The following is a 57,671-nucleotide window of genomic DNA, read 5'->3' as shown; positions in this document are numbered from 1 at the left end:
TTTTCTCCTGACACGATAGGGCTTGCACTTGATGACCTGCTCCGGCAACCGCTGGTGCGGGGCGGTGTTGTGCTGTCAACCTGTAACCGGACAGAGCTCTATCTCAGTGTTGAACAGCAGGATAATTTTAAAGAGCAGTTAATTAATTGGTTATGCAGGTATCATCAGCTCAATCCTGAAGATTTGAAATCAAGTCTCTATTGGCATTTGAATGATGAAGCTGTCAGTCATTTAATGCGAGTCGCAAGTGGCCTAGATTCCCTTGTATTGGGAGAACCTCAGATTTTGGGGCAGGTGAAAAAAGCCTTCGCTGAGTCGCAAAGTTATCAATCCCTATCAGGTGAGTTGGAACGCCTGTTCCAAAAATCTTTCTCAGTAGCTAAACGGGTCAGAACAGAAACAGAAATTGGTGCAAATGCCGTTTCTGTGGCATTTGCCGCCTGTACACTTGCCCGGCAAATTTTCGAATCTCTTTCTCAACTGTCTATCCTGCTGGTGGGAGCAGGGGAAACGATTGAACTGGTAGCACGCCACCTTAAAGAACATGGGGTGTGTCACATGATGATTGCCAACCGTACGAAAGAGCGGGCGCAGATGCTTGCCAGTGAAGTTAATGCCGAAGTTATTTCCCTGCCGGATATCGATACTCGGTTGGCTGAAGCTGATATTGTGATCAGTTCCACCGCCAGCCCATTGCCGATTATTGGTAAAGGTATGGTTGAACGGGCGTTGAAATTACGTCGTAACCAGCCGATGTTGCTGATTGATATCGCCGTTCCCCGTGATATTGAACCGGACGTTGAAAAATTAAGTGATGTTTATCTGTACAGCGTTGATGACTTACAGGCCATCATTCAACAAAACCTCGCTCAGCGTAAAGCCGCAGCCATTGTTGCAGAAGGTATTGTGCAACAAGAAAGCAACCACTTTATGGATTGGTTGCGTTCTCAGGGAGCAGTTAATACAATTCGCGAATACCGGGAACAAGCAGAGAAAATCAGGGCTGAAATGACGGCAAAAGCATTGATGTCTATAAAACAGGGTGCTGATGCTGAACAGATCATTAACCAATTGACTCACCAATTGACGAATCGTCTGATTCATACACCAACTAAATCTCTCCAACAGGCTGCCAGTGATGGCGATTTGGAACGCCTGAATCTATTACGGGACAGCCTTGGGCTGGATCATAACTAACCCTATTCTAAATAAGGTCTGATATTACGAATGAAGCCTTCTATTGTCGCTAAATTGGAAGCATTACAAGAACGCCATGAAGAAGTTCTGGCTCATCTCGGCGATGCTGAGGTGATCGCTGATCAGGAGCGTTTTCGTGCATTATCAAAGGAATATGCTCAACTTACTGATGTGACTAACTGTTTTAAAGCCTGGAAAAGCGTTCAGGATGATATCGAAACAGCCGAGATGATGCTTGATGATCCCGAAATGCGGGAAATGGCGCAGGAAGAACTCAAAGGCGCAAAAATTCGTAATGAAGAGTTAGAACAACAATTACAGGTGCTGTTATTGCCTAAAGATCCGGATGATGAGCGCAATTGTTTTCTGGAAGTTCGTGCAGGAACCGGTGGGGATGAGGCTGCGATATTCGCCGGGGATTTATTCCGCATGTATAGTCGTTATGCAGAATCCCGCCGCTGGAAAGTAGAGATCATGAGCGCCAATGAGGGCGAACATGGTGGATACAAAGAAGTCATTGCCAAAGTTTCTGGTGAGCAGGTTTATGGTCACTTGAAATTTGAATCAGGGGGGCATCGTGTCCAGCGCGTCCCAGAAACCGAATCTCAGGGACGTATCCATACGTCGGCCTGTACTGTGGCTATTTTGGCAGAAATCCCCGAAGCAGAATTACCGGAAATCAGTTCCGGTGATCTGAAAATTGATACTTTTCGCTCTTCCGGAGCGGGTGGTCAGCACGTCAATACCACTGACTCTGCCATTCGAATTACCCACCTGCCAACCGGCATTGTCGTAGAATGTCAGGATGAACGTTCACAGCATAAAAACAAGGCAAAAGCGATGTCTGTGCTTGCTGCGCGCATCCGTGCTGCCGAGGTACAAAAACGTCAGGAAGCCGAGGCTTCTGAACGTCGCAATCTGCTTGGTTCCGGCGACCGTTCAGATCGCAACCGGACTTATAACTTCCCACAAGGGCGAGTTACCGATCACCGTATCAACCTAACGCTATACCGTCTTGAAGAAGTCATGGAAGGCAAACTGGATATGCTTATCCAGCCTATTATTACTGAATATCAGGCAGACCAACTATCTGCATTATCAGAGCAGGATTGATGAATTATCAATATTGGCTCCAGCATGCAGCCATGCAGTTGACCGAAAGTGACAGCCCTAAACGTGATGCGGAAATTTTGTTGCAACATGTGACAGGGCGTTCCCGCACTTATTTAATTGCATTCAATGAAACACCAATTTCAGCAGAAGAGGCTGACCAGCTTGAAGCCTTGTTAGCTCGCCGCATTCAGGGGGAGCCGGTTGCTTATATTGTGGGTGAACGTGAATTCTGGTCATTACCTCTCTCTGTATCACCAGCGACACTGATTCCACGCCCTGACACGGAATGCCTGGTTGAGAAGGCATTGGAATTGTTGCCCGATTTACCCGCCCAGATTTTGGATCTTGGTACGGGAACGGGGGCAATTGCCTTGGCTTTAGCCAGTGAGCGACATGATTGTCACGTAACAGGGGTCGATATTAACCCTGATGCAGTGGCATTGGCGAAACACAATACGGAAAAAAATGCGGAAAAACTGTCTTTTCACAATGTGAATTTTTTACAAGGTGCGTGGTTTTCTGCGGTGGCAGGTCGACAATTTGATATGATTGTCAGTAATCCTCCGTATATTGATGAGCTTGATCCTCATCTGCATGAAGGAGATGTCAGGTTTGAACCGGCCACTGCATTGATCGCTGCCCAAAATGGAATGGCAGATTTGCAGACAATTGTGGAGCAAGCTCGCCATTTCCTGTTACCAAACGGATGGCTGTTATTGGAACATGGCTGGAAACAGGGAATCGTTGTCAGAAACCTATTTTTGGAAAAAGGTTATCAGCAGATAGCAACTTTTCAGGATTATGGTGGTAACGAACGTATTACGGTAGGTCGATGGAATAAAAATGAAAACCATAGTTAATTATGAATTCAATAATGCTCCCCTGATTGACGGTATTATTCTGGTGACACGGGCCATTCGTCCTGATTTTCCTCAAAGGTTGGTGACTGAACAGTTAGCTGCATTGGTTGAAGAAGCCCGGCAGAAACTTTCTTCTATTACCGACACCAAAGTAAAATTGCAGTCACTGTTGACACTTTTTTACCGCGAATGGAAATTCGGCGGGGCAAATGGAGTGTATTGTTTGTCTGATACCCTGTGGTTGGATAGCGTATTGCATTCACGTCAGGGTGCACCCGTGGCATTGGGGACGGTATTTTCACACATTGCTCAGGCGCTGGATTTGCCGGTACAGCCTGTTATATTCCCGACACAGCTAATTTTACGGGCTGATTTAGTTGATGAGCCAGCATGGTTCATTAATCCCATGAATGGCGATACGCTCAACGAACATATACTTGATGTCTGGTTGAAAGGCAATATCGGGCCAACTATTCGTCTGGAAAAGAAAGACTTACAGGAGGCGGATAATATCAGCATCGTGCGTAAGGTCACTGACACCATCAAAGTTTCCCTGATGGAAGAGAAAAAGATGGAGTTAGCACTCAAGGCCAGCGAAATTGTGTTGATGTTTGATCCCGATGATCCATATGAAATCCGCGACCGGGGGCTTATCTATGCACAACTCGACTGCAATCACATTGCTGTTTTGGATTTGAGCTATTTTGTGGAGCACTGCCCTGAGGATCCTATCTCAGAAATGATAAAAATGCAGATTAACTCCATTGAGCAGAGGCTGATTGTTCTTCATTAATGTTTTTGTTTTTCATTAATGTTTTCATAAGGCAGGATTTTTCAGCGACCTGTTTATTTTTATAGATACAGCAAATTTATTTACCCTTAACGAGAGAAGGTATAAGCATGCAACAGAAAGTGGTTAATATTGGTGACATCAAGGTCGCAAATGATCTGCCTTTTGTACTCTTTGGTGGTATGAATGTCCTTGAATCACGGGATTTGGCCATGCGTATTTGTGAGCACTATGTGACCGTAACGCAAAAACTGGGCATTCCTTATGTTTTCAAAGCGTCTTTTGATAAGGCTAACCGTTCTTCTATCCATTCCTACCGTGGGCCGGGTTTAGAAGAAGGGATGAAAATCTTTCAGGAACTGAAACAAACTTTCGGCGTGAAAATCATCACTGACGTACATGAACCAGCGCAAGCTCAGCCTGTTGCAGATGTCGTTGATGTTATTCAGCTTCCTGCTTTCCTGGCCCGTCAAACCGATCTGGTTGAAGCAATGGCGAAAACAGGGGCCGTTATTAACATCAAGAAACCTCAGTTTGTAAGCCCGGGACAAATGGGAAATATCGTTGAAAAATTTAAAGAAGGTGGTAACGATCAGATCATCCTGTGCGACCGTGGCAGTAACTTTGGTTATGACAATTTGGTGGTTGACATGCTGGGCTTTGGTGTCATGCAACAGGCTACTAATGGCTCACCTGTCATTTTCGACGTTACCCACTCATTGCAATGCCGTGATCCATTCGGAGCCGCTTCTGGCGGTCGTCGTGCGCAAGTGTCTGAACTGGCACGAGCCGGTATGGCAGTAGGAATTGCGGGATTGTTCCTTGAATCTCATCCTGATCCGGAAAATGCGAAATGTGATGGCCCATCAGCACTGCCACTGGCAAAACTGGAACCATTCCTGATGCAGATGAAAGCGATTGATGATGTGGTGAAAAGTTTCCCGGAACTGGATACCAGCAAGTAATCCCTGAATCCCCTGGGTTTCTTTGATAGTGCGGTTACAGGGTAAGTTACCTGTAACCGCCGATTTTTTTGTTTTCCTGCTTGTGACGCACTTTACTTACAATATGGTAAGTTGCCTGAATGACGTTCAGGGCACTAAATTTGTCGCTCAATATGTTGTACTACATGGGCAGAATCCTGATCGATCCCCATAAAACGCCCGGAACCCCATGTATATAACCACGGCAAACCAATAAACGTGACATCCGGATCAATGGTGATTCCACGGTCATGGTTTGGGTAACCGCTGGCTTGAAAAATATCTAAATCAATCCATGAATAATCTGGTCTAAAACCGATACACCAAATCACTGAAGTAATATTTTCTTTTGCTAAATCAATGCGTGTGGTTTCCTGCTTAGGATGCCAAACTGGCTGATACACTGATGCTGGCTCGTCGGTTGTAATATTGTTTTTATCCAAATATTCATCAATTGAGGCATTAATACGATTATAAGTAGCATCGGCACGGTCCAGGTTTTCTGATAAATCAGGTCTGAACCAGAGTTGACCATCTTTAAAGTCATCAAAACGACCGAACAATTGCATTCCCTCTAAGGCAAATTGGCGCAGGTCAATATCACGCCCGCCATCACGCCCCGTGACATAGTGGTTGGTACTGTTACGTACTTCTTCACTATAACGATGCTCTTTGACGGTTGTTTCGTAATAACCCATATCAAACAACCACTTCACTACATCTTTGCCGCGATAAAATCGGGCGCAACGCGGTGCATCACCTGTCGATAAATAAACTTTTTTGCCTGCCAAATGTAAATCTTCGGCAATCTGTGCGCCGGATTGCCCTGATCCGACCACTAACACTGCACCCTCAGGTAGTTGATTTACATTTAAATATTCTTCCGAATGTATCACTTTTATATGGTCAGGCAAGGTATCGCTGAGTTTGGGATAAATCGGCGTGTGATATCCACCTGCCGCGACAACGAGATGTTTGGCTATAGTTGTGCCGCGATTAGTTTCAATGACAAGCTTTTGTTCTGCCACTTTTTTTACATGTTCTGCCTGAATATTTAAAATGGCAGGCGGGTTTATTTTTTCAATAAACTCATTGAGATATTCCACAATTTCATGCTTCTTCATAAAGCCGTCAGGATCTTGCCCCTGATAAGGGTGTTCTGGCAATAGACACTGCCAGTTAGGTGTTACCAAAGTAAAATTATCCCAACGTTTACAACGCCAGCTATGGGTTAACTCGGATTCTTTTTCCAGTATTACATGGTCAATGCCTGCCTTTTGCAAATAGTGACTAACACATAAGCCTGCCTGACCACCACCAACAATGACCACATCATAATTTGGCTGCAATATTTGATTTTGAATATTTAACATGGAACATCCTTCTCATTTATTCGTCATTTCAATGACTTCAATTTGATCTTCCGGGTTTAGCCCGAAGAGTCTGACTTGGGACTTGATCATCGCCAGATTGTCCATAGCCGAACTACAGGTAAAGCCATAACGTGCACGTACTCTTTCCGATGCGGCATACAGACCATTTTCAACTTGGTGTAAAAACTGCGTACTTGAGTAACGCTGACCAATGGATAGGTATTCATAAATCACCGTTGAAGGTGAGTAATATTGAATCCGTTTTCCATCAGGCCACTTCACAGTAAAATTTACGCTAGGCATAACATAGGCTCCTACTGATGACTCTTAGTCTCAGTTTGTATGGGATTGCACTGTAATTTTTTTAAAGCGAGTGTTTTCAGAAGATTGGCGTAGCAAAAGCCGGTAAATATCTGGTGGTTAAAATCCCAAAATATGCTGCTTTGTTCCTGCTGTTGCACCGTAACGACACCACTGATATTGGTTTCACCAATCGCCTTGCAGGCAATCCCCTGGCAGTGAAACAGCCTGATGATTTCTTCACATTGGTTTGCATCAGCAGTGAGTAAAAAACCAAAACTGGGAAAAATTTGCAGCCATTTAAACCATTCCACATCATCAGGTTTAGGAATTGCATCTAAGTTGATATGTGCCCCTGATGCTGTAGCTTCAAGCAGCATCAACAAACTACCTAAAATGCCGGCATTGCTAATATCACGGGCGGCATAAGCCAAGTTTTCCTCTGCCAGTTGCGGCAGCAAAGCAATTTGTGACTGTAAAATGCGGCCAGATACCTGCTCAAAGCATTTCCAGTAAGTGGTATCGGGGTGGAATTGCCCTTGTAGATTTAACGCAAGCAGAATTTTTTGTTGGGGTTTAACATGTAACACTGAGAGTAGTTTTCGTGCCATACCCTGAATCGCCACGGATAAAGCGGGCTGATAATCTGAGCCAAGATGAGTGTGCCCGCCGACCAATGGCACACCATAAGCACAACAAGCATCCTGCATGCCTTGCATTAACTGTTGGGCAGATTCATTACTGGTATGCCAAAGACTGTTCACTACCGACAAGGCCCGGCCGCCCATTGCTGCAATGTCACTAATATTCGCCATGACGGCTGACCAACCCGCAAAATAAGGATAATGGGTCACAAAATTCGGTAACATACCTTCACAGGCATGCAGTATATATTGACCGTTTAACGACAGTGCCGCTGTGTCATCTCCGGGGCAGGGGTATAAGCTATCCAATGAATCCACATGACAAGTTATATTGGCTAAAACACAGTGAGCAATCGCCCGCTTGGACTGCATTGCGGGTGTATGTTTTAGCTTTTCGAGTAATTGATTGAGCTCCATCAGCATGCCTCTTTCTGTATATTCTTCTGCATACAGATTTGCATCGGGATATGTTGTAATGGATAGTTTTCAATCTGAGCCTGCATCAATACATGTGGAATATGGGCAATAGTCAATTGACGCAAGCTATTCCAATGCAACCTTTGGAAATAGCGTTCATTCTGACTTTGTACAGTGGCTAAGAAAGTACGGCATCCTAAGTTCTTGGCGGTTGATACTGCGGCATTGATTAATGCCTTACCGATGGTATGGTGACGTCGATATAAAGGGTCTACGCATAACCGCCCGCCATACCATGTTTGTTCTCCATCAGGGAAGATCCGCACGGCACCAATCACACATTCATGCCCACCAGACATTTTCCCGATGGCAATAATGCCTGCTGCTTTAAAATCGTGTTCATCACGATCTTCTTTTAAGATTTTCTGTTCATCGCGAAAAGTCGCTTCACGTAAACGATAATATTGGTGAAGCTCCCAATCTTCCGACACAGTCTTGATAACAATGTTATCGCCAAGAGATTTTTTCATCCCTGCATTTAGCTGAAGAAGCCAGGAATAGCGAAGTTCCATACCATATTCCCCTTATTCATACGCTTTCAGCGAAGAGCAGGCGCCACACTTGGCACAGCCTGCTTGAGTATTTTCTGAGTTCAAACCATGTAGTTTGAGTTGTTGCCCGATTTTCGGATAAAGCGACCGCATAAAAGCCGGATCAGGCTTAGGATGGTGTTCCAATGGAGTTCCTTGAATCGGCACAAATGGTACGACAAACGGATACACTCCAATTTTCGTGAGTCTGGCGCTCATCTCTACGATTTCTAATTCGGTGTCACCCAAACCTGCCAAAATATAGGTACTGACCTGTCCCCGGCCGAACACCGCAACGGCTGCTTCAAAGGCGGCAAAATATTTTTCCAATGAGACTTCGGCCTTACCGGGCATCATCTTCTGCCGTACATGTTCGTTTACTGCTTCAAGGTGCATCCCGATTGACACAGCACCTGCATCCTTTAAGCGCTGAAACCATGCAAAATCATCGGGAGGTTCACACTGTACCTGTATTGGTAAATCGACTTGTGCCTTAATAGCTTTAACCGAGTCATATAAAATTTTGGCACCACGATCTGCCGTATTTGGTGTGCCCGTAGTGATCACCATTTGCCTGACACCGTCCAGCTCAACGGCTGCTTTGGCGACTTCTGCCAACTGTTTCGGGTGCTTACGAATCAACGTGTTCCCATTTTTTATAGACTGATCAATTGAACAGAATTGGCATGCCGTTGCCTTGTCATTCATCCGAATGCAATGCTGTAACACAGTCGTTGCCAACACATCATGGCTATGTAAGGTTGCAATTTGCTCATAGGCAATACCTTCGGCCGTTTTTAAATTATAAAAACGTGGTCGTGCTGGTGCAGTTAAAGTTGCTACAGGGATTCGGTTTTTAAAAATGGTCACTTTGTCAGAGTTCGGTTCAGACTTTGCGGTGTAGGGTGAATCTTGGGCCACAAGGTTCCGCACCGGGATCATCATGGTCTGCCCGTTAAGGCTCAGTGCCTTATGATCGCTTGGCCCTGCGCCACCTTTGCGGGATAAGCCAAAATCGCCTTCCCATTTCAGGCCATGACATTGCAAATCGGTCAATAATTGTATTGTAGACATCCTGATTCCCTATTATTGGTGTTTAATCAATGCGGTTCAGACATGTGCTTCATTAAGTTTTGAGCGTTTTCGAGATGGTTTTGCTCTGATGTTTCAACTTTCAGTTCGTGCAACACACATGTTGGACGACGATCGATCAATAAGCTGAATAATTCGGGGCGGCTGTAATGTCCAACCGAATCCATCATGCGTTTGCGTTTATCAATCAAGCTGAAATCCAGATCGGCAATACAATAACCTTCACCTTGTGTGAGCGGCTCAGCTAAAAATTTGCCTTCGGGAGAAACGATGGCGGTAAAACATCCTCCTGAAATAGGCGCGATGTTACAGCCGGTATCTTGCATAATTTGTTGTTGTTGTTCGGGATGCAGCCATGCGGTGGCGTTGACAACAAAACAGCCAGACTCCAGAGCGTGGTGTTGAATGGTTGCGCTGATTTGATCAGCAAACACTTGTCCTACCAACGAACCAGGAAACATGGCAGCGTGAATTTGCTCACCATCTGCCATCAAGGCAAAACGAGCCAATGGGTTGTAATGTTCCCAACATGCCAGCGAACCTACACGCCCCACCGCAGAATTAATGGCACGCAGACCGCTGCCATCACCTTGTCCCCATACCATTCGTTCGTGGTAAGTTGGGGTAATTTTGCGGCGACGCTGAATAATTGATCCATCAGCATCGAATAACAGTTGTGCGTTATAAATCGTGCCACCTGAACGCTCATTAATGCCGATCGACACTACCATGTTGGCCTCAAAACAGGCCTGACCAATTGCTGAGGTTGCTTCGGAAGGCACGACCACGGATTCATTCAACAGTTTTAAATGTTCTTTACCCATGGCAAGTGGGGGTTGGACAAAGGAAAAATAAGGGTAATAAGGCACAACGGTCTCAGGAAAAACAGCAAACTGCACTCCTTGTTTTCCAAGCGCTAAAATAATGTCACAGATTTTTTTTACGGTTGCGGATTGGCTATAAAGTACCGGGCTGCATTGCACTGCGGCGGCTTTAATGATTCTGTTCATGTCTTATTTCCCTTATAGTTCAGACTTAAACAGTCCAGGTATCAATGACTAAGGCATTGTCACGACGCATCAGCAGTTTCAAGTCCATCACATCCAATGGATTAATCGGGCGAATTCCCGGAATAAGCGCTTTTTCGGTTTGACCATACATCGATTGCAACGCAAAACGGCAGGCATAGACTTCACCACCTTCTTCCATAAAGGCTTTCAATTGATTATTGACGGCTAAATGGCCCGGAAAAGCTTCCGTGCCTAAGGTTGGAAAGCCGCGTTGTACACCTAACTGCACACCTGGGCCATAAAGCAAGATTTTGGTTTCAAAGCCTTTGCGTAATAGACGCTTTGCCTGTAATACATTGATCAGGCCAATTGATCCTTCAAACGCAACGGTATGGAAAGTCACTAATGCTTTTTCACCCGGCAGGGCTTTGACGTCCTCAAATACTTTTTCTTCATAATCAACAAGAAAATCACCATCTTTATATTGTTCGATATCTACTTTTGGCATAACCGCTCCTAGTTCAATGTTATTTTGGAATGAATCAGCATGTATTCTTTCTGTGTTATTGCGAAAGCTGTGCCAGGTTATATTGGGGGGAGGGGAATTATCTTTATCTGATTGAAAAAACAGGATTAATTTTTATTGAAATATTAATGTGAAGTTAAATTGAACGGCTGGAAGGGTATGATTTTTCGTAGTATTATGAAATTTAGTAACTTAAATTACGAAACTTCATAATGTGAATAATATAAATCGTATGAACACGGCTGACTTTATCTCGGACTGGGTAACAACTGAAGACTCTATTCGTCCATTGGTGTTTGAACACACATCACAGGCATTAATTGTATTAGATCCACACCAAAACCAGTTTATTGATGTGAATATCAGTGCGACTCAACTATTACGATATGAACGTCATGAAATTATTCAAAAAACGGTGACTTCTGTTTTCGGTCATTTCAGTCAACTGCCAGATCTTCTTGCATTTACCGAAGAAGCGTTGGAAAAAGGTTGGGCCTGGAGTAATGAACTGTACGCTTTTGATAAAAATGGCGGAAAAACTCAGTTGGATATTACTTCCATTTCATTGCCCTATAAAAATAAGACATTGCTGATATGGTCGCTGGCGGACGTCAAAGAATTAGAACTGCACCAACACAATAAAAATGACGATAAAGCCATTCAGGCAGATTTAAAAGAATGGCAAGCCTTACAAGAATTGTTTATAGACTCCGACACAGGCAAGCATTTATTGCTGAGCTCAGTTGGTGACGGTATTTACAGTATTAACAAACAAGGTTTGTGCACCTTTATTAACCCCGCCGGGGCTAAAATGTTGGGGCTGCAAGCTGAAGATGTGCTGAGTAACAATATCCATGAGATTCATCATCATACTCATGAAAATGGCGAGCCTTATCCTGTAGAAGAGTGTCCGATTTATGCGGCGGTACATGATGGCATTGTGTATGAAGGTATTCAGGAAATTTTCTGGCGCCGTGATGGCAGTTGCTTTCCTGTGGAATTTACCAGTACACCTGTGATTCGTGATGGTGAAATTATTGGCGCTGTAGTCGTATTCCGCGATATTACCGATCGGTTGAATACCGAGAAACAACTGACCCACGCCCTTGAAGAGTTGCGAGATTTAAAAAGCCGGCTGGAACAGCAAAACGAATATCTGCAAGAAGAAATTTTACAGGAAAATAAATACCATGAAATTATCGGCAATAGCGCATCCATTTTACAGATCATTGAAAAAATCAGAGTCGTTGCCTCAACTGATGCCAATGTGATGATTTATGGTGATTCAGGCACAGGCAAGGAACTGATCGCCCGCGCGATTCACCAATCCAGTCGTCGTAAACAGCAACCACTAATTCGGGTCAATTGTGCTGCCATTCCTTCGGAACTCTTTGAAAGTGAATTCTTTGGACATGTTAAAGGCGCATTTACCGGGGCTGTGCGTGATCGTGTCGGACGTTTTGAACTGGCTGATCAAGGCACACTGTTTTTAGATGAAATTGGCGAAATTCCGTTGGAGCAACAAAGTAAACTGCTGCGTGTGTTACAAGAAGGAACCTTTGAGCGGGTAGGAGAAGAAAAAACGCGGCAAGTGAATGTGCGGATTATCGCTGCCACCAACCGTAATTTAAAAGAAGAAGTGAAACAGAAACGCTTTCGCGAAGATTTGTATTTCCGTTTAAATGTTTTCCCGATTCATTCACCAGCCTTACGTGATCGTAAAGAAGATATTCCGCTTTTGGTAACGCACTTTACCAAGCTGATTTGTGACAATCGTAAAATTAATTATCTGCCATTTTCACAAAAACATATTTTAGAATTACAGCAATATGACTGGCCCGGCAATATCCGTGAACTGCAAAATGTTATTGAACGTGCGCTTATCGCAGCAAAACAGGGCGCTGTTTCCTTTAAGTATTTATTGGAGCAAGATCAACAACCTAAAAACTTGCGTCAGAGTACTCACAATCAGCTTCAAAAAACGGAAGGAGTGCTGACCATGAGCCAACTTAAGGAATTGGAAATTAGAAATCTCTCTCTTGCCGTTAAACAATGTAAAGGGAAAATTTTTGGTGATGACGGGGCAGCAAAATTGTTAGGAATAAATCCAACAACATTGATCTCACGCTTAAAGAAATTGGGGATTGATTATTAACAGGGCCTGATAACTCACTTCCATCTGAGTTAAGTTATCAGAATTATCCTTATTTTAATATGGAATATTTATATATTGCTCGGTTAATATCTAAGTGATGCCTGACAAGGCTAATCCATAGAAATAAGGTTAATACTTTGATAAACAAAATATTTCAAATGATTTTAGATAGTGAATGTTGTTAATTTATTATTTTTCAAAATGTAATAATTATTACAGATAAGCTTTGGCTGAGGCTAAGGTTTGACTTAAATGGATTTATGGTGTTTTGGCAATGGGATTAAATGACTTTGAACTTTAACAAATAAAAAGTGAGAAGATTATGCCTGAATTTAATAAGACAGAAATTGTTACAGAAGATACAGAAAATATGCTGGTTATTGATATTATTTTAGGAATGGGGAGGGTAGGTTTACCCGATTTAGGTATGCCACCAGTGGTTAGGTGGGGATACCAGAGCGAAGCAGGAGCAAGTGAAAACTGGCCTTCTTATGGTTCTTTAATTGTAATCGAAAACAACACACCTATTGATATTGGTAAAACAGAAGCATTTTTTTGGACAGAGATACAAAAATCAAATGGTGCTGATTGTTTTATTCAATGGAATGTGTCTTCTTATGCAAATAAAGAAAGTTATCAGAGAATGCTCGATTTATTTAAAAATAAAGTCCTTTATATAACAGTTGATGGTATAACCTATAATTTTGGTAAATATTCAAACATTATAGTCGGTGGTAATATCCCTCCCAGTTATACAATTGGCTATAACTATTTTAGCCAGACCACTCCTGATGCAGAAAAATTAGGCAATATATTAAAGCAGAAGGGGCTAACTAAGCGTCTGTACTTCAAGTGGTGTGATGAATAAATTTTTTAAACCTACATTCTGAATTCAAGGTTACGCTTCGGTGTGGCCTTTTTCGTTCTACAAAGGTCTTAGTATCTTCGATGGCTTCACCGAACAACCTGATAACATAATTAGGTCTTTCAACAGCTTGAAAGTATCTTTTAGATACCTTTTTAGCTTTAGACTGTGATTTTAGTTTGCCTTCTGGAAAGAATATAACTATCTGTAATTATAATGTCAGTGCATATATACTAATTGAATATTTGATAAGTTTTTTAAAAAAACAAAACTAAAAAGTTATACTATAATGATAGTATACCGACCATAAGTGTAATACTTATGGCTACTAATTAGGAAGTTGGTAATAAAGAGTATGTAATCATTTACTTTGAGAGTAATGGCATCACATTTATTATGTGAATCCGCCTAATTTTAAAAAAACGTGGTTAAAAGTTACAATCATTATGAGGTTTTTTAGTAAAAAACCATTTCCACTCAGCAAATTATCCTATAGTAGGTGTTCAAAATGAATAAAAACAAAAGCCTTTTTCTGCATATATTGCAAGAGAATAAACCTTCAGAAAAAAGTATTAAAATATTAGAATCTGACATAGGATACTTTAGAGTTCCTGTTGTAATTGGAGATGAGTTAATTCCCCAAAAAAAAGGATGGAGAATTTTTTTGCTAGACAGTCGAGGAATTGAAATATCTAATCATTTTGTTGCGTCAGATGATAAACTTCGTGTTGAAATTTTCAATCCCGAATCAGGTCAGATTGAGGAGGTTAGAGATGAAGAATTACCTATTGTTAACCTTCATACAGTAATTCCTTATCCAGACAGTGTAGAAAAAATTAAAATTGTAGAAGTTGATCCTTTATTAACTTATCACCAAGCAACAACCTCACTGATGTTAAATCGCAAAGACATAGAGGTTATTTCTGCAACTAAATGTAAAGGTATAGAAAACATTTATTCTCCTATAACGTATGAAGTTATGTCAAAAGAAGACAGAACTATAAATCGCCCATTAATTATTGCATTAATGGGTGATGGTTATACGCAAAATGACATGGAGAAATGGAAAAAAGATTCTGAAAAAATCATGACGGGTTTTTTCTCTGATCCCCTTATGTTTTCATTAAAAAATCGTTTTCGATTCATTCGTCTTAATCTCATTAGTAAAGACTCTGGAATTTCACAAGAAAGAAGAAATACTGCACTTCATATGGTATTAAAGGGGCGACTCCTAACTATATGCTCTGGGTTAGCTAAACAGGCTGCTAATAATGTATTAGGTTATGGCGAATATGATCAAATTTTGGCTGTGGGAAATACAGAAGAATATGGCGGTGCTGGTTATCCTGATGAGGGTATTGCAACACTCACTATACATAGTTCAGCTACAGAACTGGCACTTCATGAATTTGGACATTCAGCTTATGGTTTGGCTGATGAATATGTATATGTATGTGAAAGTACAAATTGTAAGATTGACAGTGAGCCTTCTGCACCAAATATTACTATTGAGACAAATAGAAATAAAATTAAATGGCGACACCATATTAAACCTGAAACACAAATACCGACCCGCGAACCTAAAAATGGTGTGATTGGATTATTTGAAGGAGCAGCGTCTTGTAAAACAGGTCTATACCGCCCAGTATATAATTCAAAAATGCGCAATTTATATCAACGATGGTATGCGGTTAATGAGGAACACATTCGTAAAGTGATGGATGCTTATTCTGGAAAAATGGAATCATAATAAGCGAAGTAAGTTTTCATTTTGGGGCTGAAAAATGCACTTACCTTGAAAGCTGCAAGATAAGAATATTAGATGTTTTTTTCAGTCTAATATTCTTATCTTGGTATAGGCAATTAGATTAATCTATTTCTTCCAACGCTTTAGCTAAGGTCGCATAAAAACTTAATTGCCCTTTAATCGGCTCGATTTTGGCTCTTGCCAGCGTTTTCAAAGGCTGAAAGGAGATATCACATACAACGATATGTTTCTCTTTCCCTGTTTCCCGAACAAATCCCTGAAAAGCATGCAATCCACCCGCATCCAGCACCGGAACTGCATCCCACTGCATAATAATGGTTTGATAGTCAGCGCCTTTTTCTTTCAACTCAGCAAAAATACGCTCTGCGGCAGCGAAAAACAGAGGGCCGTTAATTCGTATAACCAGCAGGTTCTTATCACTATTTGTTGCAGGAGAAATACTGATTCGGGTCATATTGGCAATTTTGCGCATAAACAAGAGCGATGCCAGAACGATACCGATCGTGATTGCTATCACCATATCAAACAGAACCGTCAGTGACAGGCACAACAGCATGACGATGATATCGTCTTTAGGTGCACGGCGGATTAAATCCACAACTTTATGGGCTTCACTCATATTCCACGCCACAATCAGCAAAATGGCTGACATCGCGGCAAGTGGGAGATAAGAGAGCATCGGTGCGAGAACCAGCAGCGTCAATAATACCAGCAGGGAGTGAATAACAGCAGCAATTGGTGAAGTTGCTCCTGCACGCACATTGGCGGCTGAGCGGGCGATAGCGGCGGTTGCGGTAATTCCGCCAAAGAAAGGGGCGACAATATTGCCCATTCCCTGACCAATCAACTCACCATTGGAATGATGTTTTTTTCCGGTCATGCCATCCAGAATAACGGCACACAACAAAGATTCAATTGCCCCTAACATGGCCATTGAAAATGCAGCGGGCAGCAGTGCTGATACTGTATTCCAACTAATATCGAAGGAATGAGTATCAGGTAAATTCCACGGCAGAATGAATTGGGGGAGAATAGGCGGAATACCTTGGACTTGTGTACCATCTTCCAGAATGTAGCTGAATGATGAGCCAATCGTTGCTACATCGTGGCCTAGCAAGTGCATGATACCCATGACGCCAGTACCTGCAATCAAAGCCGGTAAGTGACCCGGTAACTTTAATCCCAGTTTTGGCCAGAAAATCAATACCAGCAGCGTGGTAAAACCGATAAGTGTATCGCTCAACTGTAATGAAGAAAACGCTTGGGAGAGAGCAATGAGTTTATCGATATAATTTTCTGGCACATGCTCCAGTTTCAGGCCAAAGAAGTTTTGTACCTGCATGGTGGCGATAGTAATCGCAATACCAGAAGTAAACCCCAATGTGACGGATAAGGGAATATATTCGATCAATCGACCCAACCGTGCTAACCCCATGACAACCAGAATAATGCCTGACATAAGCGTGGCGATAAGTAGACCGCTTAAGCCAAACTGTTGTGACACGGGGTAGAGGATCACCACAAAAGCCGCCGTTGGCCCGGAAACGCTATAACGAGATCCTCCGGTGAGAGCAATAACAATCCCTGCAATAGCTGCTGTATATAGGCCATATTGCGGTGCAACACCACTGCCGATTGCCAACGCCATTGCCAGAGGAATTGCAATAATTCCCACTGTGATCCCGGCAATGATATCCTTGATAAAACGAGAAAAAGAGTAAGGTTCCTTCCAACAAGAGTCAATAAATGCACTAAATGGACGTATCCCCTTAATTTTACGAGTATTCATTGAAATAAAAACCAAAAATAAGACATCAAGAGACGTGCTGAAAAAAAGAGAAGACAGCATATCGCTTTTATCAGCGCAGAAAGGTGTTACATGTCAAAAAGTTAATTAATAGATTAGCGTTCATGAAATAAAAATCAAATGATTAAATTGGTTTTGTTAATGCCATGTAATTCTAAAGGGAAACGATATTCAATTTCGCATGTTTTTGGGAGCTGCTTATCTCATTAGGATAAACAGTAAAAGCACCCCCAATTGCAGCATCAAACTTATAACCGCTCGTTTTAACAATGAGATTGAACCTTGAAAGCGATCTTTCTGTGTTCGTGACCGGGGGGTTTTATTGAATATCAGCAATAATGCTTGATCGAACTCAGCACTCTTTTCAGGATGCAAACTCAAAAGCTGAAAATAGTGGCAATCGAGCCAAATACGCCAACAATAGTACTGACTGGACAGGGCAAAGAGTAACGAGATGGCATAAATTGCATGATTGCTTGCGGTTGTTATCCATATTGTTGTCGCTATAAGTACCGAAAATGCGGATAAACCCGAAATAAAGCGCCAACTTTGTAATGTGATAATAACCACTTTGTTTGTCAGATTCTCTGGCTGCATATTACATTCTCCGGTCACGATAATATTCTGCCCATTGAACAAGGGCATCCAAATGTGTTTGCCTGAAGGTAACATGGGGCCTGGCTTGGTGGAGCATATCAATGACAGTAGAAATATCGTATTCAGGATGTCGTCTCAGCAACCATGCGGCCACTACCATTGCACTACGAGACAGACCAAGCGTGCAATGAATGAATACGCTCCCTTTTTGGTGCAAATTGTCCAGCGTACAAACTGCGGATTGTAGTGCTTCAGGTCCCAATGGCAATAAATCGATTTGGGGTTGGCAAACATAGTCTGTTGTATAGGTATCTGGTTTCCTGTGCCATTCTGCTGTCATGTCCAACACACTGATTGTATTGGCTGATTTGATGATTGACGGGTGTGGCAAACTACCAAGAATGATCCCTTCCACGATTTGATTATAAGGCGCGCTTTTTCGCCTGAACCAAAGGTAAGAAATCCAGGCACCTAATTGGTAGGGAGCCATTACCCAGCGTGCAGGCAGTGACATTCGACCATCGGCTTGTTTTTGAAACACTGAACTGCCCAATCCAGCGTAGCCGAGAGCGACCATCAATAAGGATATAGCAGGCCATAACAAGATCCAGAAAGCGCCGCCTAATCCAAATGCCATCAGCGCAAACAAGAGACCGCCTGCTGCATAATAGGCAAATAATTTTCTGGCATAGCTATCTTGGCTTGGTTGCCAGTGCCAACGGTGTGTAATAGGGAGCAGGTAGCTGATCATGACTCCCACGGCAAGACCGGTGATCACATCAATAAAATGATGCTGCCAGGTCGTGAGAACCGATAATGCAATGAGAGCAGACCAGATATGCAGCAATCCACGCCAACAACCATGTAAGTGCGCGGCATAACGCAACCAGAGTAACCATAGCAGGATAATATGTAATGAAGGTGCCTGATTATAGGGCAGGTCAAACAGTTCCAGTTGATCGAATAACCACCCAAAAACACCTTCGGTCGTGGGACGGGAAAACGAAAATTTCAGCGGAAATAGCAGGAACCCGACACAGGCAATCAGTGACGCTGTCACTAATCGCCAGCCGTGAATCCATTGCTCACGGCGGCAGGTACAGATAAACAGTGATATTCCGTAAAATAAATCGATACTCCAGTAAGGAATAATCGTCCATGACCAGAAAGGAATGTCATGTTCCCAACTGAACACCATCACTTCCACATCGTCTCTTTGCGCGGTGAGTTGATTGATTTGCCCGTAAGTAATAAAAAAGAACGGCGCCAGAAGCAACAGCCAGACAGCGGCTGTCAGCCACAAACGCGGGCGATTATTGTGAGGAAGTTTTGTCGGGTGTTTCATCCGCTTATTCTCAATGTTGAATTTTTTTGGCGATTGATACAGTGAAAATGCCCCAGTTATCGGTTAATTGGTATTGTTTTTCAAAACCAGCGGCTTCTACCAGCGCATCCATTTCTCCCTGAGTACGCCGACGCATAATCCACGGTTGGTTTTCACGATGGCTGGAAAGAACACGGGCGATCATTTCAAGTTGTGGATGCCAAGGTTGCCCGGTATATATCAGGTAGCCGTTTTCTGCGATGGCACTGGCAAGGCCATGTAAAGAATCTTTGATTAGCGCATTGTCGGGGAATAACTCATAAAGGCCGGAAACAATGCCCAATGTTGGTGTTGGGGTAATGGACGCAATGCTGTCAGCATTAAACGCATCACCGATAACAAAACGAATTTTGTCTGCAAGGTGACGTTCTTCAATATACTCTTGTCCTTGAATGACATTGAGTTCGCTGTAATCTCTTAATAAAACAGAATCAATTTTGCTGAAATCATTGATTGCATCAAGAACGTAACGCCCATGTCCGGCAGCTATATCAACAATATGAACAGGATGGTTTTGCTGATGTAAATAGCGAATGGCCTGACGGATTAATGTCTCCATATTGATTTTTCGTTGCCGTATGCCACGCCAGCCAACGTTGCCCCTGAGATATTGTTGATCCAGTGTTCTCCCGAAAATTCCCTGGCCTTGTGGTTGATTGCGATAGACATAATCCAGTGTGGAACCGGAATCAAAACCTGTTTCCAGACCGAGACGAATGCCTTCAGACGTTCTGCCCAGACGTGTATTCATTGCCTTACGCATCAGCTTATAACTGAGGTTTTTGGGGCAGAGACGTGGTAATGGAAGTGATAATTCCCGAAACTCGTCTGCGGTATGACTCCAAATATCTTCATTGCTGTAATCATGTTGATAACGAGGGATCGCAAAAACGCGCTCGATAAATGTACGTATTTTGCTGAAAACCAAATGGCGGTCTTTTTCGCCCAGTGTATCGTGGTAGAACCCTTCCATTACATGTTTTTCTTTAATCGGGGTGTTCAACCGCTGGTAAAATTGATGCTGTGGTTTATGGTGTACAACATAATCGCTGCCAGAAATAAATAGTTGGGTTGGTAATGTAATGGCACTGGCATCTTTCACTACACGTTCTGCGGTTTGATAAAGTTCTAATAGAATATTAACGGCGATTTCGCGGGTAATGAGAGGATCATTGTCATAAGAGGTGATGCGGGCTTCATCGTGAGTCAGGAATTTCGCTTTCACATAAGAATTGACGAAAAAAACGCCCCGCATTTTTTGCATTAGTTGCAATCCTTGCACCGCAAAGGGGACATACAGCTTGATATCAAACGCAGGTGCAGCGAGGATCATTGCCCGAATCTTGGGAGCGTAATCATGTACCCAAGCAGACACTAACACTGCGCCAACACTTTGACCAATCACCACAATATTTTCCATTTCAATATCGTACTTTGCGGTAATAAACCTCACGAATTCATCAACATCACGAACCGACGTACCCATTGATGGGCTATAACCTCGTGGCCCTTCTGTTTTTCCGTGTCCCCGGGCATCCCAGGCGAACATTGGTACATCGGGCAGATTGAGTTCATCAACGACATGCTGGATTCGCCCTGAATGTTCATGACCACGATGGAAAATAATGATGGCTTTCCCGGCCTTAGCTTGTTTTTGCTGCGGCCAATAACGGTAAAACAGGGAAGCTGAATCTGACGTGGTGAAATAATGTTCTTCGGCAATCCGTTGATTTGGTGGTTGTGTATTCGATAAAAGTGTATTTGATAAAAGTGTATTTGATGAAAGTGCCTTCGATAACTGTGTCATATTAATTCCTTATTTAGATTGTAACTTTTCATCCAGACTGATTTCACACAAGGCTTTAACAACACGCTGGTAGCAAGTCATCAAGAGTAAAATGCCCATGAAAGGAAACAAATAGTGGCTCCAGCTCCAAGCAGAAGGGAAAATGGCAATAATCAATCCATAAGTACCGAAGACAAAAGCGCGGTCACTTTTTCCCATTGGGCCGTCATAGCGCCGTGATGCGCCTATAGTTTGGGCCAAAACGCCAATAAATTCCGTCAGGATGGTCAAGAATAAGATAACCAACACGCTCGCACTGCTGACGTTCGGTAAAAAGCAGAAGGGGAGATAGAGAGCGACATCGGAAATAACATCCCCAATTTCATTATAAATAGCGCCTAAATCGGATTTCTGGTGATGCTCTCGTGCCAACATGCCATCAATCGCATTGAGAGCCATGCGGATAAAGAGAAAAACAGGCAGTAGCCAATAGAGAGCGGAAAAAGGAAATAGGCTCAATAATGAACCAATAGCGATTGATAAAAACATCGCTCCCAATGTGACTTGATTAGCGGTAATACCATTTTTGTGCAAAGAGATTACGATAGGACGTAAGAGGTTTTGAAAATGAGGTTTCAGATTATAAATAGTCATCTTGCCCTAAGTTCCTTATAGGTCAAATTATCAACATTACTAATAAAATAAAAAATGTAAATAAAATAAAAGAAAAATTGTTTGTTTGATCAATAAATTATTTCTTGCTAAGAGATGATGATAAACTTTATGAGTTTTAATTAATTAGCCGATGAATGTTAAGGATACAATGCCTTGTCCAGAGCACAACGTTTGTTATCTCTTATGGAGATGTTGCGTGGTTACCATTTTCCTGTACAGGGAAAAGTACTGGCACAAAAATTAGACATTAGTTTAAGAACACTCTATCGGGATATTGCTACCTTACAGGCTCAAGGTGCAATCATTGAAGGTGAGGCTGGTATAGGCTATATTTTACGGCCGGGTTTTGTCCTGCCGCCATTGATGCTGACGCAGAATGAAATAGAGGCTTTGTCATTGGGCGCAAGTTGGGTTGCTAAGCGTGCAGATCCACAGTTAAAAACATCCGCAGCCAGCGCAATTAACAAAATTGCAGCAGTTATCCCGGCAGAATTAAAACAAGTTTTGGAAACCAATTCATTATTAGTGGGGCCTGCTTCCACGAAAATTCAGCCTACCGTTGATATTCAGCAAATACGGCAAGCAATCAGTAACAGGCGTAAAATCACTTTTGCTTATCGGGATCTGAAAGGGAATCAATCCGAAAGGACGATATGGCCATTTGCGTTGGGATATTTTGAAAATATCAGTATTGTCATTGGGTGGTGTGAATTGCGAGAAACATTTCGTCATTTCAGATCGGATAGAATTAATCATTTAAAGGTTGAAAAATGGTGCTATCCCCGTTCAAGACAGTCATTACTTAAAGAATGGCGGGAAACACAAAAAATACCAAATTAGTGACACTATGTTAGTGAAAAAATAAACTTAGTACTAGCATATTGGCGAATTGGGTATATAAGTAGTTAACGCCGGAATAGTGAGTAATGTTTTCCATACACGCTGTTTAAAAACAATACCTTTAATCTCCAGGGGTAGATTAAATTGAGAGTGTGTTTTTTCAACAATATTAATGGCTTCTGTAACCATATTCTCAAAATTTAAATCGTTACCAATAAATTTGGCGTTAGAAAATTGATCTTGAAGATTGTTAAGAAGTTTTGTTGGGTTATCACCAAATGAGATAGCGCAAATCCCTCTCAATGAACGGGCGACTAGAATATTGCCTAATGAACATTTAACAATAGCAAACTGAATTAAGACATCTTTACCACCTTTCCGATAGACACTTGGTGTCATACCTAATGAATCATCAGCTATAGCATAAAACCTGCTACAAGAATTAAAACCGGAGTCATATATGGCATTCGTTATATTTTTATTTTCTTTAGTTAACTCACAATACATATTATTAATGCGAATGGCTGTGCTATATTGTTTAGGGGTTATGCCAATGATGTTCTTAAAAATGCGATGAAAAAAACAAGCGCTTATTTTTACCTGTATTGATATTTCATTAAGTTTTATATCTCCTTTTCTGTCCTCTATAATCTTGCATGCTTTTGCTACTAAACGTGAATTTTTTTCTGAAGTTGACTCGCCATTAGGATTGCATCGTTTACATGCGCGATAATTTTTATTTTCAGCAAGTTTGTAATTGTCAAAAATTTCAATGTGATTAAGTTTAGGAATTCTCGATGGACATGATGGGCGGCAATAAACTTTTGTCATTGTGTTGGCGTAAACGAAGAGGCCATCAGCTTTGATATTTTTGGTTTTTATATCTAACCAACGGGGATCTGACTCAGTTAATAGCGTGCTGTTTTTGTTCAAGGACATAATTAATTTCCTTAATAATATAATAGAATACATTAGGGGCATCTATTGTTTATTAATTGATAAAGGTCACCTGGTGTAATAACAGCTAATGTGTCAATGAAAATAATTATATAAACCGCTTGGTATTTTTAATCACTGATACAGTGATAATTGAAATAATGTTAATTACCACTATTTCAAATAGAAATTTTCACAGGTGTTATATTTTTCTTAACTATGCGGAATAAGTATAAAAAATAAGGTGCAAGATTTTTAACTGACTCTTTATCAACACGATTACTGTTATTTTTAACCTAAATTACCTATTTTTTTAACATCTTAAAGGTAAACGCTATAGGCATTCTTCCTATTTCTTACTGTCAAATTCGATAATTTAAATTTTTTAAGAATTGAAAAGCAAAAAATGGGGTGTTTTCGGTGTTTTTTGGCTGTAAAACAAAGTTGCTACATTTATTTAAGGGAGATAACAAATGAGAGCTAAATTGACACAATCTATGAAAGACTATGAATATGCTTGCTCAAATGCAATGTCACCAGATTTTTACTGCAAAGATCTTGATTATGTTAGATATTCTTATAACGCATTGTTTTCACAGTTTCCTCCGACACCAAGAGACGGAGCTGTTTATGAAGATTTGCAATGCCAAAGTTCAGTAACGGGCAAAGCAATTGATGTCCGAATTTATTCACCCAATGAACAGGTTGAATCAAAGCGAACTTTACCTTGTATTATATATGCTCACGGTGGTGGCTTTGTAAGTGGCGATTTGAGCGTTGTTGATACTATGGGGAGGGATTTAGTTCTTGATCTAAATATAAGAGTTGTTACTTTTAATTACCGACTCGCTCCAGAACATCCGCATCCTGCCGCTCTTGAAGATTGCTGTGATGTTTATCTTTTTATACGTAAAATTGCAAAACAAAAAGATATCAATATTGATCAAATTTATTTTGCAGGTGAGAGTTGTGGTGGTAGTTGGTCAATAGCATTACCACTTTGGTTACGAGATAACAACTTACCACAGTTGGCCGGTTCTATTGCTATCAATCCTGTATTGGATGTTCATCGATGGGCTCAAAAGGCAGTTAGCGATGCGTCTAAAGAATTTTGTGATGAAATGTATTTCTTTACAAAATCATACCTTGGTCAGAATGAGAATAAACTTGTTCCATACGCATCTCCGTTACTTGCTGACAACCTTTCAGGATTACCTCCTGCTGTATTTTGGGCTGCGGCGATTGACCCGTTGTCTGATGATGTGAAAAAAATGTCAGCTCGCATGAAACAGAATGGAATTAAAGTTTATGTCAATATTGAAGATGAAGCTATACATGGTTGTTTACGGGCGAGATATCATTATCTATTTGCAAAAAAAGGATATGACAATTTATTATCATTAATAATGAAATTAATTAATTCTTAGATGTAAAATTAATATTTAATATACTCACAAGAATAAACGGGCTAATAGATAAGGGGGATGTCATGCTTAACAATAGCGTGAGGTCATTTGACAGTTGGCATTTCTCTATGTTAAATGATAAAGCGAGAACATTAGCGTTAGAAAGTGCTATTAAGGAGCTTGATTTAACAGGTAAAAGTATTTTTGAAATTGGTACAGGTGCTGGTTTAATATCAATGATGTTTGCAAAATATGGAGCCAAAAGGGTATTGACTTGTGAAACGAACAAACAATTATCCGAACAAGCAGCTTTAATATTTAAACTAAATAACTTAGATAAACGTATTACTTTATTAAATAAATCCAGTTTCCAAGTGATAGAGGACGGTGATCTGGATTTTACTCCTGATATTATTTTTACTGAAACTATTGATTGTGGTGTTATCGGTGAGGGTTTTTATTCTATTGCAGAGGATATAAAAAAAATAGCACAGCCAAAAACTATAATTATGCCTTGTAAAATAGAGCAATATGGTTATCTTGTAGATAGTAAAGAAATATATAATCTAAATAATGTTGCTATTGTTAATGGCTTGGAGCTATCTCCACTAAATCGCTATAGCACAAAAAATTTCTTTCCTGTCAGAGCATGTCTTTATGAAATTCGGATTCTGACTTCTATCACTAATATAAAAAATTATGATTATTTAAAAGAGGTTTCAAAAACTGAAAATCCGATATTTTCAATAAAGGAAGAAGGTACTTGTTATGGAATGTTATCTTTCTTTATTGCCAGGTTTGGTTCATTCAATGTTTCAAATAAGGTAGGCTTGCAAAGCCATTGGCATCAGGCATTCCATCCGTTACATACACCAAAAAAAGTACTAAAAGATAAAAAATATCGTGGATCTCTGGAATATAATGGCAAGTTCACACTTGAGGAATTTTAAAATGAATAAGAAATCCATACGTGACTATCGGAAAATCGAAAATTTTGATGATATGAATATTGGCAGAGATGCGGTTCTTGCTTTTTCTGATTCAGAGCAATGTATTGATAATGAAAATATTTACGAAGAAAAGTTTTATGGTCGCAGGATCAGGCCACATGTTCTTAAGTATATTGATTTTTCAAATCCTTTAACCAGAGATACTATTTTAACCTATAGTGCATTTGCTGCAAACAGAACGCTTTTTACCATGAATGAAATGGATTTTTTAATGCTTCCTGAGCAGGATGAATTTGTATGGGATGACTATCAGAATTTCTATTCGGATGAGAGATTTATTACCTCTAATATAGGGATTAGATTTTTGGAAAATTATCTTTTCTCTTTTCTTGATGATGAAATAAGTATTACGGAAAATTGGAATAAAGAAAAAGTCAAAGAGTATTTTTTTTATTTCGCAAATGAATCAATGAAATGCACCTCTCTTCCATCAGCGAATGCGATTTTAACATCGTTAGATCCGGTTACAACCGCAAAAGATTGGCTGATTCAGCTATCTTTGGATTTTTTGATTGAATCAAGCCCTATGGCCAGATATGCTAGTGGAAGCTATGGAGAAATTGGCAGTTCTTTATTTAAGATTATTATTGATGAGCTTGGATATGGTGATTTTTCTAAAAAACATTCAAAGCTATATCAAGATACACTTAATTCAGTTAATTTAAATCCTACACCTCACTATTATTGGCAATATTATCTTAATGGCAGCTTACTGTTAGCAAATTATTATAATATGGTTACCAAAGATAAGCGGAAGTTTTTTCGTTATATCGGTGCGATTTACCAAGCAGAGACATCTTTTATTACAAGCTGTAAAATTTGGAGAAATGTACTCAAAGAAACATTGCCAAATATTAATGTAAAATACTTCAATGAGCATTGTCATATAGATATAGACCATTCAAGAATGGTATTTGAAGGATTAGTTTCACCTTCTATAGATAAATATGGTCAAATTGCAGCAACAGAAATAATCAGAGGCTTTGAGGAGTCACGTTTAATCGGTGAAATCAGTGAACAAGATTTTATACGCCAGATAAAATGGAAGGATAATTGTGAAAAAAATAAAAATACACATAATAAAATCATAACAAAAGTAAAAGAAGCCGCGAGTAAGAACATTATCCCTTGTGTTAAGCTCACGGAGCCATACAATGAATTGTCAATAACTCACTCTCATGATCAAAATGAGCTATGTCATGTTAAATCAGGGACTATAGAGTTTCTGAACGGTTTTGGAAAATCCACAATTTTAAAATCCGGGGAAGGGATTATGATAGAAAATAATCGATTGCATGGTGCATTAATTAATTCAGAGTCTTGCGATTATGAAATTTATACAATAGGAGATTTAGATAAATGGGAGTAAAACAAATCAACTATTATAGCGGGGCATTGCTTATTAATTTCCCGACGGAAAATGAGAGGGCTGTAGTTTATATTGAGAATAATAAAATTATTGCCCTTAATGATAAATGCCCCCATAGAGGAGGTCCTATACATCTTTGCAAAAAGCACGCGAACGGAACATTGGAGTGTCCCTGGCATGGGAATAGAATAAAAAAACCTGCAATGTCAAAAGATGTATCAGCAATTTATTATCGATCTACTGGAAAAGTTATTCTTGTATCTGTGACTAAAATGGACAGAGAATGGCCGGTGAAAACGATATCCTAGCCGTAAAATTGGTTTCGAAAAATGGGTTATTCGTTTCGAAAGAAGCGTTAACCCAGAGCTTATTTTAAGTGGAAATTATGACAATATTTTTTATTAAATAACGCTATAAAAATTATCTATATCATTTATAATCATTGCAGATTAAATAGTATAAGAATAACATTATCTTCACTCCTCAGTTATCCCATCTTTTATTTTAAGCAGCTATAAAAATCATAAGAGTTAATATGATTTTCTGAGAATTCTGGCAAGTGTAAAATACGTCTAATACTGTATAATTGATGATTATCCAATAGATATTTTCTTTGATATTTAAATATAGAAAACACTACTGACAAAAATTGTCACACCAGATTGCTACTCTGTGAACTCTACAACATGTTTTGAGTCAGCTATCTAACTATTGGAGTTTTTCATGTTAACCCTAATTTTTTCTACATCGATAAACGCAAAACCATCCCAGATTTGGGCTCATTATGTTGATTTTGATTTGCGGAAAAAATGGGAGACTGATCTCGAATACCTTAAATTCGAAGGTGAAGTGAAAACTGGGCAATATGGCAGAATGGTATTAGGTGGTATGCCTGAGATACGTTTCTATCTTGCAAAGGTAGAAGTGAATAAAGAGTTCACTGATCAGGTTACACTGCCACAGATGGGGATATTAACTTTCTGTCACCAAATTTTGACCGGTGAAAATAGCATGGCAAAGCGCATTCAGGTAACTGTTACTTTTGAGCCTGAAATGAATATGCTAAATGCCCAGGCTGAGGGCTTCTTCAAACAAGTGACGCAAAATCTGGTTGAAACGATATCAAGGCTTAAGGCGATCGTTGAACAAAATGAAGTTGAAACAAATGAAATGGTAGATTCCATCTTTGTTAACCCTAATCTTCAACTGATTTATGTTTCTGATATCGGGCGTTCTACGGTTTTTTACAAAACTATTTTTAATGCTGAACCGATCTTTTCCAGCCCACGCTATGTAGCATTTTCTGCGGGTAAGGCGGCAATCTTTGCGATTTGGAGCGGAGGTGCAAAGCCTGATAGTGCTATTCCGAGATTTTCTGAGATTGGTATTATGTTGTCATCTAACGAAGAAGTTGATCGACTCTTTGAAAGATGGCAAAAGGACACAAACATTGAGATTAAACAGGAACCTTATAATGATGTGTTTGGACGCACTTTCCTCGTGAAAGATCCTGATGGTCATGTTATTCGAGTGTGTCCTTTGGATTAAGAGCCTATCCCATTAGGCCCTAAGGTAAATAAAGGGGATATTATTTTATGTTAAGTTTTAATCATCAAAATGGCAGTTACTTAGAAATTGATGGTGCTCATATTTATTACGAGCGGCAAGGCAATCCAAATGGATACCCACTAATTTTTTTGCATGGTGGTTTAAGTGATATTGAGACATTTAACCGAATTGTGGGCGATCTTGGAGACACTTACCAACTTATTGGTATAGATAGCAGGGGACAGGGTAAATCGACGTTAGGGCAAGGAAATTTATCGTATAAACAGCTTCAACAAGATGTAGAAGCAATCGTCAGATATTTAACATTAGGAAAATGCAGCATTATTGGTCACAGTGACGGAGGTATTGTGGCGTTGCGACTGGCTGCGGCGGGAAGTCTCCCAATTGATAAAATAGTAATCATAGGTGCTCATTGGACATTAAAAGAAGAGGATCCGACGAGAGAGATATTTACCTTGGTGACGGCAGATAGTTGGCGAGCAATGTTACCTGATAGCTATGAAAGTTATCATAGGTTGAACCCAAAAGCAGATTTCAACAAATTGTTCAGCAGCATTGTTCCTATGTGGCTTGATAATGGTGAGAGCGGTTACCCCAATGAAACTATCAGCAGAATAACGTGTAAATTGCTGGTAGTTCGGGGGGATCATGATAGCTTGGTTTCTCGCAGCAATTCGACGGAATTAGCCGATAAAGTCACTCATTCTTATTTTTTGAATATTCCTTTTACGAGACATTCGCCCCATGAAGAAAAACCAGAGTTGTTGATACCATTCTTGAAAGAGTTTTTATCAAATTAGCTTCTGGCCGCTAAATTAATCATGCCTGAGGTATACACGATTGCATTTTTTGCTAAGAGCGTAATTGTGTCTCAGGCCTTTAGTTTTTTAGGCTGTTATGCTGCCCGATTAAAATTTTTAAACTTTTTAGCTATTGTCGATAGCATTCTTTTACGGATAAACCCACTGGCTGGTCTTATTGCAAGCCAATATAAAGTGAATATCTTTTGTGTTTTCTTATTGGGGCAAAAAATAAATGTTTCCGTAACTAATGAGCGATAACCATGGGGTATTCCTTGATCAAAAAACGCAATTTGTTTTAAACTTGATTTTTATAACCATTATTGGTGAATAAGTGCGAGTAATGGTCTATTTTATTTAAATCATTAATCATTTTATCAGCAATATGATAAAGGGAGGTGATATGTCGATTCTGTCCATTTTGAAAGATACGCCACTTTGGGTTTGGATTTTATTTGTTTTTTTAATTAAACGAGGTATCAATGCGTTATATGACAGGAAAATGCGGATTGAACGTCTGTTCTTTTTACCAATATTGTTCTTTATATGGGGTGGTTATAATGTATTGAATGAAACAGTATTTACAAATATTGCATTATTAATGTTCATATTGGGGATATTGGCGGGGGGCGTTGTAGGATGGATGTTATGGAAAAACCAACCTAGATTAAGAAAAGGAAGTGACAGTGGATTCATTATTCGATCAGGAACGCCTTTGACTTTAATCCTCATTCTTGTGGTTTTTATAGTAAAATTCATTATTTCTTCCATGTCAGGTGTTAATCCTGCATTGTTACATTCTTTCAATTTTAATCTGATGTTTGGTTTTGTGAGCGGTTTGTCCGATGGTGTTTTTTGGGGCGGGACACTGAATTTATTTATCCATTATTACAGAAACAATCCTAAGAATATGCCATGAGATAATTTTATGTTCGCTTTTAATCAAAGAGTTTGTTCAATAAATTATGAACAGACTCTTTGAGCTTCGATTTTTACCGGAAATTTTTCTTTAACCTTCTATAGGAGTGCATAATTCTATAAGTGTACCTTTACGTGAACGAACATAAGATACCATTTGCCCCCGGGTTTTTTATAGACTCTTGAATTGAGATGGTTACAGAGTTTACTGCATTTTTATGTGCTTAGTGAAATTTGGGTGATTGAAATGTAATTGACAATTGTGTGTTCTGCAATTTAATCGATTGGATATATGCAGGTTTTTATTGTTGAGAGGTATATAAATTGAGAGAGATAGAAACGTAAAAAGCCCGAACATTAGTTCGGGCTTTCACATATAAAATGGCGGTGAGGGAGGGATTCGAACCCTCGATACGTTTTCACGTATACACACTTTCCAGGCGTGCTCCTTCAGCCTCTCGGACACCTCACCAAATTTTGTTTTTGCAGTATTCTACAAAGAACACTTTTTGCTACATGCCCAATCATTTTTGATTGGTAAAGCACTAAAAAAGCCTGAGCGTTTTGTTCAGGCTCTTTCAAAGAATATGGCGGTGAGGGAGGGATTCGAACCCTCGATACGTTTTCACGTATACACACTTTCCAGGCGTGCTCCTTCAGCCTCTCGGACACCTCACCATAATTTGTTATTGCAGTTAACTCGTTTAAGTTCATCGCTGCAACGGGGCGCTACTATAGGGAAAAGCAGAGCAGGCGTCAACAGGGTTGTGATGATTTTTTCCGGCTTTTTGATTGATTAGACAAATAAAAAACAATTTGCATACCTGGCGACCAATTATGAAAGTAAATGCCCTTTTTCTGCAACGAACCATGGCAAATATGTTAAGCAGATAACATTATTAATATTTTCATTCCCGTCTTTCCACCGGAAGCTTGCAACCTTTTGGCAATGGGTTTAACCCTATTAGAAATACAAAAAGGAATGAGATTTTATGAACATTATTTTTTATCACCCTTCCTTTAATTTTAACGCTGATAAATGGATTCAAGGAATACAAACCAGATTACCTGAAGCTAAAGTCCGGCAGTGGGTTCATGGTGATGATGCGCCCGCTGATTATGCGCTAGTCTGGTTACCCCCCTATGAAATGTTAGCAAATCGTCAGAATATAAAAGGTATATTTGCACTTGGCGCAGGCGTGGATGCTGTCCTTAAACAAGAATTGGAAAATCCGGGCACGCTGCCTGCGGGGATTCCGCTAATACGCCTTGAAGATACAGGAATGGCCCGGCAGATGCAGGAATATGCCGTTAATGCCGTTTTATACTATTTTCGCCGCATGGACGAATATAAACAATTTCAGGAGCAGCGCATCTGGAAGCCAGTGGCTCCCCATAACCGGAAAAAGTTTGTTATCGGTGTCTTAGGCGCAGGGGTTTTAGGGCGGAGTGTTATTGAAAAATTGCGGGAATTTGATTTCAATGTTCGTTGCTGGAGTCGTACTCCAAAACAAATCGACAATGTTGAAAGCTTTTACGGAGAAGAGCAGCTAAGTGATTTTCTTTCTGAATGCAAGGTGTTGATTAATATCCTGCCAAATACGCCGGAAACTCATGGTATCCTCAATTTTTCATTATTTAGTCAGTTAAGATCTGGCGCATATGTGATTAATATAGCACGAGGTGCTCAACTCGTTGAACAGGATTTATTGACTGCTATTGATGAAGGCTATGTCGCTGGTGCAACGCTTGACGTATTTGTTAAGGAGCCGTTATCAAATCTTCATCCTTTCTGGACTCATCCACGCATTAATATCACTCCACATATTGCGGCGATTACCATTCCTGATGAGGCGATGGATGTTATTTGTGAAAATATTCGACGAATCGAAAATGGGGAGTCACCCACAGGACTCGTCGATATGGCTCGTGGCTACTAATAAGTTGCTTTACAGCAAGGCAGACGATTAGGGACAATAACCGTATTTATTATTTAAGTAAGTTATTGAGATTGGATGAAATCATGAACGAATTTTCTATTGTTTGCCGTATTTTGGGAACGTTATTTAACCGTGCACCACAAGATCCTGTTCTGCAACCTTTGATTGCCATGATTGCAGAGGGGAAACTGAAACAGGCATGGCCTTTGGAACAGGATGAATTACTGGAGCGATTACAGCAACACAGTGAATTAGCGGTGATTGAAGCGGATTATCAATCTCTGTTTATTGGAGAATCTGCTGGCGTACCTGTTTGCCGTTCTGATTATACTAATGAAAAAGAAAGTGAAGTCCGTCAGTTTTTAGCAGAACGGGGTATGCCTTTGTCTGAAACTCCTGCTGATCAATTCGGCTCTTTATTGTTGGCTGCGTCATGGTTGGAAGATCAGGCGGCAGAAGACGAAGTTCAGGTTCAAATTACTTTGTTTGATGAGTACTTATTACCTTGGTGTGGGCAATTTCTCGGTAAAGTTGAAGCCCATGCAACCAGTGGTTTTTATCGGACTTTAGCGATTGTTACTCGCGAAGCATTGCAGGCGTTGCGTGAAGAGCTTGAATCTGAGTGACAATGTCACGTTATCGATTTAGCGTCTATTTTAAAAAGACAAGCTTAATAGATAAATCCATTGTTAACTAAGAGGTAAAATAAAGGCAATTTATTAATTAATAAATTGCCTTTACTATTTTATTGGTAATGAAAATTATTTATCAGTCAAACTGATAACCAATTTTCCAGGCTTAACTTCTAACCCTTTGGCTAATGTTACAGCAGCAGCTTCCGCTTTGCTTTTTTCTGGATTTAGCACATAAACCGGATGAGTATCAAAGAATTCGCTCAACGAAGTATTCAAGTAAGGCATCAAAGCCTTAATCGGAGTGGCAGCTTTTTCCGGCGTTGTCTGGTAGTCGGCAACCTCTAAGTTTTTAATGAAAATAGCCCTTTTTTCTGCATTGAATACCGGCTTAGCTCTGATAGTCAGTTTCATGTCAGCCTGCGTCGCTCCTAGCAAACTCACCAATTGAACTTTTGCTTGAGTTGATAGTTCAATTTTTTCTGGATCTTGACGGCCCACCTGACTGGTTAAATCACCCAGTGTGATATTGGCTTGGGCTATCCCAGGAATACTGATTTGCTTTTGATAATGAACTTTTTTTAATAAATAGTCATTAAGTAAACCTTCGCTGATGCTGACTTCCTTGAATTGATCACAGCCGCTGATTAAACCCACCAGTGCCAATACTGCGCCTAAGAAAAATCTTCTCATGTTGTCTCCTTTTTATTTTCAACAGGCAGATTTTACACGATTAATGGTGTAATTAATGTCTGTTAATCATGACAGGTTCAATCTTCTTCTGATTGAATTGGCGATTCAGGGCATAAATAGTTATTAAGCCCGCTAATCCCAGCAGAAGCCACGGTAATTGCGGTATATTCAAGTTTTTGCCTGTATCATAAAGCCATCCACCACCGGTATAGCCGAATGCGCCGCCCAGCGCCAGCCCCAGCCGACTGAATCCCATATAACTGCCACGAGCGCGGGGATCAGCCAGTGACGCACTCAATGTTTCACGGGCAGGTTCTGCTGTTACCATCCCCAGATAGAATAAGCTTATTAAACCAAATATGAGATGCAATTGGCTGACCCAACCGATCGGGAACATGCAGATACTCATTAAAAGCAGACCCGCCATCAAGCGCTGTTCCTGACGGAAATATTTTTCACTCCAGCGCGCGATGGGATAGAGCAGTGTCAGGGAAATCACCGCTTCAATAGCATACATCCACTTAACGGCAGTCGCCGTACCGGAAATTTCATGGATAATGATCGGGAACATCAACATGACTTGTACTGACAAAATAAAATAACCGGTCAACGTCAGCACATAGTAAAAGAACCGACGATCCTTGATGACACGACCCATACCTTCTTTGATGGGTGTCCGGGTTGTTGATATACGGTATGCAGGCAGGAGCCAGGCATTAAATAAGGCGGCGAGCACAAACACCGCTGCACCAATCCAACAGACGATATTGAAATTATATTGCAGCAACCAGCTTCCTATCAGTGCGCCAATAACGGCTCCTGCGCTGTCCTGCATCAATAAAAGTGAATAAAAGCGCCCGCGTTCATGGGGGCGGGTCAATTTAATGATCAGTGCCGCCCTTGGAGGATCAAATAATGTTCCACCCAATCCCGATAAAACACAGGAGAAAATCAATATCCAAGGCTCAGAAGCGACTGCCATCAGGGCAAAACCCAATGCACGTAATAACATGCCCGTGACAATCATTGGCTTGGCACCGAACCTGTCTGCAATAGCACCGCCAAAAATACCCAATCCTTGTTGTACAAGCTGACGCAGGCCCAGAGCCAAGCCCACGATAACGGCGGCCCAACCCAGTTGTTCGACGAAACGAATTGAAATCAGGGGAAAAACAACAAAAAATCCTAAAACGACTAATAAATTATCCAATAAAAGAAAATATTTACCCAAGCTGCGTGCTTGTGAAACTAATGACATTTTGCACCATTGAAATATGAAAAAATAAATGTGATTTTTTATTATTTTGGACTTAATTTGAGCTTTAAGGTAGGGGGGATATAGATGATATTTTTTTATCGTAAGAGGGTGATTATAATTTCTATAAAAGCTAAATTATTGAAGAATTTTTCAAGATAAATATCAGGAGAAGGCATGTTTGGTTATCGTTCTGCATCGCCAAAAATTCGCTTTATTACAGATAGGATGGTCGTTCGTTTGGTGTATGAACGGGATGCTTATCGATTGGCTGAATATTACGCAGAAAATAAAGATTTTCTTAAGCCATGGGAACCCACAAGGGATGGTAGTTTTTATCAACCTTCGGGGTGGACAAATAGATTGAGTTATATTGCGGAATTGCAACGGAAGGAGGTGACATTTAATTTTTTGTTATTAGGCCCTGATGAAAATGAAGTCATGGGCGTGGCTAATTTCACCAATATTATGCGTGGAGCATTTCATTCCTGTTTCCTTGGTTATTCTTTAGGCGAAAAATGGCAGGGACAGGGGTTAATGTATGAAGCATTGTTGCCGGCAATTCGTTATATGCAACGCTATCAGAAAATGCATCGGATTATGGCTAATTATATGCCGCATAACCATCGCAGTGGAAATCTACTCAAGAAGCTCGGTTTTGAACAAGAAGGTTATGCCAAGAATTACTTAATGATTGATGGTATTTGGCAAGATCATATACTGACAGCGCTGACTGATCACTTATGGGGTGTTAGGCTATAAGCCAGCAGTATTCTGCAAGATAGGGGGTTTTGATTAGCTGTCTAATCAGTGAACTGGAATTGAAACTCACCTTGCTCAAGGGATACTTGCAATTGACGATAGTGTTCATCGTGGGCACTGGCAAAAAGCAGTTGCCGGCTGATTTGCGGTAGCAAAGTATTTGTCAGGATAGCATCAACCATGCGCCCACCCGATTCAATTTCTGTACATCTGCTGACGATATACTCAACCATTGCATCATCAAATGTCGCTGTAATGCCATGATTTTCCAATAGGCGTTTTTTAATTCTTCCCAATTGTAGATGCACAATATTAGTCATCACTTCATCACTTAACGGATAGTAAGGAATGACCAGCAATCGCCCTAGCAGGGCCGCCGGAAACACGTTCAGTAATGGCTTACGCAATGCAGCACTGAGTTCATCTGGCGCAGGGATAGTGTCTTGTTGAGTACAGAATGTGCTGACTAAATCAGCACCGACATTGGATGTCAGGATAATGATGGTATTGCGAAAATCAATGTGGCGTCCTTCTCCATCTTCCATCCAGCCTTTATCAAAGACCTGGAAGAAAATTTCATGGACATCGGGATGCGCTTTTTCTATTTCATCCAACAATACCACACTGTAGGGACGGCGTCGGACAGCTTCGGTCAGCACACCGCCTTCACCATAACCTACATAACCGGGCGGAGCCCCTTTCAAGGTCGATACCGTATGCGCTTCCTGAAATTCACTCATATTGATGGTGATGAGGTTTTGTTCTCCACCATACAGCGTCTCTGCAAGGGCGAGTGCCGTTTCAGTTTTACCCACGCCAGAAGGGCCGCATAACATGAATACGCCGACCGGTTTATTGGGATCATCCAGTTTGGCGCGTGAAGTGCGTACACGTTTAGCGATTAACTCTAACCCATGATACTGACCAATGACGCGCTGGCTGAGTGTGTCAGCCAACTGTAATACGGCATCAATTTCGTCTTTTACCATCCGGTTGAGAGGAATGCCCGTCCAGTCTGACACAACTGACGAAACAACATTATCATCTACGGCAGCAAAGATAAGGGGCTCTTCTCCTTGCAAGGTTTTCAATTGTTGTTGTAATTCTGACAGTTCAGCGTGTTTTGTCTCAAATTCATCATGCTGTTCTTTGTGTAATTCCATTCGCAGGTGAATAATTTTATTGATCAATAAAAGTTCTTGCTCCCAGCGCTCTTGCAACTGTGTTCTTTGTTCTTCCAAAGTCGATAGTTCATTAAGAATGGGTTCTGAACGTTGTTTATCACCGATGCCGACTTTAGATTCTCGTTCGGCAATTTCCAGTTCAATTTGTAATGCCTCTATGCGGTGGCGACAATTTTCCAGTTGTGGCGGTTCTGCATGTTGGCTGACGGCAACTCTGGCACAAGCGGTATCGAGCAGGGCCACCGCCTTATCTGGTAATTGGCGGGCAGGGATATAGCGATGCGAAAGACGAACGGCAGCTTCAACGGCTTCATCCAGCAAGAGCACGTGATGATGTTGCTCCAGAGGATGGATCAGGCTGCGTAGCATGAGCAGTGCTTTGGTTTCATCAGGCTCATGCACCTGAACAACTTGAAAACGGCGGGTTAGGGCAGGATCTTTTTCGATATATTTTTTATATTCAGACCAGGTAGTGGCACCAAGAGTACGTAATTGACCGCGTGCTAACGCAGGTTTCAACAAATTGGCAGCATCTCCGGTTCCTTGTTGTCCGCCAGCCCCAATTAAGGTGTGGATTTCATCAATGAACAGAATGATCGGAATTGGGCTGGATTGCACTTCATCAATCACTTTACGTAAACGAGATTCGAATTCGCCTTTGACGCTGGCTCCTGCTTGTAGCATTCCGATGTCCAACAGCCAAAGCTGGACATTGCGCAAAGGTGGTGGAACTTCACCTGCGACAATCCTTAATGCCAATCCTTCAATGACAGCGGTTTTGCCAACGCCGGCTTCACCCGTTAATAGGGGGTTGTTTTGACGGCGGCGCATTAGGATATCAACGATTTGACGAATTTCTTCATCACGCCCGGATACGGGATCCATTTCACCGTTACGTGCACGGGCCGTCAATTCTTGCCCATATTTTTGTAATGCTGATTTTTCCCCTGCCTGTAAAGTGGTTCCCTGTGCATCTGATGGTGATGTATTTACCTGAGATTCGTCGCTTTCTCTGCAAATTTCATTGAAATTGTCGAGTAGAATATCCGCATTAATACGATCAAACTGAGGGGAAATGGATTTCAACGCATTGCGTAAGTTAAAGGTTTTCAATATGCCTGTCAGCAAATGTGCACTGCGGATCTCATTCACGCCAAATTTAAGTGAGCCGTATACCCAGGCGCGTTCTACAGCATTATCAATATGCTCAGAAAGATCAGAGATGGCACTGGCTCCACGTGGCAAGCGATCCAGGGCTGTAACAATATCTTTAGTCAGTGCGGACTCATCCAGCGCAAAATAGCGGATAAGTTGCTGTAGATCGCTGTTTTGTTGCTGCATGAGTTGATGCAACCAATGTACTAATTCGACATAAGGATTGCCGCGTAGTTTGCAAAAGGTTGTAGCATTTTCCAAAGAAGTGAACAGAATACGGTTAAGTTTGCCAAACAGGACAGAACGGCTGATTTCTGACATAGGATATAACCCGTAGCTTATTGTTAACAGAAGTTATGTGTGTGGGAATCGTGTGGAGATAGTATGGAAATAGGAAGTGCGCTAAGAAGCAATTAAGTACTCTGAGTTATAGAGCAGATCTCCGCGATGGGCTGGCTGTTCAATTTTGCCAAGCCAACTGTTCAGGCCCAGTTTTGTCGGTTCTGATAGATGAATACCTTTTACATCAGCTTGATGGAGTATCAAGCGAACATCCCACGCGTATTCAATTCCCAGATATTGATACACCCAGTCACGCAATTGTTGTGATTTTGGTCCCCCCGGCAAGAACATGTCATATTCAGCCAGTCTTAACGGGCCCAGTTCAATGCGAAATTTATGTTGGATATCGTATAGGGCCGTCCCTAAAAAGGCAGAAATACCTAAACGGGGCATATTGCGCCCGGCACTTAACTGAGCCTGATCGGGTACTCCGATTTCTAGCCATTGCGGGATATTTTGTATAATTTTCAGCGGAATATTGAAATAACCGAATAGTATCTTCGCCAGACCTTCTGCGTTATGCCCCGGGCGGGACAGGTGTCCAGAAAGTGAATAACGGGCATGTTCACTAATTGAGTCTGTTTTTTTCTGAGCGGGCAATCCCATACCTATCAGGCAGGAAAGATAATGGCAAAAGCGTTGGTTATCCTGACGGTCTAGTGATACGGTGGGTTGGGCATTGGCCCAGGCGCGATAGAATAACAGGATTAATCTATGATGAAACAGATTGGTGAATGCGTTCAGGGTAGTGTCTTGATAATTATATTGCCGTGCATAGGTATATTCGGTCATGTGTAATGGCAATGGCCCATTGGGGCCAAATAAACCGAAACTGTAAATCAACATATCATAGAGTTTTGAATTCTCCCGTTGTTTGACTTCAGAGATGGTCGATGGCGCGAAAATCATGGATGCTTTTTGCCCTAACCGCAAGAGTTCGTATTTTGGCAATGGGGCAGAGCCGAGTATGTAATATTCCCCGGATTGAGCATCTATGCGGCGTAGGGTTTGGAATAAATCGAATTGCCACGGCGCTTGGGTGAGCTGCTTCCAAAAATCATCGGGTAAACGACATAGAGAATGAATGGAGATGGTGTTTTCTTGATTCATATTCATTTTGTCTTTTATATCAATTTCTTGTTACCCATCTGGGCAGGCCAAAAACCGATATTGCCACGCTGCTGGCTATACAATGTCATTTCGGTAAAGGAATTCATGGTTACCAGATTAGAGAAGAGCTTTTCCAGTACGCTGCCTAACAGCCAAGGGCTGGTGCCTGCAAATTCTTGTTCATTCACTTCCAACCGAATATTGACGCCACGGGCAAAAACTATCGGGCCGGGCTCAGGAACCCGTCGATAAACGGTTTTTAATGAACAATGGCGAATGCCATTAATCTGGCGAATGATGGCCGGCTCTGCAAGGTTGGCATACAGACTTAACAATTGCCGTAATGCCTGAGTGCCTTTTTCGTCATTTTTGTCCATGAAGTGCGAGTAATTAAGTTGAAGCTGACTGATTAAGTTCCAGGAAGCTGAACCTTGCGCCAGGGCCGGGCGTGGGGCTGTTGGCCTTTTGAGGAACATAATTTTATTGATGGGAATGGAATCCAGCATGGCAAAGTTATCGAGATCTTGTTGGCGCAGCATCGCAGACAAATCACGGTTGGTACACATGATATCGGCAGTCAGGAATTTTAGCTTATTGGGCCACGGAGAGTGTTGTTCATCAACAATGGAAACAAATGTTTCTGTACCAACATAACTGGATCGTGTCCCGTATTGGCGGGCTTGTTCAGATAAAATACGGGGATCACGGCGCAAAGAAAAATAAGCGCCATAGTTGTTTTTATCATCGCTGAAAGTAGACCAGAAGGGCCTGAATACTCGCGTTTCTTTATGGGTGATATCAACGCCGCGCAGACGTTGTACCGAAAAAATTTCGTAATCCAGCGGGCGGGTATTATCAACAACCAAATGATATTCATTGGAATTTTCTTCCACTGTGACACGTTCAGTGACTTTGGGAAATAAATTAATGACAGGCGTACTGTTTAAGGTCAGATAAGAGGCATCGATCAGGCGTTCCAGATCAGCATCGACTTTATTCAACAGCAGAATCAGTTCAAATTCATTCTTTTCTTCTGTTTGTTTCAGTAAAGATCCCATGCCGCTGATACTAAAGAATTGAAAACGTGCCGGAAAAGCAAAATATTCTTGAAGTTGCCGGTATCCGCTGAAATTACGGGGATCGTTAGGGAGCAATGATTGGTCATCATCAAATCCCTCATGATGTGGAAAAATATCGGGTAAAACCTGATATTGAGGGGTATCGCCAAGCGTCTTACATACCATGCCAACAGAATGTTCCATGATCAGTTCCAACAACTGTTGGGATTGAATATCTGGCCCTGAAAGAAAAAAGACCAGTTTGTTCAGGGCCAGTTCATTGAGGAAAAATTTTTCCTTGCATTTCAGATGAATGCGCAGGGCGCTGACGGCACCGTATTGGTGAAGGTTTAGTGCCACCAGTGGAAGATTGGCCGGAATTTTACCAAGTTCAACATGTTGCAGACGTAACGGTTGTAGGGTGACATCTTGGGTTGTGGCATAGTGAAAAGTAATGCCGTCCTTTTTCAGCGTTTGGCAGTGCATGATAGTTCCACGTGGCACTAAAAACCCATGGCTGATATCCCCCTTGCTGGTATCCGGCTGGAGCTCGACAATCGCCATTGAAGGAGTCGGAGACAGATAATTAGGATATAGCATCTCCAGTAAGTGCTCAGAAAAGTGCGGAAATTCCGCATCCATTTTTAATTGGATGCGGGAAGTCAGAAAAGCAAAGCCTTCCATAAGACGTTCAACATAGGGATCGACAACGTCGATACCATGCATTCCCAGACGATTGGCGACTTTCGGATAACGTTCGGCAAATTCTTTACCCATTTCACGTAAATACACCAATTCACGGTTATAGTACTCAAGCAGTTTACTGTCCATGGCCGCTCCTATTAAGTTGTCTTTATCTTAACGTTATCCGGCTTCTCGTATGGTGAAGTAACCATTTTCCAGATCGATATCACTGCGGAATAGGAATTCGAGTGGCCAGGGAGCACACCACAAAAACCCTTTTATTTCTATGGATAGGGTGTTGTATAAAGTCAATGAATGGGTATCGGAAATACAATTTATCTCAAGCTCATCGGGGATGATACGTGGTTCGAATATGTGAATGGCCTTAATGATTCTGTGCTGAATATCTTCCCATTCTATTCCTGACATGTATTTACCAGCCAGAGGAGGCAGGCCAAAGTTATAAACAGAACGAAGGATCTCTGGAAATGGGCTCAAATCTTGCTCTGATTCACTATTGATACTATTGAGTAACCATTGTAAATCTCTCAGGACACTTTGTCGCAAGGCACTGTGTGACAGAAGATAACTGTTGATAGCTTCTTGTTTTTTATCCGGTTCGTTATCTGTGAGTTTATCCAGCAAAAGAGGCTGCATTCTATCTTTGGCAGTAATACGCGCAGCTTTATTTCGGCTACGATAACCACCATGCAGCAAAGTGATATTGTCGTTCATGGGTTACCTATTAATCGTCGGGGTAATGGGGAGTGATGAGAAAATTGTTAGCGATAAACGTTATTTTTGGGTTCTGTCTTGGAAGTTTTTATACCGATTAACTTCTGCTTCATAAGCTTGCAGAAAGCTTTCGCCAAACAGAACAGAATCCTGTTCAAGCTCACTGGCGGTTGCTTGATAATATTTAATGAGGTAATCCCACATTGATGCTTTGTAGGTTGACGATAGAGACAAACGGGGTAAGCACCCTTCACTCTGTGCTTTTTGTTCAAGAATAACGGGGTGGAATAATTGCAATATGTCTGTCACATTGGCACGTATCCCCGCAACCATCCCCAACTGATGGGCTTGTAATTCGATCAGAACATCGCGGGTGGCCTGCTCAAGTGGCATAAACCCGGGCATGTGACCACCAAATATCAGTGCCAAAATAGATTGACCAGAAGGTAAAAGTTTAAATGGATTATTTGCATCTGATTGCATTTGGGGTATGTCTGCATCTGTTTTGCGTTTAAGTAAATTGCGTGAGGCGTTAAGTACCACGATACCTTGAGATAATTGACTGACCAGTTGCCCTAATTGGTACATGTGGTGTTCATCAAATTGCACTCTGTGGAAGTCTTTCAGCCCCATGCCATCCAACAAGGCCGCCAGCAATTTTCCTTCCAATATGGGTTCGTTGTTTTGATGATGGAAAGTGTTTTGATGATGGAAAGTGTTTTGCTGGTGAAAAGTGTTTTGCTGATGGGAAGTGTCCTGATGATTATGGAGAATTTCCTCTATAGGGTCCTTTATCTGTGCCTTAGTTGTTTCTTGTTTAAGTTTTTCTGGTTCAAAAAGTGGCGGTGAGGGAGTCTCAGGCGTAAATAGTTGTGTTTTTGTATATGCTGGTGCAGGGTCTGGTTCGGGAGCAAATTGAGGTTCCGAAACATCAGAAATAGTTGTGCCATCCAAAGAACTTAGTGGGGCGGCATTATCCAATAACATGTTCAGGGGATCATCATTATTTTTGGCATGTTGTAGGGGGCTGTTTTGTTTGTCATCAAACAATGCCAGTGGGTCCACTTCCTTTTTATCTTCATCTTGATTGCCATCTGGTTCGTTGCGTTGCAATAACGTTGTAGGAGTATGATCATTCAGGATATTTTCTCGCTGGAAAGTCGTATCTGAATCGAACATAGCGATGGGATCTGTCGCCCGTAACTGTAGCGTTTCAAGAACGGTTGTTGTTTCCATTTGCGCTAAAGGATCAATCGGATTCCGTTCCTTATGCTGTTGTTCGCTTACCAGAGGATGATTATCATTCAATCTCTGTGTCTTCGGTGCTGCCTGATGCAGATCTGAAGGAGATGAGGGATTGGATGTCGTAAGAATTTGTTCAAGATCGTCCCAAACTTCATTGGGAATTCTTGATTCATTCGCATTCGGTTGTTGTTTATCACTGTTTGTCAGGTCAGCGGCCTGAGAGGGTGAACTCTTCTTTACATCAATGATCTGGATTTGATATTTGCCGATATTCAGCACATCACCATCACGAATTTCAACCTGCCGATCAGGAGCCAAGGGTATCATATTCAGTAAAATATCAGATGCAGAACCCTGATTGTTAATCCGACATTCTCCATCAGCAGAAATGGATACAATAGCTTGCAATCGGGCAATAGCCAGATCTTCATCGGGTAAACACCAGTTATTATCTGCGCTGCGGCCGATAGTGCCACCGGGAGGAAGAAAATCATGACTCTGTTGTGGAGGCTGGCTTGTACTCGTGTTTTTAACAATGGTGAATCGCATAAGCACGGATACCTATTGTTGATGAAGTAACTCCCCTGAGAGAGTCCTCAAAGTACCCTGAGGGGAGTTATTGATGTGGTTTATATGTGTATCAGCCGACTTGATTAGTGTAAGAATCCCAATCGTAACTAACTTCAGCACCTTTATTACCCGAAGCAGATTCTTGAGAAAAGTAACTTTCTTTATGTTTTTGAAAAGCTACAACGATTGAAGAAGAGAATCCGTTCGCTCCGTACGTCAGGATGGAATCTGCGATTAAGGCATTTGACAGAACTAACTTATACCAATCTTGTTGTTTTCCCCCTTGGCGACGTACTTGAAGTGTAGTCTCTTTAATGTGTGTCCCTTTGACGATATATTGGCGCAGGGTAACGGCTGCTTTATCAAACAGAAGTTCCAGAGTTAAGCCAGAAACATCTACAATACCGGCACCCAGTCCGGTACCTTGATTTTCGTGGTTAACGCGGTTAGCCAGTTGAAGAGAGAATGACTTAACGGCTGTCCAGTCCTTGAAATCTTTATCACCTGCTTCGCCTGAAACACCTTTAAATTGAATGTAGGCATCAATGCCTGATGCAGTAGACATAATTTTTCACCTTAATGAATAAAGTTTAGTTGAATCCAATAAATAAATATTGGGGTTATATAGAGATATGTGTGTATTGCTGTCTGAAGTTTAGGGATGGGCTATTGTTTAGAAAGCATGATGTCTAATGTTGCGTTATGCTCCTTTTAATGAAGGAAGTTTTGAAACCAGACGTAGGGAAACGGTCAAACCTTCTAGTTGATAATGAGGACGCAGGAAAAATTTAGCCTGGTAATATCCCGGATTGCTCTCGACTTCTTCTACCTGAACCTCTGCGGCTGCCAGCGGTTTTCTCGCTTTGGTTCCTTGTGATGAGTTGACAGGATCACCATCCACATAATTTGTAATCCAATCATTAAGCCAGCGTTCCATATCAGCGCGTTCTTGGAAACTGCCTATTTTGTCGCGCACGATACATTTCAAGTAATGGGCAAAACGACAGCAGGCGAATAGGTAAGGCAGACGTGCTGAAAGGTTAGCATTGGCAGTGGCATCAGGATCGTAATATTCGGATGGTTTTTGCAGTGATTGAGCACCAATAAAGGCGGCCATATCGGTGTTTTTGCGATGCAATAATGGAATGAAACCATTTTTTGCTAATTCTGCCTCACGGCGATCGCTAATGGCAATTTCGGTGGGGCACTTCATATCTACACCGCCATCATCAGAGGGAAACGTGTAGCAAGGGAGATTTTCCACAATACCGCCAGATTCTACACCGCGAATAGAGGTACACCAGCCATACAGTTTAAATGAGCGGTTAATATTAACCGCCATGGCATAAGCAGCATTTGACCAAGTGTAATTGCTATGCGTCGGGCCCTCAGTGTTTTCCTCAAAATTGAAATTATCAACGGGATTTGTAAGAGCGCCGTAGGGTAAACGGGAAAGGAAACGTGGCAGTGCTAATCCGATATAACGCACGTCTTCCGATTCGCGTAAACTGCGCCAGGGCGCATATTCAGTATTTTGGAAAATCTTTGTCAGATCTCTGGGATTGGCTAATTCCTGCCAGGATTCCATCTGCATCACACTTGGCGATGCGCCTGAAATGAATGGGCAGTGTGCTGCTGCGCTAATTTGTGCCATTTGGCGCAAGAGCTCAACATCCGGTGCAGTGTGGTCGAAATAGTAATCTCCCACCAGACAACCGAATGGTTCACCACCAAACTGGCCGTATTCCGCTTCATAGATTTTTTTGAAAATCGGGCTTTGATCCCAACTAACCCCTTTGAAACGTTTCAGTGTGTTGCTCAGCTCCTTTTTGGAGAGGCACATCACACGGATTTTCAACATTTCATCAGTTTCTGTGTTATTGATCAGGTGATGCAAACCACGCCAGGCGCCTTCCAGTTTCTGGAATTCCTCATGGTGCAAGATATGATTCATCTGCTGTGATATTTTGGAATCAATTTCAGCAATCAATGACTGAATAGTACGATAAGTATCACCAGAGACAGTCACCGTATTTTCCAGTGCTTGCTGTGCCAGCGTTTTCACCGCATTTTCAACAGCATTGCGGGTATGATCACTTTGCGGACGAAATTCCTTATCCAGCAAGGTGCTTAATTCATCAGGGGTATATTCTTTCGATGCTTGCCCCTGCTGCACCAGAGTGTCTTGTTCAGTTGCGCTCATCAATTACTCCTTAACCTCTTCAGTGCCATCTCCTGAAGCGGTATCTTCAGGATTTGGCGTTTCCGCCAACGATTTCAGTAGAGCGGGATTTTGCAATATTTCGGAAATCAGTTTCTCTGCGCCGTTTTTACCGTCCATATAAGACAGCAGATTTGCCAATTGAATACGGGCTTCCAGCAATTTAGCCAAAGGCTCTACTTTTTTAGCTATGGCATCTGGCTGAAAATCCGTCATATTTTCAAACGATAACTCAATGTTCAATTTGCCGTCACCCGTCAGGGTATTATCAACCTGAAAGGCTACACGGGGTTTTATTGAATTCATGCGCTCATCAAAGTTGTCAACGTCAATTTCCAGAAATTTGCGATCATTAACGTCGGGTAAGGCTTCTAAAGGTTTTCCTGCCAAATCAGCCATAACTCCCATGACAAAGGGTAATTGAACCACTTTTTCCGAGCCGTAAAGTTCAACATCATATTCAATCTGTACTCGGGGAGCACGATTTCGGGCTATAAACTTTTGTCCGCTGGACTTCATGACAAATTCTCCATTATTGGCTAGATAGATAAATGAGTAAGTCGAAACCCATTGGATATAAAATAAGCAGCAATTAATCCGCATCAGGGTTGTTCAGGCGCCCAAAAACGATTTCGAGCTGACTTACGCTTTCTGGTGAAAGATCGTGAATAATCTTCATAAAATCGCGGTCAATTAGCCGCTGAATGCGATCAATCATCATTGGAGCCGGGTGGCTTGGCTCGTACTTTAGAAAATAAGCTTTAGCTTTTTCCAATAAAATGCGTGCTTCATCGCGGTTACTGGCCTCAGTTTCATGCCAATAGAATGATGGCGTTTTTTCCGGGCGGGTAATGGTTGTTGATGGTGAAGTTATCTGTTCTGTAGACGTTTTCTGTTTTATCGGCGGAACCGATTCGGGTAATTCTGTATTGGCCGCATTCTCTGGAATATCTATTCCTGCATTATGTGTGGGACAAAATTCAATAATTGTATCCAACTGTTTCAGGAATTGTGGCAGTTCGGGGATGTGATTATTGGATAGATGATGGCGAATAATATCCGTCAGGGCGGTAAGATGCTCACGAATAGCTATTATTGCCATAATTTCAGGGTTATTGGACTGTTGCCTCAATTCATCTATTAACCTGACACGCCCGCCTGTATAACCTTTGATTTCTGTTACCGAGCCATTAAGGAGTGAACAAACTTCCTGCAAAGATAATTCCTTCGAAACACTTTTCAGAATAATGGTACGCTGAGCTTTTATCGTACAAGGTGAACCATCTTCAATGGCTGCCAGTGTGTTTAATCGGAGTAAAAAATCATATTCCCCATCGAATTCCAGTTTTGGCCATACTTCTTCCCAATAACGCTCCAGAGTCTGACGGAGTAAACCCAGTCCATCGGCATAACCAGACAACCCCCGAATGTTCAGCCATGACTGAGTAAGAGCAATGATGATGCGTAAATCTTTGGAGCGGGAAAATAGTTGGATAGCGTGTTTTTCGACTTCTATCCAGTTGGGCGGTTCGGCCGGGATCAGTACATCACCAAATTGCTGCTCCGGTTTTTCAATTAAGATTTGTTCTAATGCCAGAAATTCACCATCATATTCAAGGTATTCCCCACAGGGAGACTCCACACTGATTGGGGCAAGTAAGGTATCAATGTTCATGGTATCTTCAGCTTATATTCAGTTTGAAGTGGGGCGATTGATCATGCTGCTTTAAAAACCTGAGGGTTCGGGCAGACAAAAGTAGGGAGTTTAAACGGGCTTAATACGCTGCTTGGGGTAAACTCCAGTAAAACAGTATGACCATCAATATTAAACCCTGCCCGAAAGCTCGTATTATCAGTTGTTGAATTTTGCGAGATGCGCTCTGCGTGATCCAATAGCCGATTCAAAGCCCAGAACCCGGAAGTCGATAAGTTCGTCGTTGTGCCGTTACTTAAATTCAACTGGATGCGAACCAGATTATTTTTGGCAGGGCCAGGCCAGCTAATGAGTTGTGAAAGTTGTGGGCCGTGGCTATATTGCAATTTCTGTCCATCTACATCCAGTATCATGCTTAATATATCGTTACTCATACTGATTGGGCGAACCATGACACTGAATGATGGTGATGGGCCGTTGGTAAATAAAGCATTGCGGATAACTTGAGCTTGCTGGAAAGGTTCGAGCAAATTCTCTCCATCGGTTAGGGGTTTGCCATTCATTCCCGGCATAAATTGCCATTTTGGTAAAGTCATATCGACTTTACCCACTAAATTTTTCTGAAAAAAACTATCCATTAAACCTGTTTCGGGAGCGAACATCCGCGCCATATCATTAGGTTTAATATCGTTACGTGCTTTAGGCATCAATGGATAACGATTAGCAATGGCTTGATTGCAAAAACCGCTGATTTCTACCTTGAGATGTTTGCCGACATTTTTTATATCACTGGATTGAGTGTCGCTGCTGGCTCCAACTGCCAATGAGGAAATCATGTTGCTGAATGGTACGGGTAAATCTTTAGATGCTGTTTGTAGCTGCATGATAATAGTATTGGGCGGGAGAGGCATATCAGTATTGATTGCATTTTGCAGGGCAGTTAAATATTGATATAGCTTACCAACATCTTGCAACGTTGCATCAAAAGGTATGTTTTGGCTATTTGTGTTTGTATTTTTTGCTAATGAAATAATATCTGCAAAATGCTCTTTCAGTTGTTGTTCTGGTGTGGGTTGAGCATTATTTGGCAATGTTTGTTCAGGAACTAAATTTGTTAATTTGTCCGATTTACTTTTTGCGATGTTGTCAAGTTTCTTGGCACTAAGCTCCTTGGCGCTATTGATAGCCATGTTTTTTTTTTGATTCAGAGTGATATCTTTACTGGCATTAATCAGAAGACGGCGTATAGGTGAATCAAAAGAAGACAGCAAACGGGCTGTATTGATTCGTTGATCTAAGTCATTGATATTATTTAAACGAATATCAGAAAGAAATTTATCCCAGTGATATATGTAGTCGTTGATATAGAACTGCTCAACGGATGATTTGATTTCTTTAGTTGTCTGCTTTCTCGCATAAGTATCAAGCACCCAGTTATCTTGTGAATACAGTGTGGTCAGAAAAGTATTGAGATCTTTGTCAATACCTTTTTGATAACCGGCCGGAGTGAACATGCCTGGTATACCATCAGTGATTGGTGTTCCGCTGGTGCGTGAGAAAACTAACTCAGCCTGGGGGCCTGCAAGTGTGACCAAATTCACCGGAACTAAACTGGGATCATCTAACAACTTATGTTTCAAATAGTTGTAAGCACGTTGCGCGGGTGGAGTGCTGCTGATGAGTAGTTGTTTTTGTTCGACCAAATTATCATTACGCATAAACGGTGATGTGACGACTTGGTTATCCAGCAATTGGCCGATATGCCAATCAATTTGTTGATACTGTTCTTGAGTGGTGTTTGTTTTTAAGTCAGTTTTCAAATATTCCATTATCCAATCATGCAGAAATTTTCCGTCATAATGTTTAGGCTGATATAACATTTGATACGCTTTTAGCGTATTGTAAGTTTTCTCTATATCATCACCATTATCGCTATACAGTTGGTTTGTGATAAGTGTTGCTATTTGTGGTAGCAGCAATGTTTGTAATGCTTTTCTATACAGCGATTGACTTGCATTACTGACTTGTTCACCAGAATACAGCCCCATACGGTAAGAGAACGGGGGATTTTCTAAGGAAAAATCACGGCTTTTATCTAAATGAGCCAGGCTGTTTAAAATGGGTAGCAGGGCATAAATATCCTCGTTCTTCTGTAAGCTAGCGCCTTGTTGAATAATGGCCGGAATTTTTGCCTGTACTTCCATCAGATAATTTTTGTTGTTGTTATAGCTGGTTAAAAATGAATCGGCAACCAGTGTCAGTATCACAGCCAGGACAATATATCCCAACCCATCCAGCAGGCGTTTGCGGTATATCCACCAACGGTTATAGCCCGCTATTCCTGCTTCCTGAAAGATGTTTTCCAGCAAATGCTTTAAAAAATATGTTTGGCGGGCAGGTTTCGGATATCCAATCTCTTTATTATTCCCCCATGACATTGAGTCACTATCGTTATTTGTCGCCAATTGGAACCTATGGTTAAATTTTCCCATAACATTATCTAGTGGTATCCCTTCTTGTGTTCCGCTGGTGAAATACAGCCCTCGTGGGTAGCTAGGGATTTCAAATCCTGATCTGGCGAATACGATTTCAAGATAATGTGCAATCAGCGGACGTAAGGCCGCAAATTCTTGTGGAAATAGGTAACTTTCAGCAGATTGCCGTGCATTTTGTCCATTTAAGAGAATATGGGGAAGTTCAGCATCCAAACGGTGTTGTAATTGGCTATATTGTTGTTCAAATATTGTATTCAGATCCCAGTCAATTTTTTTATCCCACGGAAAGTTGAATCCCCAAATTTGCTCCCGCAATGTTTTGTCAAACTGGTTGAAATAAGCGGTAAATCCTTTTAACAAATCGGTTTTGGTAATAATGATGTAAATAGGAAATTGTATTTTAAGTTGTTCATGTAACTCTGACAGACGCCTGCGCAGCATATAGGCTTGTTGATCCCGATTTTCAGTTGATGGATTAAGTAAATCTTCCACACTGATAGCAATAATGATCCCATTGAGTGGTTGACGTGCACGATATTTATTCAACAGCCGGATAAAATTTTTCCATTCTTTAGCGCTTTGCTCATGCTGGTTATTCTGCATAAGACCATTTTGTATAAGACCATTCTGCATAGTGTAGCGCCCGCTGGTATCGAGCAGCACGGCGTTATTGGTAAACCACCAGTTACAATTGTCCGTACTTCTTATGTATGAAGCCGATTTTCTAAGATGGTCTGCTAATGGAAAATGCAGGCCAGAATTCGCCAGCGCGGTGGTTTTACCTGAATTGGGTGCTCCGATAACGAGATACCAAGGTAATTGGTAGATATATTGACGACTGAAAAAATTTATCCAATGAGGTTTCTTGTTATTAAGTAAGCCGGAAAAATAGGCTTTTTTCAATAATCGTGCAGCATCAGAAAAACGTTCTGCCAAAGTAATATATTGTACATTTTGTTTCTTTTCTTCTTCCTCATCCTGACTGATATTCAATTGGTTAGCTAACTTTTTATTGAGCCATGATTGGTACAGCCGGGGGAATAACTGATTTAAGAGCCAGATCAGGTAAAAAAAAGCAATAATTATTATTCGTACCGTAATTGACTTAAAAGGGACTGCATTCCCGACAGAAATAATCGGACCAATAAACCAAAGAATACAGGAAATAATCGTTATTCCGATAAAACTCCATGTCAATCGGCTGGTGATGACAGAAAGGAGCGCATTTAGCATGTCTTCTTCTCCTTACATCGTTTGGCTGACAGGAGGTGTTAACAGTGTAATTTGGACGCGCCTGTTTTTAGCTCGATTGCCGGGAGTATCATTTGGAGCGACAGGGTCACTGGCGCCTTTTCCTTCAACTTTGACTCTTTCAGGATGAATTAAATAACGTTGTAGTTCTCTTTGTACCGATTTGGCTCTGGCCAGCGATAAAGCATGGTTAGATGAGAAACGGGAATAAAGGGTATTAATGGGAATATTATCGGTATATCCTGCGACTAAAATCTCGCCTTTGAAATTATTCATTGCTTCTGCAATATCTTTGATGACATCCAAATAACGATTTTTGATCTGAATTGAATTGCTTGTGAACAGACCGTCTCCTTTTAACGTGATCACGCTCCTGTCAGGCGTGTCCATGACATTTAATAATCCTGCCGCAATATCGTTTTTCAACATCTCTTTCAGGTTCAGAACAGGCGGTGCAGGTGGTGCAGGTGGTGTAACTGAATGACTGACCGTCACATTGGGTAAATCAATTTGGTATATTTTTGCCAAAACCGGGTTGAGTATATCTCCTAGCCGCCAATTCAGGCTGATATACAGGAGACACACCAAAAAACTGAGTAATGCCGCAGAAACCCATATTGGTACAGAAAATCGCCAGGATTTACTCGGTACTGTGATGGCTTGTACGCTTGATGACAGTTCAGCAGGGTGGTTGCCCCGAATTGAACGTATTAACTGAAACAGGCGTTGTTTCACTGTTTCCAACTGGGTACGGCCGTTATCCATAACACGATAGCGTCCTTCAAATCCCAGTTGGAGGCAGAAGTTAATGAGCTCCAATAGGAATATATTTTCTTTGGGATTTTGTGATAATTTTGCCAACAGTTGGAAAAATTTCTCTCCTCCCCATGTTTCGTTGTGAAAAGTAACGAGTAAACCACTTCCTGACCAAACACTGCGAAGTCCCCAGGGGGTAAGCGCAGCCGCTTCGTCCAATGCCGTGCATAAACAGTAACGTGCGCCAATGATCACTGCATAGGGCAGCTTGGCATGTTGGCATTCGACCTCAAAACGCCGTATTTCATTGATCAATTGCTGTCGTAAATCTGTGGGATCAGGGTGAACAATAGAATGCCGAATCTGTGGGATGGTATTCAGCAGTGGATTTGAGGCAGAAACCAATGGGTTATAATTGGCATCACTAGAAAGTATATTATGTTCTGCTTTCTGCTTTTCTTGCATTCTTGGCCCCGTTACCTCGATTTTTCCTGATTACGGACAGCCCAAAACTCTATGTTCAGACCGGGGAACTCACCTGCCAGATGTAGTGCAAAGCCACTGGATTTCTCCATCTGCTTCCACAGATCGCCCTCTTTTTCTAATTCGAAATAGACATAACCTGAATGCCAGGGAATTTGTCTGGGTACAGATGGCATGGCGCGCAGCGGAATACCGGGTAATTGCAGTTGTACCAATTCACGTATGCGATCAATGGGAGAAATTTTCATCTGGGCCGGAAAGTTGCTCATCAATATATCATTGGCAACGTCAGCGTGGATGGCCAGAATAAAGCTGAACATATGTATCATATTGGAATTCGGTAATGTAGCTATATTCAGGCCATGAGAATATTCCGTTAATGGTAACTGAATCGCATGCTCTTCCAGAATGATTGATAATCCCTGGCGCAGTTGGAACATTAGCTGATTGAAACATTGCGTCAAATTGTCATGGTCATAGAGCGGTAACACCTCTTCCGGCAGACGATTCTGGGAATATGTCGCTAATTCAGTAGCAAATTGCAGCCATTCACTGAATAAACGTTCTGGATGCAGCAATGACAGGTTCAGAATATGGTTCACTTGGCCGCTATAGCGATTCAAAAGTGACAGTAAGAGAAAATCCATAATTTCAGAATCATTGTAGCGTCCTAACTGTAATAAACGCTGGCTGATTTGTTGACGGCGCTGTTCCAATAAACCCTGTATGTTGTTGATAAACCCCATGACTTGTGGATTTGCCCGACAGTTGAGCAGGGAAGGAATGAATAGTGAATCAAGATGAAGTTTATTGTCACTTGTTTTATTCACAACATGTACGATGCTCAATGCCGTCCATTCTGGGGTCAAATCAGATTCCAGCATTAAACGTAAACGCATTTTCCCGAACTGTATTGTGGCATTGCCGACAGCCATGGCATTAGCGTCATTCACTTCAACTTCAATGCTGACAAAACGTGCCATAGACTCCTTTTGTTCACTGAAAATAACCTCTTCTTTTCCTCGCCGAAAAGTTGGCAATGCCAATACTACATTGATATTTGTATCATTTTCAGTAAGTTGTAAAGGAGTGGGAGCATGGGACGCATCGAAATTAAATGGTGTTCCATCAGGAAAAATACCGCTGGCTGAAGAAAGTTTTACTTTACCCTGATTAAGTAGCTCTTGATCTAATTCAACAGTCAAAAATCCCCAATAATAAGGTGACTGTGCCATCCCCCAGTCGCGGATATAGGCTTCCAAATGATTTTCAGCCTGCTGGAAATGATGGGGGCGTAAAAACATACCTTCTGTCCAAATAACTTTTTCTGATCTATTCATTATTTTCTTCAGTTCCTGCTGCACAACTTAAGTTGCATTCTTTGATGAGACTTAAGCCATTGTTAGTGACCTTAACGCACACATGTAGTTCGTCAGGAGAAGAACGCCAGAACTCATAAAAAGAGGGTTTTTCAGGTATGGGAACGGGAAATGAAAGACGCCATTTCTTACCGTTCAATTGTTTATATTCGGCAATAATTCCAATGTAATTGGCCTCCGACAGATTTTTTTCCAATAAGCAATGTTCAGGTTGGAAAGGGCGTATAAAAAATTGGTCTTCATTAACCATTTTATCGCCTAATGTATCCTGAGCTTTATCTTGTAAAGCAAAGAAATCAGCAGACATAAATTCTTCTTTCGATTTCAATAAAAAAAGATGTATCTTCAATGGTGCTGAATTATTGACGTTAGATGTAGTCGTAAAGAGTATTTTATAAGGGAGTAATTTTGGTTTTTTTTCTTGCGATGAACAACCTGCTATGGTTATAAGAAATATTAATGGGAATATACCCTTAAATAACCATCGGGTTAGGCTAATCCTAGTTATTATTGTGATTTTCTTTCTTAGTGAAAAGGATAGGGTCATAATGCCCGCCAGAATATATCCCAATATAACTTGCAAATACTAAGCGGCGCTGATAAGAACTTTTGTCTGACTGGGTACGATACGGGAACCCATCGCATTAGTTGAATTCTGTATGCTGGAACTCGACAAACGTGTTACTGGTGTACCTTTGATCAAGACAGAGTTAGCTCCCATAACATGGCGGGATGGTCCCATTACAGTACCGGAAGCGACGCCAAGACTGACACCGGGGTTATCTCCGGTTGTCATGGGAATGGTTGTTGCTAAATTATGTGCCGGACAGCCCATCAATAGAATGTTGAGTGCGTTACTGATGGCAGTTGCACCTTGAGCCATATTGGGATAAGCCACTGGCACTGTGTAAAACATGGGTGTTAAACAGACATCGGGAGTTGCCATATCCATTCCACCGCTTTGCGTATTGGCAAACATAATCTCTTCCCCTTAGCCGATATGAATTTGTTCAGCATCAATTTTGGTGATAGCTTTGGCGGACACGATTGTGCTTTGAGCATGTAACCGGGCATAATTTTCAGCCTGTATATCCAATTGACCGGCATGAACTTTCTCTGTTTGTGTTGTATGACGAAATAGCTGATGACTCAGTTGTGTTACCGTTTGCCAGAGAGACTCAAACTGGTTGCCAACCAAACGTGTGATTGAAACCCATGCAGACAATGATTTCCCGCTGTATTGCATTTCATCGATATGGCAGTTTCCGCTGTTGGCTGTGATATTTAACCCATTGCTGTTCATATTTAAATTGCCGTGGGACGTGATAGTCAGATCGCCGGGAACGCTGATTTCAGAAAGTTGCTGTTGTTCCTCACGTTCTAATATGGCTAATATCCAGAGCTGATCATCGATTTTTGTAATTAAAACGATATCTCCCAGATTGGGTGCCAATAGACAACTGGCTGCCCGCCGGCAATGCCAGCCACGGTTATTTTTACTCTCTGCCATAAAGCTGCCGTCCCGGAGAATACAGACGATCTGTCCGGTAATCTGTTGTAATGGCTCAGTAGTCAGAGAGGAAGTAAAGGCATATGAGGAAAGTGCATGAGAATGTTTCGTCATTTTGATTCTCCTGATTAAATCTTATTATGTTGCGTATTATTGTGCTGCATACTCCACTCTTCGGCAGCGAATAGCTCAGGATCATTTTCCAATATGCCCTGACGGTCTGAAAATAAAGCGCCAACCTGTTGAGCGCGATGAAAAAGTGTTCTCATAAAGTGGGCTGTGCGGAAATCACTGTGGTTGACGTTTGCATAGGAAAGATCTGTATAAGTCATATCGCAACCCGTAAATTGTGAATTCACTGCATGCACTTTGTGCATTATTGCCAATGGGAGCTTACTGTACCGAAAATCGGCAGACTCAAGGCATGCACCGATAAAAATGGCTTGTTCAAACAGGCTGTTTTTGCAACAGGCCCGGGTTAAATCTGCCTCCATAAATAACGCTTGGGTTGCATTGACGTTGGACAAAAGAGCGTCTTGTAAAACAGAGCCTTTGAAATTGCAGTTAGCCAGTATTGCGTGATTGAAATTGACTTTTTCAAGTTGGCTATTTGTGAATTGGCATTCTTTAAATGTCTGTTTATGGAAATTTTGATTACGTAGATCACATTCAAAAAAAACCACTTTAGTAAATTCACTGGCCGTAAAATCGATAGCCTGTAAATCCTGACAAAAAAAAGTCACTCTGAATAAATGACTGTGGCTGAATTTTGTTTGATTCACGGGGGAATCAAGAAATATAACTTGATCAAAATTGCTGTGGCTGAAGTCAGCATATTGCAGTGAACAGGATGAAAACTGAGTGTCGTTTAGTTTTGTTGCCGTAAATTGCGTTTTTTTCAAAACAGATTGATTGAAAGTGTTGTTTATCAATGTACAGTTATTGAAAGTTGTCTGCCTGAAATCGCACTGTTCAAAAATATTTTGTTCAATTACGGCTGAGTCGAAAGTAGAGCCTTCTGCCCGGCATTGGGTAAAAACGGACTCTTTTATCACAGTATGAGAAAGATCAGCACCGGAAAAATCGACTTCTCTAAAAATTCCCCCGGATAAATCACGCCCTGTCAGGGATATGTTCTGCAAATTGATTTTTTCAATAATTTCACCCTGTTTGATCTTATCCACTAATTCATCAGCAGTGAGTAAATTCATATCACATCCTTATTCCGCTTGGGCAATGTTTTAATGTGCTTAATGTAAGCATTCTCAATTGAAGTTGACTCGCTGATAATTGACTGGGACATATCAGCACGGAATAGGTTAGCTTCCCGTAAATCGGTATTGTTGAAGCTGCACTTCTGCATTAACGTACTCATCAGATTGGCATTATTTAATAGGGCGCCTCGAAAATCAGTTCTGATAAATATGCTTTTCATTGCATTGAGATACTGCATATCCGCTGATTGGCAGTTAGCTTCACTCAGGTCACTGTTATTTAAGGTTGTGGCATAGAACTTGGCATGAACCAGAGGCATTTGGCGCAAGTTGCATTCTGTCAATGTCGCATGGCTGAAATCAGCCTGATTCAGTTCACTGTCCATGGCAAATGCGCAGGTCAATAAGTTCGCTGAGCGAAATTGGCTCCCGTTTGCTTTAGTTTCTACCCATGAACAACTTTCCAGTTCCGCATGGCCGAAAACTGCTTGTGTCAGCTTACATTTAATAAATGAGACTTTATTTAAATGTGCGTGATTGAATTGAAGTGCCGGTAGTTCAAG

General features: G+C 41.3%; 51 protein-coding genes and 2 tRNA genes (2 of these 53 cut by a window edge). 19 read left to right on the top strand and 34 right to left on the bottom strand.

Going from position 1 to position 57,671, the window contains the following annotated elements; translation table 11 throughout:
- The 5 genes from hemA to kdsA form a co-directional block, all read left to right on the top strand.
- Positions 1-1,197 carry the 3' portion of a glutamyl-tRNA reductase gene (hemA, locus tag Xenpb_RS09510; protein WP_187654094.1) on the top strand. The gene continues 66 nt to the left of window position 1, outside the view, so 1,197 of the gene's 1,263 nt are visible here — the last part of the coding sequence; the start codon falls outside the window, past its left edge; it ends in the stop codon at positions 1,195-1,197.
- A gap of 30 nt (positions 1,198-1,227) precedes the next feature.
- Complete coding sequence (gene prfA, locus Xenpb_RS09505; RefSeq protein WP_187654093.1) at positions 1,228-2,310, top strand: peptide chain release factor 1; 1,083 nt, start codon at positions 1,228-1,230, stop codon at positions 2,308-2,310.
- Positions 2,310-3,170 carry a peptide chain release factor N(5)-glutamine methyltransferase gene (prmC, locus tag Xenpb_RS09500; protein WP_187654092.1) on the top strand — a complete coding sequence of 287 codons (861 nt, stop codon included), beginning with the start codon at positions 2,310-2,312 and terminating at the stop codon, positions 3,168-3,170. The genes prfA and prmC overlap by 1 nt, the downstream gene beginning before the upstream one ends.
- Positions 3,154-3,963, top strand: a complete 810-nt coding sequence (sirB1, locus tag Xenpb_RS09495; protein WP_187654091.1) for an invasion regulator SirB1 — start codon at positions 3,154-3,156, stop codon at positions 3,961-3,963. Before prmC ends, sirB1 begins: the two co-directional genes overlap by 17 nt.
- 107 nt (positions 3,964-4,070) lie before the next feature.
- Positions 4,071-4,925: a 3-deoxy-8-phosphooctulonate synthase gene (kdsA, locus tag Xenpb_RS09490; RefSeq protein WP_099115230.1), complete on the top strand. Its 855-nt coding sequence runs from the start codon at positions 4,071-4,073 to the stop codon at positions 4,923-4,925.
- 134 nt (positions 4,926-5,059) lie between these two features.
- Here kdsA and Xenpb_RS09485 read toward each other — a convergent pair whose 3' ends face one another.
- From Xenpb_RS09485 to Xenpb_RS09455, 7 genes are read right to left on the bottom strand one after another with little or no spacing between them, the layout of a single operon-like run.
- On the bottom strand, positions 5,060-6,316 hold the full coding sequence (locus Xenpb_RS09485) for an MSMEG_0569 family flavin-dependent oxidoreductase (protein WP_187654090.1): 1,257 nt from the start codon (positions 6,314-6,316) through the stop codon (positions 5,060-5,062).
- A gap of 12 nt (positions 6,317-6,328) precedes the next feature.
- A complete protein-coding gene (locus Xenpb_RS09480; protein WP_187654089.1) occupies positions 6,329-6,619 on the bottom strand; it encodes an MSMEG_0570 family nitrogen starvation response protein in 291 nt (96 codons plus the stop codon).
- An 11-nt stretch (positions 6,620-6,630) separates the two neighbouring features.
- Positions 6,631-7,677 carry a sll0787 family AIR synthase-like protein gene (locus tag Xenpb_RS09475; protein ID WP_187654088.1) on the bottom strand — a complete coding sequence of 349 codons (1,047 nt, stop codon included), beginning with the start codon at positions 7,675-7,677 and terminating at the stop codon, positions 6,631-6,633.
- The gene (locus tag Xenpb_RS09470) at positions 7,677-8,249 is read right to left on the bottom strand and encodes an MSMEG_0567/Sll0786 family nitrogen starvation N-acetyltransferase (RefSeq protein WP_187654087.1); all 573 of its coding nucleotides are present in this window, start codon (positions 8,247-8,249) and stop codon (positions 7,677-7,679) included. The genes Xenpb_RS09475 and Xenpb_RS09470 overlap by 1 nt, the downstream gene beginning before the upstream one ends.
- A gap of 12 nt (positions 8,250-8,261) precedes the next feature.
- On the bottom strand, positions 8,262-9,341 hold the full coding sequence (locus Xenpb_RS09465; RefSeq protein ID WP_187654086.1) for an MSMEG_0568 family radical SAM protein: 1,080 nt from the start codon (positions 9,339-9,341) through the stop codon (positions 8,262-8,264).
- Between the two features lie 26 nt (positions 9,342-9,367).
- Entirely contained in the window at positions 9,368-10,369 is a 1,002-nt protein-coding gene (locus Xenpb_RS09460) for a Nit6803 family nitrilase (protein ID WP_187654085.1), read from the bottom strand.
- A 25-nt stretch (positions 10,370-10,394) separates the two neighbouring features.
- Complete coding sequence (locus tag Xenpb_RS09455; RefSeq protein WP_187654084.1) at positions 10,395-10,877, bottom strand: MSMEG_0572/Sll0783 family nitrogen starvation response protein; 483 nt, start codon at positions 10,875-10,877, stop codon at positions 10,395-10,397.
- A 232-nt stretch (positions 10,878-11,109) separates the two neighbouring features.
- Here Xenpb_RS09455 and Xenpb_RS09450 point away from each other — a divergent pair, with 232 nt between their 5' ends.
- From Xenpb_RS09450 to Xenpb_RS09440, 3 genes are all read left to right on the top strand, one after another.
- On the top strand, positions 11,110-13,050 hold the full coding sequence (locus Xenpb_RS09450) for a sigma 54-interacting transcriptional regulator (RefSeq protein ID WP_368666812.1): 1,941 nt from the start codon (positions 11,110-11,112) through the stop codon (positions 13,048-13,050).
- Positions 13,051-13,372: 322 nt separating this feature from the next.
- On the top strand, positions 13,373-13,918 hold the full coding sequence (locus Xenpb_RS09445) for a hypothetical protein (RefSeq protein ID WP_187654083.1): 546 nt from the start codon (positions 13,373-13,375) through the stop codon (positions 13,916-13,918).
- Positions 13,919-14,423: 505 nt separating this feature from the next.
- Positions 14,424-15,665 carry a M64 family metallopeptidase gene (locus tag Xenpb_RS09440; protein WP_222942926.1) on the top strand — a complete coding sequence of 414 codons (1,242 nt, stop codon included), beginning with the start codon at positions 14,424-14,426 and terminating at the stop codon, positions 15,663-15,665.
- Positions 15,666-15,783: 118 nt separating this feature from the next.
- Here Xenpb_RS09440 and dauA read toward each other — a convergent pair whose 3' ends face one another.
- From dauA to Xenpb_RS09415, 5 genes are all read right to left on the bottom strand, one after another.
- Positions 15,784-17,472, bottom strand: coding sequence for a C4-dicarboxylic acid transporter DauA (gene dauA / locus Xenpb_RS09435; protein ID WP_187654082.1), 1,689 nt, complete (start codon positions 17,470-17,472; stop codon positions 15,784-15,786).
- 216 nt (positions 17,473-17,688) lie between these two features.
- Complete coding sequence (locus Xenpb_RS09430; protein WP_187654081.1) at positions 17,689-18,087, bottom strand: hypothetical protein; 399 nt, start codon at positions 18,085-18,087, stop codon at positions 17,689-17,691.
- 1 nt (position 18,088) lies between these two features.
- A complete protein-coding gene (locus Xenpb_RS09425; protein ID WP_187654080.1) occupies positions 18,089-19,432 on the bottom strand; it encodes a phosphatase PAP2/dual specificity phosphatase family protein in 1,344 nt (447 codons plus the stop codon).
- A 10-nt stretch (positions 19,433-19,442) separates the two neighbouring features.
- On the bottom strand, positions 19,443-21,278 hold the full coding sequence (locus tag Xenpb_RS09420; RefSeq protein WP_187654079.1) for a bifunctional alpha/beta hydrolase/class I SAM-dependent methyltransferase: 1,836 nt from the start codon (positions 21,276-21,278) through the stop codon (positions 19,443-19,445).
- A gap of 9 nt (positions 21,279-21,287) precedes the next feature.
- The gene (locus tag Xenpb_RS09415) at positions 21,288-21,911 is read right to left on the bottom strand and encodes a CDP-alcohol phosphatidyltransferase family protein (protein ID WP_187654078.1); all 624 of its coding nucleotides are present in this window, start codon (positions 21,909-21,911) and stop codon (positions 21,288-21,290) included.
- Between the two features lie 174 nt (positions 21,912-22,085).
- Between Xenpb_RS09415 and Xenpb_RS09410 the strand changes: the two genes are divergently transcribed.
- Positions 22,086-22,772 carry a YafY family protein gene (locus Xenpb_RS09410; protein WP_187654077.1) on the top strand — a complete coding sequence of 229 codons (687 nt, stop codon included), beginning with the start codon at positions 22,086-22,088 and terminating at the stop codon, positions 22,770-22,772.
- 33 nt (positions 22,773-22,805) lie between these two features.
- On the opposite strand, the gene Xenpb_RS09405 is transcribed toward Xenpb_RS09410, so the two are convergent.
- Positions 22,806-23,711 (bottom strand): bifunctional transcriptional activator/DNA repair enzyme AdaA, encoded by a 906-nt coding sequence (locus Xenpb_RS09405; protein WP_187654076.1) that lies wholly within the window; start codon positions 23,709-23,711, stop codon positions 22,806-22,808.
- Positions 23,712-24,181: 470 nt separating this feature from the next.
- Here Xenpb_RS09405 and Xenpb_RS09400 point away from each other — a divergent pair, with 470 nt between their 5' ends.
- From Xenpb_RS09400 to Xenpb_RS09370, 7 genes are all read left to right on the top strand, one after another.
- Positions 24,182-25,135 carry an alpha/beta hydrolase gene (locus Xenpb_RS09400; protein WP_187654075.1) on the top strand — a complete coding sequence of 318 codons (954 nt, stop codon included), beginning with the start codon at positions 24,182-24,184 and terminating at the stop codon, positions 25,133-25,135.
- A gap of 62 nt (positions 25,136-25,197) precedes the next feature.
- Complete coding sequence (locus tag Xenpb_RS09395) at positions 25,198-26,064, top strand: 50S ribosomal protein L11 methyltransferase (RefSeq protein ID WP_187654074.1); 867 nt, start codon at positions 25,198-25,200, stop codon at positions 26,062-26,064.
- Position 26,065: 1 nt separating this feature from the next.
- Positions 26,066-27,493, top strand: a complete 1,428-nt coding sequence (locus Xenpb_RS09390; RefSeq protein WP_187654073.1) for an iron-containing redox enzyme family protein — start codon at positions 26,066-26,068, stop codon at positions 27,491-27,493.
- Complete coding sequence (locus tag Xenpb_RS09385) at positions 27,484-27,801, top strand: Rieske 2Fe-2S domain-containing protein (RefSeq protein ID WP_187654072.1); 318 nt, start codon at positions 27,484-27,486, stop codon at positions 27,799-27,801. The genes Xenpb_RS09390 and Xenpb_RS09385 overlap by 10 nt, the downstream gene beginning before the upstream one ends.
- A 415-nt stretch (positions 27,802-28,216) precedes the next feature.
- Entirely contained in the window at positions 28,217-29,041 is an 825-nt protein-coding gene (locus Xenpb_RS19980) for a VOC family protein (RefSeq protein ID WP_255523095.1), read from the top strand.
- Positions 29,042-29,088: 47 nt separating this feature from the next.
- Complete coding sequence (locus tag Xenpb_RS09375; RefSeq protein ID WP_187654071.1) at positions 29,089-29,862, top strand: alpha/beta fold hydrolase; 774 nt, start codon at positions 29,089-29,091, stop codon at positions 29,860-29,862.
- 403 nt (positions 29,863-30,265) lie between these two features.
- Positions 30,266-30,781, top strand: a complete 516-nt coding sequence (locus Xenpb_RS09370; RefSeq protein WP_187654070.1) for a DUF6622 family protein — start codon at positions 30,266-30,268, stop codon at positions 30,779-30,781.
- 381 nt (positions 30,782-31,162) lie between these two features.
- Here the strand turns inward: Xenpb_RS09370 and Xenpb_RS09365 are convergent.
- Positions 31,163-31,252, bottom strand: a tRNA-Ser gene (locus Xenpb_RS09365).
- 116 nt (positions 31,253-31,368) lie between these two features.
- Positions 31,369-31,458 (bottom strand) — tRNA-Ser (locus Xenpb_RS09360).
- 314 nt (positions 31,459-31,772) lie between these two features.
- Between Xenpb_RS09360 and ghrA the strand changes: the two genes are divergently transcribed.
- Positions 31,773-32,720, top strand: a complete 948-nt coding sequence (gene ghrA / locus Xenpb_RS09355) for a glyoxylate/hydroxypyruvate reductase GhrA (protein ID WP_187654069.1) — start codon at positions 31,773-31,775, stop codon at positions 32,718-32,720.
- Between the two features lie 83 nt (positions 32,721-32,803).
- A complete protein-coding gene (locus Xenpb_RS09350; protein WP_187654068.1) occupies positions 32,804-33,346 on the top strand; it encodes a molecular chaperone in 543 nt (180 codons plus the stop codon).
- Between the two features lie 135 nt (positions 33,347-33,481).
- On the opposite strand, the gene Xenpb_RS09345 is transcribed toward Xenpb_RS09350, so the two are convergent.
- Both Xenpb_RS09345 and mdtH read right to left on the bottom strand, forming a co-directional pair.
- Positions 33,482-34,045 carry a lipoprotein gene (locus Xenpb_RS09345; RefSeq protein ID WP_187654067.1) on the bottom strand — a complete coding sequence of 188 codons (564 nt, stop codon included), beginning with the start codon at positions 34,043-34,045 and terminating at the stop codon, positions 33,482-33,484.
- A 52-nt stretch (positions 34,046-34,097) separates the two neighbouring features.
- Positions 34,098-35,303: a multidrug efflux MFS transporter MdtH gene (gene mdtH / locus Xenpb_RS09340; RefSeq protein WP_187654066.1), complete on the bottom strand. Its 1,206-nt coding sequence runs from the start codon at positions 35,301-35,303 to the stop codon at positions 34,098-34,100.
- Between the two features lie 174 nt (positions 35,304-35,477).
- Between mdtH and rimJ the strand changes: the two genes are divergently transcribed.
- A complete protein-coding gene (rimJ, locus tag Xenpb_RS09335; RefSeq protein ID WP_187654065.1) occupies positions 35,478-36,062 on the top strand; it encodes a ribosomal protein S5-alanine N-acetyltransferase in 585 nt (194 codons plus the stop codon).
- A 41-nt stretch (positions 36,063-36,103) separates the two neighbouring features.
- On the opposite strand, the gene tssH is transcribed toward rimJ, so the two are convergent.
- The 17 genes from tssH to Xenpb_RS09245 all read right to left on the bottom strand — a co-directional run.
- On the bottom strand, positions 36,104-38,722 hold the full coding sequence (gene tssH / locus Xenpb_RS09330; protein WP_187654064.1) for a type VI secretion system ATPase TssH: 2,619 nt from the start codon (positions 38,720-38,722) through the stop codon (positions 36,104-36,106).
- An 81-nt stretch (positions 38,723-38,803) separates the two neighbouring features.
- Entirely contained in the window at positions 38,804-39,853 is a 1,050-nt protein-coding gene (tssG, locus tag Xenpb_RS09325) for a type VI secretion system baseplate subunit TssG (protein WP_187654063.1), read from the bottom strand.
- 14 nt (positions 39,854-39,867) lie between these two features.
- Positions 39,868-41,742 carry a type VI secretion system baseplate subunit TssF gene (tssF, locus tag Xenpb_RS09320; RefSeq protein ID WP_187654062.1) on the bottom strand — a complete coding sequence of 625 codons (1,875 nt, stop codon included), beginning with the start codon at positions 41,740-41,742 and terminating at the stop codon, positions 39,868-39,870.
- A 33-nt stretch (positions 41,743-41,775) separates the two neighbouring features.
- A complete protein-coding gene (tssE, locus tag Xenpb_RS09315) occupies positions 41,776-42,330 on the bottom strand; it encodes a type VI secretion system baseplate subunit TssE (protein WP_187654061.1) in 555 nt (184 codons plus the stop codon).
- Positions 42,331-42,390: 60 nt separating this feature from the next.
- Positions 42,391-44,124: a type VI secretion system-associated FHA domain protein gene (locus Xenpb_RS19975; protein ID WP_255523094.1), complete on the bottom strand. Its 1,734-nt coding sequence runs from the start codon at positions 44,122-44,124 to the stop codon at positions 42,391-42,393.
- A gap of 91 nt (positions 44,125-44,215) precedes the next feature.
- Positions 44,216-44,710: a type VI secretion system tube protein Hcp gene (locus Xenpb_RS09300; protein WP_187654060.1), complete on the bottom strand. Its 495-nt coding sequence runs from the start codon at positions 44,708-44,710 to the stop codon at positions 44,216-44,218.
- A 135-nt stretch (positions 44,711-44,845) separates the two neighbouring features.
- A complete protein-coding gene (gene tssC, locus Xenpb_RS09295; protein ID WP_187654059.1) occupies positions 44,846-46,348 on the bottom strand; it encodes a type VI secretion system contractile sheath large subunit in 1,503 nt (500 codons plus the stop codon).
- A 3-nt stretch (positions 46,349-46,351) separates the two neighbouring features.
- Positions 46,352-46,885 carry a type VI secretion system contractile sheath small subunit gene (tssB, locus tag Xenpb_RS09290; protein WP_187654058.1) on the bottom strand — a complete coding sequence of 178 codons (534 nt, stop codon included), beginning with the start codon at positions 46,883-46,885 and terminating at the stop codon, positions 46,352-46,354.
- Positions 46,886-46,958: 73 nt separating this feature from the next.
- A complete protein-coding gene (gene tssA, locus Xenpb_RS09285; protein WP_187654057.1) occupies positions 46,959-48,041 on the bottom strand; it encodes a type VI secretion system protein TssA in 1,083 nt (360 codons plus the stop codon).
- 41 nt (positions 48,042-48,082) lie between these two features.
- Positions 48,083-51,748, bottom strand: coding sequence for a type VI secretion system membrane subunit TssM (gene tssM, locus Xenpb_RS09280; protein ID WP_187654056.1), 3,666 nt, complete (start codon positions 51,746-51,748; stop codon positions 48,083-48,085).
- Positions 51,749-51,760: 12 nt separating this feature from the next.
- On the bottom strand, positions 51,761-52,987 hold the full coding sequence (locus Xenpb_RS09275; protein WP_187654055.1) for a DotU family type VI secretion system protein: 1,227 nt from the start codon (positions 52,985-52,987) through the stop codon (positions 51,761-51,763).
- Positions 52,988-52,998: 11 nt separating this feature from the next.
- On the bottom strand, positions 52,999-54,345 hold the full coding sequence (gene tssK / locus Xenpb_RS09270) for a type VI secretion system baseplate subunit TssK (RefSeq protein ID WP_187654054.1): 1,347 nt from the start codon (positions 54,343-54,345) through the stop codon (positions 52,999-53,001).
- Positions 54,338-54,931: a type VI secretion system lipoprotein TssJ gene (gene tssJ / locus Xenpb_RS09265; RefSeq protein WP_187654053.1), complete on the bottom strand. Its 594-nt coding sequence runs from the start codon at positions 54,929-54,931 to the stop codon at positions 54,338-54,340. Before tssJ ends, tssK begins: the two co-directional genes overlap by 8 nt.
- Before the next feature lie 39 nt (positions 54,932-54,970).
- On the bottom strand, positions 54,971-55,363 hold the full coding sequence (locus Xenpb_RS09260; RefSeq protein WP_187654052.1) for a DUF4150 domain-containing protein: 393 nt from the start codon (positions 55,361-55,363) through the stop codon (positions 54,971-54,973).
- A 12-nt stretch (positions 55,364-55,375) separates the two neighbouring features.
- Positions 55,376-56,008, bottom strand: a complete 633-nt coding sequence (locus Xenpb_RS09255) for a DUF3540 domain-containing protein (RefSeq protein ID WP_187654051.1) — start codon at positions 56,006-56,008, stop codon at positions 55,376-55,378.
- A gap of 14 nt (positions 56,009-56,022) precedes the next feature.
- Positions 56,023-57,105 carry a pentapeptide repeat-containing protein gene (locus tag Xenpb_RS09250; RefSeq protein ID WP_187654050.1) on the bottom strand — a complete coding sequence of 361 codons (1,083 nt, stop codon included), beginning with the start codon at positions 57,103-57,105 and terminating at the stop codon, positions 56,023-56,025.
- Positions 57,102-57,671: the final stretch of a DUF2169 domain-containing protein gene (locus tag Xenpb_RS09245; RefSeq protein ID WP_187654049.1), read on the bottom strand. 2,025 nt of this gene lie beyond the right edge of the window; only the last 570 of its 2,595 coding nucleotides appear in the window; its start codon lies off the right edge, out of view; it ends in the stop codon at positions 57,102-57,104. The genes Xenpb_RS09250 and Xenpb_RS09245 overlap by 4 nt, the downstream gene beginning before the upstream one ends.

The organism is Xenorhabdus sp. PB62.4, assembly GCF_014467285.1.
Classification (GTDB): Bacteria; Pseudomonadota; Gammaproteobacteria; order Enterobacterales; family Enterobacteriaceae; genus Xenorhabdus.
This window is presented reverse-complemented; position numbering and strand designations above follow the sequence as displayed.

Coding starts and splice junctions, on each gene's coding strand:
- prfA (WP_187654093.1), top strand. CDS start 1,228: ATGAAGCCTTCTATTGTCGCTAAATTGGAAGCATTACAAGAACGCCAT.
- prmC (WP_187654092.1), top strand. CDS start 2,310: ATGAATTATCAATATTGGCTCCAGCATGCAGCCATGCAGTTGACCGAA.
- sirB1 (WP_187654091.1), top strand. CDS start 3,154: ATGAAAACCATAGTTAATTATGAATTCAATAATGCTCCCCTGATTGAC.
- kdsA (WP_099115230.1), top strand. CDS start 4,071: ATGCAACAGAAAGTGGTTAATATTGGTGACATCAAGGTCGCAAATGAT.
- Xenpb_RS09485 (WP_187654090.1), bottom strand. CDS start 6,316: ATGTTAAATATTCAAAATCAAATATTGCAGCCAAATTATGATGTGGTC.
- Xenpb_RS09480 (WP_187654089.1), bottom strand. CDS start 6,619: ATGCCTAGCGTAAATTTTACTGTGAAGTGGCCTGATGGAAAACGGATT.
- Xenpb_RS09475 (WP_187654088.1), bottom strand. CDS start 7,677: ATGGAGCTCAATCAATTACTCGAAAAGCTAAAACATACACCCGCAATG.
- Xenpb_RS09470 (WP_187654087.1), bottom strand. CDS start 8,249: ATGGAACTTCGCTATTCCTGGCTTCTTCAGCTAAATGCAGGGATGAAA.
- Xenpb_RS09465 (WP_187654086.1), bottom strand. CDS start 9,341: ATGTCTACAATACAATTATTGACCGATTTGCAATGTCATGGCCTGAAA.
- Xenpb_RS09460 (WP_187654085.1), bottom strand. CDS start 10,369: ATGAACAGAATCATTAAAGCCGCCGCAGTGCAATGCAGCCCGGTACTT.
- Xenpb_RS09455 (WP_187654084.1), bottom strand. CDS start 10,877: ATGCCAAAAGTAGATATCGAACAATATAAAGATGGTGATTTTCTTGTT.
- Xenpb_RS09445 (WP_187654083.1), top strand. CDS start 13,373: ATGCCTGAATTTAATAAGACAGAAATTGTTACAGAAGATACAGAAAAT.
- Xenpb_RS09440 (WP_222942926.1), top strand. CDS start 14,424: ATGAATAAAAACAAAAGCCTTTTTCTGCATATATTGCAAGAGAATAAA.
- dauA (WP_187654082.1), bottom strand. CDS start 17,472: ATGAATACTCGTAAAATTAAGGGGATACGTCCATTTAGTGCATTTATT.
- Xenpb_RS09430 (WP_187654081.1), bottom strand. CDS start 18,087: ATGCAGCCAGAGAATCTGACAAACAAAGTGGTTATTATCACATTACAA.
- Xenpb_RS09425 (WP_187654080.1), bottom strand. CDS start 19,432: ATGAAACACCCGACAAAACTTCCTCACAATAATCGCCCGCGTTTGTGG.
- Xenpb_RS09420 (WP_187654079.1), bottom strand. CDS start 21,278: ATGACACAGTTATCGAAGGCACTTTCATCAAATACACTTTTATCAAAT.
- Xenpb_RS09415 (WP_187654078.1), bottom strand. CDS start 21,911: ATGACTATTTATAATCTGAAACCTCATTTTCAAAACCTCTTACGTCCT.
- Xenpb_RS09405 (WP_187654076.1), bottom strand. CDS start 23,711: ATGTCCTTGAACAAAAACAGCACGCTATTAACTGAGTCAGATCCCCGT.
- Xenpb_RS09400 (WP_187654075.1), top strand. CDS start 24,182: ATGAGAGCTAAATTGACACAATCTATGAAAGACTATGAATATGCTTGC.
- Xenpb_RS09395 (WP_187654074.1), top strand. CDS start 25,198: ATGCTTAACAATAGCGTGAGGTCATTTGACAGTTGGCATTTCTCTATG.
- Xenpb_RS09390 (WP_187654073.1), top strand. CDS start 26,066: ATGAATAAGAAATCCATACGTGACTATCGGAAAATCGAAAATTTTGAT.
- Xenpb_RS09385 (WP_187654072.1), top strand. CDS start 27,484: ATGGGAGTAAAACAAATCAACTATTATAGCGGGGCATTGCTTATTAAT.
- Xenpb_RS19980 (WP_255523095.1), top strand. CDS start 28,217: ATGTTAACCCTAATTTTTTCTACATCGATAAACGCAAAACCATCCCAG.
- Xenpb_RS09375 (WP_187654071.1), top strand. CDS start 29,089: ATGTTAAGTTTTAATCATCAAAATGGCAGTTACTTAGAAATTGATGGT.
- Xenpb_RS09370 (WP_187654070.1), top strand. CDS start 30,266: ATGTCGATTCTGTCCATTTTGAAAGATACGCCACTTTGGGTTTGGATT.
- ghrA (WP_187654069.1), top strand. CDS start 31,773: ATGAACATTATTTTTTATCACCCTTCCTTTAATTTTAACGCTGATAAA.
- Xenpb_RS09350 (WP_187654068.1), top strand. CDS start 32,804: ATGAACGAATTTTCTATTGTTTGCCGTATTTTGGGAACGTTATTTAAC.
- Xenpb_RS09345 (WP_187654067.1), bottom strand. CDS start 34,045: ATGAGAAGATTTTTCTTAGGCGCAGTATTGGCACTGGTGGGTTTAATC.
- mdtH (WP_187654066.1), bottom strand. CDS start 35,303: ATGTCATTAGTTTCACAAGCACGCAGCTTGGGTAAATATTTTCTTTTA.
- rimJ (WP_187654065.1), top strand. CDS start 35,478: ATGTTTGGTTATCGTTCTGCATCGCCAAAAATTCGCTTTATTACAGAT.
- tssH (WP_187654064.1), bottom strand. CDS start 38,722: ATGTCAGAAATCAGCCGTTCTGTCCTGTTTGGCAAACTTAACCGTATT.
- tssG (WP_187654063.1), bottom strand. CDS start 39,853: ATGAATCAAGAAAACACCATCTCCATTCATTCTCTATGTCGTTTACCC.
- tssF (WP_187654062.1), bottom strand. CDS start 41,742: ATGGACAGTAAACTGCTTGAGTACTATAACCGTGAATTGGTGTATTTA.
- tssE (WP_187654061.1), bottom strand. CDS start 42,330: ATGAACGACAATATCACTTTGCTGCATGGTGGTTATCGTAGCCGAAAT.
- Xenpb_RS19975 (WP_255523094.1), bottom strand. CDS start 44,124: ATGCGATTCACCATTGTTAAAAACACGAGTACAAGCCAGCCTCCACAA.
- Xenpb_RS09300 (WP_187654060.1), bottom strand. CDS start 44,710: ATGTCTACTGCATCAGGCATTGATGCCTACATTCAATTTAAAGGTGTT.
- tssC (WP_187654059.1), bottom strand. CDS start 46,348: ATGAGCGCAACTGAACAAGACACTCTGGTGCAGCAGGGGCAAGCATCG.
- tssB (WP_187654058.1), bottom strand. CDS start 46,885: ATGAAGTCCAGCGGACAAAAGTTTATAGCCCGAAATCGTGCTCCCCGA.
- tssA (WP_187654057.1), bottom strand. CDS start 48,041: ATGAACATTGATACCTTACTTGCCCCAATCAGTGTGGAGTCTCCCTGT.
- tssM (WP_187654056.1), bottom strand. CDS start 51,748: ATGCTAAATGCGCTCCTTTCTGTCATCACCAGCCGATTGACATGGAGT.
- Xenpb_RS09275 (WP_187654055.1), bottom strand. CDS start 52,987: ATGCAAGAAAAGCAGAAAGCAGAACATAATATACTTTCTAGTGATGCC.
- tssK (WP_187654054.1), bottom strand. CDS start 54,345: ATGAATAGATCAGAAAAAGTTATTTGGACAGAAGGTATGTTTTTACGC.
- tssJ (WP_187654053.1), bottom strand. CDS start 54,931: ATGACCCTATCCTTTTCACTAAGAAAGAAAATCACAATAATAACTAGG.
- Xenpb_RS09260 (WP_187654052.1), bottom strand. CDS start 55,363: ATGTTTGCCAATACGCAAAGCGGTGGAATGGATATGGCAACTCCCGAT.
- Xenpb_RS09255 (WP_187654051.1), bottom strand. CDS start 56,008: ATGACGAAACATTCTCATGCACTTTCCTCATATGCCTTTACTTCCTCT.
- Xenpb_RS09250 (WP_187654050.1), bottom strand. CDS start 57,105: ATGAATTTACTCACTGCTGATGAATTAGTGGATAAGATCAAACAGGGT.